The sequence below is a fragment of the Profundibacter sp. genome, from assembly GCF_965277155.1.
Classification (GTDB): Bacteria; Pseudomonadota; Alphaproteobacteria; order Rhodobacterales; family Rhodobacteraceae; genus Profundibacter.
The window spans coordinates 224,902-279,594 of sequence record NZ_CBDIBV010000011.1; the positions used below are offsets into that span (position 1 = coordinate 224,902).

57 protein-coding genes, 1 tRNA gene, 1 other RNA gene and 3 pseudogenes (2 of these 62 cut by a window edge) are annotated in these 54,693 nt (G+C 58.2%); 29 read left to right on the plus strand and 33 right to left on the minus strand.

The features are described 5' to 3' along the window. Together pcaF and paaI are read right to left on the minus strand one after the other, a co-directional pair. Positions 1-298, minus strand: partial view of a 3-oxoadipyl-CoA thiolase gene (gene pcaF, locus ACQY4M_RS13645; protein WP_428545074.1) — the 5' end (the start) only. The gene continues 893 nt to the left of window position 1, outside the view; only the first 298 of its 1,191 coding nucleotides appear in the window; it begins with the start codon at positions 296-298; its stop codon lies off the left edge, out of view. Further along, positions 295-726, minus strand: a complete 432-nt coding sequence (paaI, locus tag ACQY4M_RS13650; RefSeq protein WP_428545077.1) for a hydroxyphenylacetyl-CoA thioesterase PaaI — start codon at positions 724-726, stop codon at positions 295-297. Before paaI ends, pcaF begins: the two co-directional genes overlap by 4 nt. Positions 727-837: 111 nt before the next feature. Here paaI and paaZ point away from each other — a divergent pair, with 111 nt between their 5' ends. From paaZ to ACQY4M_RS13665, 3 genes are all read left to right on the plus strand, one after another. Next, a complete protein-coding gene (paaZ, locus tag ACQY4M_RS13655; RefSeq protein ID WP_428545080.1) occupies positions 838-2,865 on the plus strand; it encodes a phenylacetic acid degradation bifunctional protein PaaZ in 2,028 nt (675 codons plus the stop codon). A gap of 9 nt (positions 2,866-2,874) precedes the next feature. Further along, on the plus strand, positions 2,875-3,666 hold the full coding sequence (locus ACQY4M_RS13660; protein ID WP_428545083.1) for a PaaX family transcriptional regulator C-terminal domain-containing protein: 792 nt from the start codon (positions 2,875-2,877) through the stop codon (positions 3,664-3,666). Positions 3,667-3,873: 207 nt separating this feature from the next. Then, positions 3,874-4,206, plus strand: a complete 333-nt coding sequence (locus ACQY4M_RS13665) for a DUF2794 domain-containing protein (protein ID WP_428545086.1) — start codon at positions 3,874-3,876, stop codon at positions 4,204-4,206. On the opposite strand, the gene ACQY4M_RS13670 is transcribed toward ACQY4M_RS13665, so the two are convergent. The 3 genes from ACQY4M_RS13670 to ACQY4M_RS13680 all read right to left on the minus strand — a co-directional run bounded on the left by ACQY4M_RS13670 (position 4,199) and on the right by ACQY4M_RS13680 (position 6,800). Then, a complete protein-coding gene (locus tag ACQY4M_RS13670; RefSeq protein WP_428545089.1) occupies positions 4,199-4,984 on the minus strand; it encodes a C40 family peptidase in 786 nt (261 codons plus the stop codon). The two genes, ACQY4M_RS13665 and ACQY4M_RS13670, sit on opposite strands and share 8 nt — an antisense overlap. Then, positions 4,981-6,366: a leucyl aminopeptidase family protein gene (locus ACQY4M_RS13675; protein WP_428545092.1), complete on the minus strand. Its 1,386-nt coding sequence runs from the start codon at positions 6,364-6,366 to the stop codon at positions 4,981-4,983. The genes ACQY4M_RS13670 and ACQY4M_RS13675 overlap by 4 nt, the downstream gene beginning before the upstream one ends. Positions 6,367-6,434: 68 nt before the next feature. After that, a complete protein-coding gene (locus ACQY4M_RS13680; protein WP_428545095.1) occupies positions 6,435-6,800 on the minus strand; it encodes a hypothetical protein in 366 nt (121 codons plus the stop codon). A gap of 168 nt (positions 6,801-6,968) precedes the next feature. Here ACQY4M_RS13680 and ACQY4M_RS13685 point away from each other — a divergent pair, with 168 nt between their 5' ends. Both ACQY4M_RS13685 and ACQY4M_RS13690 read left to right on the plus strand, forming a co-directional pair. Further along, positions 6,969-7,625, plus strand: coding sequence for a carbonic anhydrase (locus ACQY4M_RS13685; RefSeq protein WP_428545098.1), 657 nt, complete (start codon positions 6,969-6,971; stop codon positions 7,623-7,625). Next, entirely contained in the window at positions 7,612-8,886 is a 1,275-nt protein-coding gene (locus ACQY4M_RS13690; RefSeq protein WP_428545101.1) for an NAD(P)/FAD-dependent oxidoreductase, read from the plus strand. The genes ACQY4M_RS13685 and ACQY4M_RS13690 overlap by 14 nt, the downstream gene beginning before the upstream one ends. A 117-nt stretch (positions 8,887-9,003) precedes the next feature. Here ACQY4M_RS13690 and ACQY4M_RS13695 read toward each other — a convergent pair whose 3' ends face one another. Beyond that, positions 9,004-9,909: a LysR substrate-binding domain-containing protein gene (locus tag ACQY4M_RS13695; protein WP_428545104.1), complete on the minus strand. Its 906-nt coding sequence runs from the start codon at positions 9,907-9,909 to the stop codon at positions 9,004-9,006. Between the two features lie 105 nt (positions 9,910-10,014). On the opposite strand from ACQY4M_RS13695, the gene ACQY4M_RS13700 reads away from it, so the two are divergent. The 4 genes and pseudogenes from ACQY4M_RS13700 to ACQY4M_RS13715 all read left to right on the plus strand — a co-directional run bounded on the left by ACQY4M_RS13700 (position 10,015) and on the right by ACQY4M_RS13715 (position 13,209). Continuing rightward, a complete protein-coding gene (locus ACQY4M_RS13700; RefSeq protein ID WP_428545107.1) occupies positions 10,015-10,467 on the plus strand; it encodes a membrane dipeptidase in 453 nt (150 codons plus the stop codon). Positions 10,468-10,511: 44 nt separating this feature from the next. Continuing rightward, positions 10,512-11,486, plus strand: a pseudogene (locus ACQY4M_RS13705) (IS5 family transposase); the annotation flags it as partial. Positions 11,487-11,572: 86 nt separating this feature from the next. Continuing rightward, a pseudogene (locus tag ACQY4M_RS13710) lies at positions 11,573-12,616 on the plus strand (IS5 family transposase). Positions 12,617-12,804: 188 nt separating this feature from the next. Continuing rightward, the gene (locus ACQY4M_RS13715) at positions 12,805-13,209 is read left to right on the plus strand and encodes a hypothetical protein (protein ID WP_428545110.1); all 405 of its coding nucleotides are present in this window, start codon (positions 12,805-12,807) and stop codon (positions 13,207-13,209) included. 51 nt (positions 13,210-13,260) lie between these two features. Here ACQY4M_RS13715 and ACQY4M_RS13720 read toward each other — a convergent pair whose 3' ends face one another. From ACQY4M_RS13720 to ACQY4M_RS13740, 5 genes are all read right to left on the minus strand, one after another. After that, positions 13,261-14,055 (minus strand): ferredoxin--NADP reductase, encoded by a 795-nt coding sequence (locus ACQY4M_RS13720; RefSeq protein ID WP_428545112.1) that lies wholly within the window; start codon positions 14,053-14,055, stop codon positions 13,261-13,263. A gap of 130 nt (positions 14,056-14,185) precedes the next feature. Continuing rightward, entirely contained in the window at positions 14,186-14,572 is a 387-nt protein-coding gene (locus tag ACQY4M_RS13725; RefSeq protein WP_428545115.1) for a DUF934 domain-containing protein, read from the minus strand. Then, a complete protein-coding gene (locus ACQY4M_RS13730; RefSeq protein WP_428545118.1) occupies positions 14,569-15,312 on the minus strand; it encodes a phosphoadenylyl-sulfate reductase in 744 nt (247 codons plus the stop codon). Before ACQY4M_RS13730 ends, ACQY4M_RS13725 begins: the two co-directional genes overlap by 4 nt. Further along, the gene (locus ACQY4M_RS13735; protein WP_428545121.1) at positions 15,302-16,972 is read right to left on the minus strand and encodes a nitrite/sulfite reductase; all 1,671 of its coding nucleotides are present in this window, start codon (positions 16,970-16,972) and stop codon (positions 15,302-15,304) included. The genes ACQY4M_RS13730 and ACQY4M_RS13735 overlap by 11 nt, the downstream gene beginning before the upstream one ends. A gap of 270 nt (positions 16,973-17,242) precedes the next feature. After that, complete coding sequence (locus ACQY4M_RS13740) at positions 17,243-18,424, minus strand: cytochrome P450 (RefSeq protein ID WP_428545625.1); 1,182 nt, start codon at positions 18,422-18,424, stop codon at positions 17,243-17,245. A gap of 91 nt (positions 18,425-18,515) precedes the next feature. On the opposite strand from ACQY4M_RS13740, the gene ACQY4M_RS13745 reads away from it, so the two are divergent. From ACQY4M_RS13745 to ACQY4M_RS13775, 7 genes are all read left to right on the plus strand, one after another. Beyond that, positions 18,516-19,478 (plus strand): cache domain-containing protein, encoded by a 963-nt coding sequence (locus ACQY4M_RS13745; protein ID WP_428545124.1) that lies wholly within the window; start codon positions 18,516-18,518, stop codon positions 19,476-19,478. Positions 19,479-19,505: 27 nt separating this feature from the next. Next, entirely contained in the window at positions 19,506-20,174 is a 669-nt protein-coding gene (locus tag ACQY4M_RS13750) for a sensor histidine kinase (protein WP_428545127.1), read from the plus strand. Further along, positions 20,171-21,364, plus strand: coding sequence for a sigma-54-dependent transcriptional regulator (locus tag ACQY4M_RS13755; protein ID WP_428545130.1), 1,194 nt, complete (start codon positions 20,171-20,173; stop codon positions 21,362-21,364). Before ACQY4M_RS13750 ends, ACQY4M_RS13755 begins: the two co-directional genes overlap by 4 nt. A 63-nt stretch (positions 21,365-21,427) precedes the next feature. Then, positions 21,428-22,678 (plus strand): IS256 family transposase, encoded by a 1,251-nt coding sequence (locus ACQY4M_RS13760; protein WP_428539230.1) that lies wholly within the window; start codon positions 21,428-21,430, stop codon positions 22,676-22,678. A gap of 439 nt (positions 22,679-23,117) precedes the next feature. Then, the gene (locus ACQY4M_RS13765; protein ID WP_428545133.1) at positions 23,118-24,002 is read left to right on the plus strand and encodes a lytic transglycosylase domain-containing protein; all 885 of its coding nucleotides are present in this window, start codon (positions 23,118-23,120) and stop codon (positions 24,000-24,002) included. Then, positions 23,995-25,431, plus strand: a complete 1,437-nt coding sequence (locus ACQY4M_RS13770) for a UbiA family prenyltransferase (RefSeq protein ID WP_428545136.1) — start codon at positions 23,995-23,997, stop codon at positions 25,429-25,431. Before ACQY4M_RS13765 ends, ACQY4M_RS13770 begins: the two co-directional genes overlap by 8 nt. Then, the gene (locus ACQY4M_RS13775; RefSeq protein WP_428545139.1) at positions 25,428-26,639 is read left to right on the plus strand and encodes a CaiB/BaiF CoA transferase family protein; all 1,212 of its coding nucleotides are present in this window, start codon (positions 25,428-25,430) and stop codon (positions 26,637-26,639) included. Before ACQY4M_RS13770 ends, ACQY4M_RS13775 begins: the two co-directional genes overlap by 4 nt. Before the next feature lie 156 nt (positions 26,640-26,795). Here ACQY4M_RS13775 and ACQY4M_RS13780 read toward each other — a convergent pair whose 3' ends face one another. Both ACQY4M_RS13780 and ACQY4M_RS13785 read right to left on the minus strand, forming a co-directional pair. After that, entirely contained in the window at positions 26,796-27,839 is a 1,044-nt protein-coding gene (locus ACQY4M_RS13780) for an IS5 family transposase (protein WP_428539227.1), read from the minus strand. Between the two features lie 321 nt (positions 27,840-28,160). After that, on the minus strand, positions 28,161-29,015 hold the full coding sequence (locus ACQY4M_RS13785) for a LysR family transcriptional regulator (protein WP_428545142.1): 855 nt from the start codon (positions 29,013-29,015) through the stop codon (positions 28,161-28,163). Positions 29,016-29,139: 124 nt separating this feature from the next. Here ACQY4M_RS13785 and ACQY4M_RS13790 point away from each other — a divergent pair, with 124 nt between their 5' ends. Next, on the plus strand, positions 29,140-29,358 hold the full coding sequence (locus ACQY4M_RS13790; RefSeq protein WP_428545145.1) for a DUF1127 domain-containing protein: 219 nt from the start codon (positions 29,140-29,142) through the stop codon (positions 29,356-29,358). A gap of 126 nt (positions 29,359-29,484) precedes the next feature. Continuing rightward, positions 29,485-30,204, plus strand: a complete 720-nt coding sequence (locus tag ACQY4M_RS13795; RefSeq protein ID WP_428545148.1) for a Bax inhibitor-1/YccA family protein — start codon at positions 29,485-29,487, stop codon at positions 30,202-30,204. A 138-nt stretch (positions 30,205-30,342) separates the two neighbouring features. Here the strand turns inward: ACQY4M_RS13795 and rpmG are convergent, their stop codons facing one another. Next, positions 30,343-30,510, minus strand: coding sequence for a 50S ribosomal protein L33 (gene rpmG, locus ACQY4M_RS13800; protein ID WP_009159342.1), 168 nt, complete (start codon positions 30,508-30,510; stop codon positions 30,343-30,345). A gap of 245 nt (positions 30,511-30,755) precedes the next feature. On the opposite strand from rpmG, the gene ACQY4M_RS13805 reads away from it, so the two are divergent. Beyond that, positions 30,756-31,982: an IS256 family transposase gene (locus ACQY4M_RS13805; RefSeq protein WP_428539582.1), complete on the plus strand. Its 1,227-nt coding sequence runs from the start codon at positions 30,756-30,758 to the stop codon at positions 31,980-31,982. A gap of 12 nt (positions 31,983-31,994) precedes the next feature. Here ACQY4M_RS13805 and ACQY4M_RS13810 read toward each other — a convergent pair whose 3' ends face one another. Next, positions 31,995-33,218: an MFS transporter gene (locus tag ACQY4M_RS13810; protein WP_428545152.1), complete on the minus strand. Its 1,224-nt coding sequence runs from the start codon at positions 33,216-33,218 to the stop codon at positions 31,995-31,997. After that, entirely contained in the window at positions 33,215-33,889 is a 675-nt protein-coding gene (locus tag ACQY4M_RS13815; protein WP_428545155.1) for a cytochrome c biogenesis CcdA family protein, read from the minus strand. Before ACQY4M_RS13815 ends, ACQY4M_RS13810 begins: the two co-directional genes overlap by 4 nt. 171 nt (positions 33,890-34,060) lie before the next feature. Here ACQY4M_RS13815 and ACQY4M_RS13820 point away from each other — a divergent pair, with 171 nt between their 5' ends. Further along, on the plus strand, positions 34,061-34,417 hold the full coding sequence (locus ACQY4M_RS13820) for a hypothetical protein (protein ID WP_428545158.1): 357 nt from the start codon (positions 34,061-34,063) through the stop codon (positions 34,415-34,417). Positions 34,418-34,425: 8 nt separating this feature from the next. Here ACQY4M_RS13820 and ACQY4M_RS13825 read toward each other — a convergent pair whose 3' ends face one another. The 7 genes from ACQY4M_RS13825 to ACQY4M_RS13855 all read right to left on the minus strand — a co-directional run bounded on the left by ACQY4M_RS13825 (position 34,426) and on the right by ACQY4M_RS13855 (position 40,239). Next, positions 34,426-35,676, minus strand: a complete 1,251-nt coding sequence (locus ACQY4M_RS13825) for an IS256 family transposase (protein ID WP_428539230.1) — start codon at positions 35,674-35,676, stop codon at positions 34,426-34,428. 381 nt (positions 35,677-36,057) lie between these two features. Beyond that, positions 36,058-36,437, minus strand: an RNA gene (rnpB, locus tag ACQY4M_RS13830) — RNase P RNA component class A. Between the two features lie 11 nt (positions 36,438-36,448). After that, positions 36,449-37,072, minus strand: coding sequence for an N-acetylmuramoyl-L-alanine amidase (locus ACQY4M_RS13835; RefSeq protein ID WP_428545628.1), 624 nt, complete (start codon positions 37,070-37,072; stop codon positions 36,449-36,451). Positions 37,073-37,143: 71 nt separating this feature from the next. After that, on the minus strand, positions 37,144-37,827 hold the full coding sequence (locus tag ACQY4M_RS13840; RefSeq protein ID WP_428545161.1) for a hypothetical protein: 684 nt from the start codon (positions 37,825-37,827) through the stop codon (positions 37,144-37,146). A gap of 35 nt (positions 37,828-37,862) precedes the next feature. Next, complete coding sequence (gatA, locus tag ACQY4M_RS13845) at positions 37,863-39,350, minus strand: Asp-tRNA(Asn)/Glu-tRNA(Gln) amidotransferase subunit GatA (protein WP_428545164.1); 1,488 nt, start codon at positions 39,348-39,350, stop codon at positions 37,863-37,865. A 5-nt stretch (positions 39,351-39,355) separates the two neighbouring features. Beyond that, positions 39,356-39,643 carry an Asp-tRNA(Asn)/Glu-tRNA(Gln) amidotransferase subunit GatC gene (gene gatC / locus ACQY4M_RS13850; protein ID WP_428545167.1) on the minus strand — a complete coding sequence of 96 codons (288 nt, stop codon included), beginning with the start codon at positions 39,641-39,643 and terminating at the stop codon, positions 39,356-39,358. A 140-nt stretch (positions 39,644-39,783) separates the two neighbouring features. Continuing rightward, entirely contained in the window at positions 39,784-40,239 is a 456-nt protein-coding gene (locus ACQY4M_RS13855) for a nucleoside deaminase (RefSeq protein ID WP_428545170.1), read from the minus strand. Between the two features lie 75 nt (positions 40,240-40,314). Between ACQY4M_RS13855 and ACQY4M_RS13860 the strand changes: the two genes are divergently transcribed. The 5 genes from ACQY4M_RS13860 to ACQY4M_RS13880 all read left to right on the plus strand — a co-directional run bounded on the left by ACQY4M_RS13860 (position 40,315) and on the right by ACQY4M_RS13880 (position 44,906). After that, positions 40,315-41,094, plus strand: coding sequence for a pseudouridine synthase (locus ACQY4M_RS13860; protein WP_428545173.1), 780 nt, complete (start codon positions 40,315-40,317; stop codon positions 41,092-41,094). 78 nt (positions 41,095-41,172) lie between these two features. Then, positions 41,173-41,991 carry a TerC family protein gene (locus ACQY4M_RS13865; protein WP_428545176.1) on the plus strand — a complete coding sequence of 273 codons (819 nt, stop codon included), beginning with the start codon at positions 41,173-41,175 and terminating at the stop codon, positions 41,989-41,991. Positions 41,992-42,148: 157 nt separating this feature from the next. Beyond that, on the plus strand, positions 42,149-43,042 hold the full coding sequence (locus tag ACQY4M_RS13870) for a 5-bromo-4-chloroindolyl phosphate hydrolysis family protein (RefSeq protein ID WP_428545179.1): 894 nt from the start codon (positions 42,149-42,151) through the stop codon (positions 43,040-43,042). Positions 43,043-43,055: 13 nt separating this feature from the next. Continuing rightward, entirely contained in the window at positions 43,056-44,249 is a 1,194-nt protein-coding gene (locus tag ACQY4M_RS13875) for a toxic anion resistance protein (protein WP_428545182.1), read from the plus strand. Between the two features lie 18 nt (positions 44,250-44,267). Continuing rightward, positions 44,268-44,906: a DUF2927 domain-containing protein gene (locus ACQY4M_RS13880; RefSeq protein ID WP_428545185.1), complete on the plus strand. Its 639-nt coding sequence runs from the start codon at positions 44,268-44,270 to the stop codon at positions 44,904-44,906. On the opposite strand, the pseudogene ACQY4M_RS13885 reads toward ACQY4M_RS13880, so the two are convergent. Beyond that, positions 44,813-45,273, minus strand: a pseudogene (locus tag ACQY4M_RS13885) (DUF2927 domain-containing protein); the annotation flags it as partial. The gene ACQY4M_RS13880 and the pseudogene ACQY4M_RS13885 sit on opposite strands and share 94 nt — an antisense overlap. A gap of 12 nt (positions 45,274-45,285) precedes the next feature. Then, on the minus strand, positions 45,286-45,942 hold the full coding sequence (locus tag ACQY4M_RS13890; protein WP_428539609.1) for an IS1595 family transposase: 657 nt from the start codon (positions 45,940-45,942) through the stop codon (positions 45,286-45,288). A gap of 86 nt (positions 45,943-46,028) precedes the next feature. Here ACQY4M_RS13890 and ACQY4M_RS13895 point away from each other — a divergent pair, with 86 nt between their 5' ends. Continuing rightward, on the plus strand, positions 46,029-47,111 hold the full coding sequence (locus ACQY4M_RS13895) for an SPFH domain-containing protein (RefSeq protein WP_428545188.1): 1,083 nt from the start codon (positions 46,029-46,031) through the stop codon (positions 47,109-47,111). 5 nt (positions 47,112-47,116) lie between these two features. Continuing rightward, positions 47,117-48,238, plus strand: coding sequence for a primosomal protein N' (replication factor Y) - superfamily II helicase (locus ACQY4M_RS13900; protein WP_428545191.1), 1,122 nt, complete (start codon positions 47,117-47,119; stop codon positions 48,236-48,238). A gap of 30 nt (positions 48,239-48,268) precedes the next feature. On the opposite strand, the gene ACQY4M_RS13905 is transcribed toward ACQY4M_RS13900, so the two are convergent. The 8 genes from ACQY4M_RS13905 to ACQY4M_RS13940 form a co-directional block, all read right to left on the minus strand. Next, positions 48,269-48,688: an Hsp20/alpha crystallin family protein gene (locus tag ACQY4M_RS13905; RefSeq protein ID WP_428545194.1), complete on the minus strand. Its 420-nt coding sequence runs from the start codon at positions 48,686-48,688 to the stop codon at positions 48,269-48,271. Positions 48,689-48,792: 104 nt separating this feature from the next. After that, complete coding sequence (locus ACQY4M_RS13910) at positions 48,793-49,836, minus strand: IS5 family transposase (RefSeq protein ID WP_428539221.1); 1,044 nt, start codon at positions 49,834-49,836, stop codon at positions 48,793-48,795. Positions 49,837-50,016: 180 nt separating this feature from the next. After that, the gene (locus tag ACQY4M_RS13915) at positions 50,017-50,487 is read right to left on the minus strand and encodes a low molecular weight phosphatase family protein (RefSeq protein ID WP_428545197.1); all 471 of its coding nucleotides are present in this window, start codon (positions 50,485-50,487) and stop codon (positions 50,017-50,019) included. Next, a complete protein-coding gene (locus ACQY4M_RS13920) occupies positions 50,487-50,972 on the minus strand; it encodes a UPF0262 family protein (RefSeq protein ID WP_428545200.1) in 486 nt (161 codons plus the stop codon). The genes ACQY4M_RS13915 and ACQY4M_RS13920 overlap by 1 nt, the downstream gene beginning before the upstream one ends. Next, complete coding sequence (gene hisD, locus ACQY4M_RS13925) at positions 50,969-52,273, minus strand: histidinol dehydrogenase (RefSeq protein WP_428545203.1); 1,305 nt, start codon at positions 52,271-52,273, stop codon at positions 50,969-50,971. Before hisD ends, ACQY4M_RS13920 begins: the two co-directional genes overlap by 4 nt. Positions 52,274-52,277: 4 nt before the next feature. Next, the gene (locus ACQY4M_RS13930) at positions 52,278-52,757 is read right to left on the minus strand and encodes a DUF2948 family protein (RefSeq protein WP_428545206.1); all 480 of its coding nucleotides are present in this window, start codon (positions 52,755-52,757) and stop codon (positions 52,278-52,280) included. Next, positions 52,750-54,021 carry a UDP-N-acetylglucosamine 1-carboxyvinyltransferase gene (murA, locus tag ACQY4M_RS13935; RefSeq protein ID WP_428545209.1) on the minus strand — a complete coding sequence of 424 codons (1,272 nt, stop codon included), beginning with the start codon at positions 54,019-54,021 and terminating at the stop codon, positions 52,750-52,752. The genes ACQY4M_RS13930 and murA overlap by 8 nt, the downstream gene beginning before the upstream one ends. 10 nt (positions 54,022-54,031) lie before the next feature. Then, entirely contained in the window at positions 54,032-54,184 is a 153-nt protein-coding gene (locus tag ACQY4M_RS13940) for a hypothetical protein (protein WP_428545212.1), read from the minus strand. Positions 54,185-54,272: 88 nt separating this feature from the next. Between ACQY4M_RS13940 and ACQY4M_RS13945 the strand changes: the two genes are divergently transcribed. Beyond that, positions 54,273-54,347: transfer RNA gene (locus ACQY4M_RS13945), tRNA-Thr, on the plus strand. 251 nt (positions 54,348-54,598) lie between these two features. Beyond that, positions 54,599-54,693, plus strand: the 5' end (the start) of a protein-coding gene (locus tag ACQY4M_RS13950; protein WP_428539227.1) for an IS5 family transposase. 949 nt of this gene lie beyond the right edge of the window; the window shows 95 of its 1,044 coding nt (coding positions 1-95); its start codon is at positions 54,599-54,601; its stop codon lies off the right edge, out of view.

The window sequence follows — 54,693 nt, forward strand, 5'->3', positions numbered from 1 at the left end:
CCGCCCGCGCGGCCATGCCGACCGAATCAAGGCCCGAGCCGCACAGCCGATTCACTGTCACTGCAGGCACGTCCACAGGCAATCCCGCCAGCAACACGGCCATGCGCCCGACATTGCGGTTATCCTCGCCCGCCTGATTGGCGCAACCGGCAATTACTTCGTCAATTGCCATGTCTTTGCCCGCCGTGATGTGGCGCAGCACATGCGCCAGCATATCGTCGGGCCGCACCGATGACAGCGCCCCGCCGTAGCGGCCAATCGGGGTGCGGATGCCTTCGCAAATATAGGCTTCGGTCATGTTGTCTCCTCGAAATGCTGGCCTTTGATCTGGCGTGATCCGCCGCGAAATTCTGCCACTACGCGCCCGTCCGGGGCGGTGACCGATACGTCATAGATACCCGATCGCCCGCTTAACGCCACTTCGCGCGCTGTGGCGGTCAGCCGTTCGCCCAACTGGCCGGGGGACAGGTAAGTAATGGAATTCTGTTGCGCCACCACCTGCCGGTTATAGCTGTTGCAGGCAAAAGCAAAGGCGCTATCGGCCAGAGAATATATAATGCCGCCGTGACACATTCCGTGGCCGTTCAGGTGTTGCGGCCCGATTTCCAGTGACATAATCGCCGCCCCCGGTGCTACATGATCCAGCGACAGGCCCAGCCATTGCGATGCCCCGTCATCAGCCCACATTGCTGCGGCGCTTTTTTCGGCGCGTTCCTGTGGTGTCATGTTGCGTGTCCTCCCTGCATGTCAGCTTGCATAAAACCGACCGTGCGGTCAATAGTGTTGTAATGCGCGCCCGAATCTGTAAGCTGGTCCGCGAAAGACAAGGAGAATTCGATGCTGGAACCACACAGCTATGCCGCCGGTCAATGGATCGCCCCCGCGAAAGATGCCGCGATTCTGAACAGCCCTGTCACGGGTGCGGCCATCGCGCGGGCAGGTGGCGCGGTGCTGGATTTTCAGGGGATGATCGACTGGGCCACCTCAAAGGGCGGCCCGGCGTTGCGGGCGATGACATTCCATGAACGCGCCAAGATGCTGAAGGCGCTGGCGATGTATATCGATAGCCGCAAAGAGGAACTCTATGCCCTGAACCCGCTGACCGGCGCCACCCGCAAGGACGGCTGGATCGACATTGACGGCGGTATCGGCACGATGTTCGTTTTTGCATCAAAAGGGCGCCGTGAAATGCCCGATGGCCACGTCTATCTGGATGGCGGGATCGAGCAGTTATCGCGAAACGGCACCTTTTTGGGTCAGCATATCGCCCTGCCGCTGCATGGCGTCGCGGTACATATCAACGCCTTCAACTTTCCCGTCTGGGGGATGCTGGAAAAGCTGGCGCCTGCCCTGCTGGCCGGTGTGCCCTGCATCGTCAAACCCGCCACCCAGACCAGTTTCCTGACCGAGGCCTGCGTGCGCATCATGATGGACAGCGGGCTGTTGCCAGAGGGCGCTGTGCAACTGATCGTCGGGCGCACCGGCGATCTGCTGTCGCGGCTGGGGCCGCAGGATGTGGTCAGCTTTACCGGCTCGGCCCGCACCGCGCTGGCGCTGCGCTCCATGCCCAATATCATTGAAAACGGCACAAGGTTCATTGCCGAACAGGACAGTCTGAACGCCTCGATCATGGGTCTGGATGTGACGCCGGACAGCCCGGAATTCGATCTGTTCATCCGCGAGGCGACGACCGAACTGACCACCAAAGCTGGACAGAAATGCACCGCCATCCGCCGGATGATCGTGCCTGATGCAATGATGGATCCGGTGATCGAGGCGCTATCGGCGCGGTTGGATAAAACCATCATTGGCGACCCCGAAGCAGAGGGCGTGCGCATGGGAGCGCTGGTGTCGGCCACACAAAAGTCCGATGTGCTGGAGATGGCCGCGCTGATCGGCACCGAAGCCACGCGCGTTTATGGCGACCCCGACAATTTCGATACCCAAGGCGCAGACCCCACTCACGGATTTCTGCCGCCGATGCTGTTTCGCTGCGATGACCCCGACGCAGCGAAACAGGTTCATGCGACCGAGGCTTTTGGCCCCGTGTCCACCATCCTGCCCTACCGCGATACCACCCATGCGGCCGCGTTGGCCAATCGTGGGCAGGGCAGCCTTGTGGCGTCGGTCATCACCAATGATCCGCAAATCGCCCGCGACATCACGCTGGCCAGCGCGCATTGGCACGGGCGGCTGTATTTCAACAACCGCACTTCGGCCAAAGAGGCCACCGGCCACGGTTCGCCTTTGCCGCACATGACCCACGGCGGACCGGGTCGTGCGGGCGGGGGCGAGGAAATGGGCGGTATCCGTGGCGTGCTACACTATATGCAACGCACCGCCATTCAGGGCAGCCCCGATATTCTGACGGCAATCGGCGGGGTCTGGGTGCCCGGCTCCGAGGAAAAGAAGGGGCCGTGCCATCCGTTCCAGCGTACTTTCCATGAAATCGAGATCGGGGAAACCATCACAACCGACCCCCGCAAGGTGACGCTGGAGGACATCGAGCATTTCGCCCATTTCACCGGTGATACATTCTATGCCCACATGGACGAGGACGCCGCCAAGGCCAACCCGTTCTTCCCCGGTCGTGTCGCGCATGGCTATCTGCTGTTATCCTTTGCCGCCGGTCTGTTCGTGCAGCCCGATCCGGGGCCGGTGCTGGCCAATACTGGCCTGAATGCGCTGACCTTCCAGCAACCGGTCAGCCCCGATGATGAAATCCACGTCCGCCTGACGGCCAAACGCAAGACGCAGCGCACTGATGAGTACGGCGAAGTCCGCTGGAATGCGACATTGTATAATCAACACGGTGAACAGGTTGCCGAATATGAGCTTTTGACGATGGTGGCCTATTCCCGCTAAACAGCGGGGATGGATCCGATTGAACCCCTGATATACGCCTTCCATGCCGAGGGCCGCCCCCGCGTCTGGTCACTGGTTGTGACCATATTCGGCGACGCGGTGCATCACCGTGGCGGGCGCATTGCTACATTGCAATTGCAAGAACTGCTGGAACGTGTGGGGATCGAGGCAGGTGCCCTGCGCACGGCCCTATCGCGGTTGACCAGCGATGGCTGGGTGCAGCGGGATCGTGAGGGGCGCAACAGTTTCTATCGGCTAAGCAAAAGTGGGCAGGCAGAAATTACCCAAGCCGCCGTTGATATCTACGCAGCCCCTCGGGATGGCAAGGTGGAACAATGGGTGATGGCAAGAGGTCAGGGTGCCCCGGCCAAGGGCATTTCTATTGCGCCTCATCTTTGGTTGATTCCGGCAGATCACGCACCTGACATGCCCGACCATATATGCATCACCGGCGCGTTGACTTCGTTCCCCGAAGCAGTCGCCGAGCGGGTTTTATCATCGGATCACCGTGCGGCATTGGTGGCTTTGGTGGCGGATGTGAATGCGTTGAAAGGGGTGGCGCTGACTCCGTTGGACGCGATGGCCGCACGGATGTTGCTGATCCACCGTTGGCGCCGGATCGTGTTGCGCTATCCTGATGTTCCAGCGGAACTGATGCCTGCGGATGCTAAAATTCCGAACCCTCGCAAACTGGTTGCGGATGCATACAGCGCATTGGTTCCGGCCTCGGAAAAATGGCTGGGTGATGGGGATGAAAAAGCACCCCCCGATAACCACGGATTTGCAAACCGTTTCCAGTAAAGCAAAAACCCCGCCCATTTTCAGGACAGGGTTTACTGCGAAAACCGCGCCAGCATTACGAGCTGATGGGGGCAATGAATCTGCAACACTGGCGCGGCGTTTCGCTATAAGGTTGTTATCAAGACCAATTCAGGCAACCCAAAGGAATTGATTGGGCAATAGTGGGGCAGACTTGATTTTCACACGCTCACGGGCCAAAGTTTCCTTATGAACGCCCCGACACCCTTTACCCGCGCCCCACAACAGGTGGCCTTTGACCGCAAGGAACTGGGCGTAATTCTGTCACTATACGGGCGGATGGTGGCGGCGGGGGAATGGCGCGATTACGGCATTTCGTGTCTGCGTGAACTGGCCGTGTTTTCGGTGTTCCGGCGAACTGCGGAACATCCGCTGTACCGGATCGAAAAGCGGCCAAAGTTGCGGCATAAGCAGGGAATGTATTCCGTTGTCGGGATGGACGGACGTATTCTGAAACGTGGTGCTGATCTGAAAACTGTTTTGGCGGTGCTGGAAAAGAAGCTGATCCGCGCGGTTACCTGAAACGCCGTCGGCCTGTCACCGGCCCGTCACCCTGCGCCATGATCCGTTCAATTGCCTGATCCAGAGGTTCATCCACCACAGCCATATGATATGCGTTGGCATGCAACAGGGTGTTTTCATCGCGGACCAGACCCACATGCCCCTTCCAGAAAAATAGATCCCCCCGTTGCGGTTTTATGTTATCGCCAATCGCCACACCAACGCTGGCCTGCTGCATGTCGGCATCCCCCGGGCAATCCACGCCGCAGGTCAGTAGCGCAACTTGCACAAGGCCGGAACAATCCAGTCCCCAGATGCTGTTCCCGCCCCATAGGTAAGGCACGCCCATAAACCGTTCAGCCACTTCGATAGGGTCATCAAACAGGTGATCAATTGGTGTGATATGCGAGCCTGGAACAAAGCCGCCGCCAGCCAGTTCGGCAAAACGTTCGCCTTTGCTTACAATGTCCAGCCGCGCGCCGAAACTGAGTGCGGCAAGTGCCTCGGATTTGAAATCGGATTCGGGGTAGATATGCGAGCTGCGGGCGGACACAAAATGCGTTTGTTCGCGCCGCACTTCCAGATCGGTAAGGCGCAGATACCCTGCATATCCGTCCTTTTCGCTACAGCCATAGGCCCAGTCATCGCGCACCTCGACCACGCGGAAATCCTCGCCATAGATCATCTGGCGGTCGCGTTTTCCATTTGGTTCGGCCCGCAGGTCAGCCACGGAAACGGCAATGCTCATCACTTCGCCGCTGTCGCGCAATTCTGCTGGCAAGATGCGCCGGTCACTCATAGGTTCAGCATCTTCGGCAGAGCTTCAAGGATCGCCCGCGCGCCCTGTCCGACGCCACCTTTGGGGCGGGCTGGGGCGGTATTGGGTTGCCAGCCGTAAATGTCGAAATGCACATAACGCGGGGTCTGGTCGACAAAACGGCGCAGGAACAGCGCGGCGGTGATGGAGCCGGCAAATCCCCCGCCGGGGGCATTGTCCAGATCGGCAATGCCGGGTTCGATCATGGATTCATAAGGGGTCCAGAACGGCATCCGCCACAACGGATCGGCCACCGCCGCCCCGCTATCGGCCAGTGTCGCCGCCATGCTGTCGTCATCGGTATAATAAGGGGCAAGGTCCGGCCCGACGGCCACCCGCGCAGCACCTGTCAGCGTCGCCATCGAGATCAGGCAATCCGGCACCTCCCCGTCCGCCAGTGCCAGCGCGTCGGCCAGCACCAGTCGCCCTTCGGCATCGGTGTTGTTTACTTCAACTGTCAGTCCTTTGCGCGAGGTCAGGATGTCTTGGGGTCGGAAAGCCGAACCATTAATGGCGTTCTCCACTGCGGGCACCAGCACCCGCAGGCGCAGTTTCAGGTCCAGCGTCATGATCATATGCGCCAGCCCCATCACTGTGGCCGCCCCGCCCATATCCTTTTTCATCAGGCCCATTGAACTGCCTGGCTTGATGTTCAGGCCACCAGTGTCAAAACACACGCCTTTGCCGACAAGCGTCAGTGTTGGCCCCGCATCGCCCCAGCGCATATCCAGCAGGCGCGGCGCACGATCAGAGGCACGGCCGACAGCATGGATCATCGGCAGGTTTTGCGTTAGCAGATCATCCCCCGTGATCACCTGCGCCTTGGCCCCGTGTTCGGCCGCCAGCGCCAGAAAGGCATCTTCCAGTTCCTGCGGTCCCATGTCGGAGGCCGGTGTGTTGATCAGATCGCGGGTCAGAACCTCGCCTGCCGCGATGGCCTCGACCCGTGCGGCGTCTATCCCTTGCGGGGTCTTCAGGCGCACTGCATTCGGCTTTTGCTGACGATAGCGGGTGAATTGGTAACTGGCCAACAGCCAGCCCAGCGCCGCCTCTTCCAATGCGCCGCCATCCAGACCGGATTCGATGTGATAGATCCCCGCAGGCAGGGCGGCTGCAGCCTTGGCCAGATGGAATCGCCCGCGCGCCCGCGCGCCCGGCTTTCCATAGCCCACCACGGCCATTTCAGGCGTGCCGGTTTCACCCGGAACCAGACAGGCTTCGCCCAGTGCTGCGGAAAATCCGTTGGCCTTTAGCCATGCGGTGACAGATGCTGGTTGAGTGGCAGACCAATCGTCGAGCCCGCCGGCTTCGACGATATATACTGGAATAGATGGGGTTTCTTCCTTGGCGAATTTTACAGACATATGTTGCGGCCTTATTCGGAATTTCGGTTCCTGATCCTAAGCCGCAGCACCGTCCAATCGCAACCAGTTTAGACCGATAAATCCTGTAAATCCCAAACCGCCGTCAATGACCGGTCCCCGACCCTTTGCAGACGTGCCATTGTTGCCCCCAGTGCCACGGGATCGGGACCCTCGGCACATGCGCGCACATCCCGCGCCACATCGGCCAATCGTTGCATCCCGACCTGTTCGGCAATCCCGATCAGCCCTTTTGCGCTTTTGCGCAGGGTCGTCAGTTTGAAGGTGCGATATGCCTCGTCAATGTGGGCCAGCCGCACGGCCAGTTCTTCCATCGCGCGACAGACCACATCCTGCGCGCCGGTTTCCCCCAGTTGCGCATATAATTCCACCAGCCGATCCGAATCCAGCCGCACCTTTTCTTCAAATACAAGCATTGCAATATGCTGCATGCCCTCACCCTCCGGTTCTATGTCCCCACTTCGCGCAAGAGCATCGCCAAAGGGTCCTTAGAAAAGGTTTCCGCCAAGACCAGAAATAACTCGAATTTCTGACAAATCCACCTTACTTAGATAGGAACCAAGACGCCAATAAGGAGCGCCACTATGGAACATGCCAAGCCGCTGCCAAGCTATCTGGCCAAACGCTATTACGGTTGGAAGGCAACCTCGTTTGCCGAAAACAAGGTGTGGTATCGCCATTTGGCAGAAGAAGGCCAACGCCCGCGCGCGATGGTGATTTCCTGCTGTGACAGCCGGGTGCACGTGACGTCGATTTTTGGTGCGGATCAGGGCGAATTTTTTATCCACCGCAACATTGCCAATCTGGTGCCCCCCTATGCGCCGGATGGCGATCATCACGGCACCTCGGCGGCGCTGGAATTTGCTGTGACTTCGCTGAAGGTCGCGCATCTGATCGTGATGGGCCATTCAAATTGCGGCGGAGTGAACGGCTGCTATGACATGTGTTCCGGCCAGGCCCCCGAGCTTGAGAAAAAATCCAGCTTTGTCGGGCGGTGGATGGATATATTACGGCCGGGATTTAACCGTGTTCAGGATATGAACCTGGAGGATGAAGACGAAGCCCGCCACCAGCTTGAGAAAGCATCCGTGGTAATTTCGCTGGAAAACCTGCTGACATTTCCTTTTGTCAGAAGTGCGATTGAAAATGAAACCCTGAGCCTGCACGGGCTGTGGCATGACATTGGCGAGGGCGACTTGCAGCATTACGATGCGGAAAGCGATATGTTTGTCGAGGTTTGAAGGGATATATAACCGCCCCTACTGGTGGGACGATTCCGGCCTGCCCGATGCGGGTCTTTCGCTTGATCCGCAAACATTGCCGGATACGGTTGAAACCCTGGTTATCGGGGCCGGCTATAGCGGGTTGTCCGCCGCGTTGACATTGGCGCGGGCAGGTCGGGAAGTAACCGTTATTGACAGTGATATGATCGGCTATGGTTGTTCATCGCGCAATGGCGGGCAAATCGGGCCTTCGTTTCACAAGCTGGGGGTTGCGGGGCTGACGGCTGCCTTTGGGCAAGCCAAAGCGACAGCGATCTTGCGCGAGTCTATGGATTCGTTGACCTATCTGAAAACCTTTATTGCGGATGAAGGCATCAAATGTGACATGCAGCCGGAATCGGGCCGTTTCAAAGGGATAAGCCGCGCCGGCCATTACGAGGAAACCGCCCGCAGTAACGAGGATTTGGCCAAAGCTGTCGGCTTTACGTTTGAAATGGTCCCCAAGGCGCAGCAATCGGCGCATATCGGCAGTGATTTTTATCACGGCGGGGCGGTTTACCCTAAGGATGGGCAATTGCAACCTGCGAAATTCGTGGCGGGGCTGGCACAAACGGTTATCGACGCGGGTGCGCAACGGGACGGGGACAGGTTTGCGGTACGGATTGGTGATAGAACCGTTTCCGCCGGGCAGGTTCTGGTGGCGACCAACGGGTATTCCGGCCCCGAACTGCCGTTCTTTCATCGCCGGATCATGCCGTTGCGGTCCGCGATAATTGCCACCGAACAACTGTCGCCCGATCTGATTCACAGCGCCTTTCCCGATGGCAAATGCGTCGTCGATTCCTCGCGGCTGGTTCTGTATTACCGCCCGTCCCCCGATGGCACCCGTGTGGTGTTCGGAGGGCGGGCGTTTGATAATGCAGACCGGCCCGACCATTACGCGCCAGACCTGCGTCGTCTGATGCTGCGGATATTCCCGCAACTGGCCGATGCCAAAATTACCCACGCGTGGTCCGGCACGGTTGCCTATACCTTTGATTACGCCCCGCATCTGGGGTGCTATGAGGGCCTGCATTATGTCTTGGGCTATTGCGGATCAGGCGTAGGGCGGGCCACCTATTTCGGGCATAAGGCAGCGCTGAAGATGCTGGGGGACAAAGGCGGGGAAACCGCGCTGGACGGGTTGGAATTTCCGACACGGGCGTTCTACAACGGAAAGCCGTGGTTCCTGCCTGCTGTGCTGCGCTGGCAGTCGATTATGGACCATTTTGGGGCATAAATCCCTGTTTATATCTTTGATATAATAGGAAATAATGCGTGTCCAAATAGAACCATTAAACCGGTTTAGTGGAAATGTTTCCAAGCACTTTATTACAGGCCTTCCCAGTTAGTGAAATTACACCGCTTCTGAAAACGCGTCCTTTGGTGTGTGCAGCCGCACATGCCGCAGGAAGTGCCGCGCGGTTTGCGACAGGGGCCGGTGATCAGGCGCCACGAAATACGTCTGATAGGTAATCGCCGAGGCAAAGGGACGGAACACCACCCCGTCCGCCGTAGTCTGCACTGACGGGAACGGATTGACCACCGCCAATCCAACACCCAGCCGCACCAGATCAATTGCAGCGGTCGAGCTGGAAACCTCGGCAACCACCTTTGGATAGGCCCTGACCTCGAGCAGCAGTTTATCCAGTTGCGCCCGCCGCGCATGGCGGTAGTTGAATCCGATCAGGTTTTCCTCGTCCAGATCCATCGGTCGGATGGTATCTTGCGCTGCAAGTGGATGGTCTGCAGACATCACAACTGCTGCAGTCGCCTTGCGAAACGGGATCAGTTTGGCCCCCGCGCGGGTCGGTTCAACCCCGACAATTCCCAGATCGTAATTGTCAGCCTGAACACCGGCAACAACCTCGGGGGAAATGGCAATTTCCAGACTGATGAATGCCTCGGGATGGGTTTTGATAAAGCTGGCCATGTGCCCGACGATAAACTGGTTGGCAAAGGTCGGGGGTGCGATCAGCCGCAGGTTTTCGCGCGGGGTTTCGGTAGGGCCATCGATGCTGTCCAACGCCTGAAACAGCGCATCCAGTCGCGAATTCAGCCGCACAGCCGCACTTGTCGGCACCAGCCGCCCGGATTCGCGCTCGAACAAGGTTGTGCCGATCCGCGCCTCGAGGTTGGTTAGTGACCGCGACACAGCCGATTGCGACAGGCCCAGCCGCCGCGCAGCCGAGGCGGTGGTGTTGCCTTCCATCATCGCGCGCAGGGCCTGATATTCAGACAGGGAGTGCCAGGATTTTCGCATAGGTAACTACAGTTTTATTCATTGCTCTATGAGTTTATCTTATTGTCATCCCTATGGCTATCGGAAAAACTATTGCTAAGGTATTGTATCTATTGGGGGGATTCTTTGCTGAAACAAAATGAACCGATGATTTTTGACGGGCATAATGATGTTCTGCTCAAACTGATGGTTAATGGCGGGGTGGACAAGGCCAGCAGCTTTGTCACCGGACGCGATGGCCACATTGATATTCCGCGCGCGAATATCGGCGGATTTGGCGGCGGTTTCTTTGCGCTTTATGTGCGCTCGCCTTTGAATGGCAAATCCCTGGATGACAAATACGACGAGATGAGCAAGCCGCAATACGATGTGCCGCTGCCCGCGCCGGTATCCCAAACCGATGCGTTATCTGATGTTATGGAAGAGATTGCCATCCTCCTGCGCCTTCAGGAAATGGGTGCGCTGAAAATCTGTCATACAACGGATGATCTACGCGGCTGTTTTGCCAGCGGTCAGATGGCCGCGATCATGCATATGGGAACCTCTAAAAATCCCCCAAAATCCGGCCTGACGGGGTAGAATCGTCATCAGGATGAAAATGATTCGACCGACGGGGTTTTGTCATGGGTCAGATGGGATTTTTTGATCTTTCCAGCCGATACGCGGGACTGGACAAATCTGGTGATCCGCTGGTGTTGCTCAACGACATGGTGCCGTTCGAGGATTACCGGGACGAGCTGAAGGCCATATGGCGCACGCCGCCCGAACAGCGCAAATCCAACGCTGGCCGCCCGCCTTGGGATGAGGTGCTGATATTCAAGACGATGGTTTTGCAGCAGCTCTACAACCTCTCTGACGATCAGATCGAGTATCAGATCCGCGACCGCCTGTCGTTCATGCGGTTTCTCGGCCTTGGCATTGAAGACAGCGTACCTGACGCCAAGACCATCTGGGCCTACCGTGAAAGGCTGGCCGGGGCCGGGAAGATGAAGGAGCTGTTTGACAAGTTCGATGCCTTTCTGCGCGAAAAGGGCTATCTGGCGATGGGCGGGCAGATTGTTGATGCGAGCATCGTTCCGGCGCCGCGCCAGCACAACAAAAGGGACGAGAACGAGAAAATCAAGGCGGGCGAAACGCCTGAAGAGTGGGAGGAAAAACCCCACAAGAAGCGCCAGAAGGACGTGGATGCGCGCTGGACGAAGAAGCACGGCAAGAGCTATTACGGCTACAAGAACCACATCAATGTCGACCGGCGGCACAAATTCATCCGCGCTTATGATGTCACCGATGCCGCCGTGCATGACAGCCAGGCGCTTGCCGGTCTGATTGATGCGAGCAACACCTCATCGGACCTGTGGGCCGACAGCGCCTATCGCTCGCAAAAGATCGAAAGCGAGCTGGAAGAGCGGGGGCTTCACAGCCATATCCATCACAAGGGCAGGCGCGGCAAGCCGCTTGGCGAGCGCCAGCAAAAGGCCAACCGGAGGCGCTCGAAAGTGCGGGTCCGGGTCGAGCATGTATTCGCTTTTCAGGAGCGCTCCATGGGCGGCAAGCTGATCCGCTCCATCGGCCTGAAGCGGGCGCGATTTCGCATCGGGGGAACCTCTAAAAATCCCCCAAAATCCGGCCTGACGGGGTAGAATCGTCATCAGGATGAAAATGATTCGACCGACGGGGTTTTGTCATGGGTCAGATGGGATTTTTTGATCTTTCCAGCCGATACGCGGGACTGGACAAATCTGGTGATCCGCTGGTGTTGCTCAACGACATGGTGCCGTTCGAGGATTACCGGGACGAGCTGAAGGCCATATGGCGCACGCCGCCCGAACAGCGCAAATCCAACGCTGGCCGCCCGCCTTGGGATGAGGTGCTGATATTCAAGACGATGGTTTTGCAGCAGCTCTACAACCTCTCTGACGATCAGATCGAGTATCAGATCCGCGACCGCCTGTCGTTCATGCGGTTTCTCGGCCTTGGCATTGAAGACAGCGTACCTGACGCCAAGACCATCTGGGCCTACCGTGAAAGGCTGGCCGGGGCCGGGAAGATGAAGGAGCTGTTTGACAAGTTCGATGCCTTTCTGCGCGAAAAGGGCTATCTGGCGATGGGCGGGCAGATTGTTGATGCGAGCATCGTTCCGGCGCCGCGCCAGCACAACAAAAGGGACGAGAACGAGAAAATCAAGGCGGGCGAAACGCCTGAAGAGTGGGAGGAAAAACCCCACAAGAAGCGCCAGAAGGACGTGGATGCGCGCTGGACGAAGAAGCACGGCAAGAGCTATTACGGCTACAAGAACCACATCAATGTCGACCGGCGGCACAAATTCATCCGCGCTTATGATGTCACCGATGCCGCCGTGCATGACAGCCAGGCGCTTGCCGGTCTGATTGATGCGAGCAACACCTCATCGGACCTGTGGGCCGACAGCGCCTATCGCTCGCAAAAGATCGAAAGCGAGCTGGAAGAGCGGGGGCTTCACAGCCATATCCATCACAAGGGCAGGCGCGGCAAGCCGCTTGGCGAGCGCTAGCAAAAGGCCAACCGGAGGCGCTCGAAAGTGCGGGTCCGGGTCGAGCATGTATTCGCTTTTCAGGAGCGCTCCATGGGCGGCAAGCTGATCCGCTCCATCGGCCTGAAGCGGGCGCGATTTCGCATCGGGATGATGAACCTGGTCTACAACATGAAGCGCTTCGTCCAGTTCGAATGCGGCCTGGCGGCGCCGGGATAAGGGTTCATGGGGTGAGGTGTGCCTGAAATACCCAAAACCGGCTTGAAACCGGTGAAAATGGGTTTATGATCCGAAGCAATCAGGCGGGACAGGCGAAAAACCGTCCACCCCGCCGCGAAGAAGGCGAAAACGGGAATTTACAGAGGTTCCCATTTGTTTTAAATACTTGATAAACAGGAGGCTGAATTATGAATAGAACATTGATACTTGCCATTCTGGTCGCGATTATTGGCGCTGGATTATATTTTTACAGCAATGGTAGCAGTGTGACGGATGCTGCCGGTGACATGAAGGATTCTGTATCGCAGGCGGTCGGGGATGCAACTGATACAGCAACTGGTGCTGTAGAGCAGGCAGCGGGTGCGGCCTCGGATGCGGTTTCTGGCGCGGCGGATACGGCCACTGCGGCTATGGATGGCGCATTCCTTTCACCAGAAGGATACGATGCGGTGAAAGTGGCTGAAATGATCGATGCCTCGCCTTTGGACGAAGCGCGTAAAAGCAGTCTAAAAACAGCTTTGATGGCGGCCGGGGATGATCCGGCGTTGCTGTCGGATATTCTGGGGCAGGTGAAAGAAGCCTTGGGGATGTAAACAGATACGCGCCGCCTATTCAGCAATAACGCGGCGCGTGTTCAACAGGCCCTAGTCGACAAACGCCTTTTCCACCACATATTCGGCAGGCTGCGAATTGGCACCTTCGGTCAGGCCGAACCCTTCCAGTATTTCTTTCAGATCAGTATTCAGCCCGATTGATCCGCACACCATTGCGCGATCGTTTTCCTTGCAGATCGGTGGCACATCCAGATCGGTAAAAATTTTGCCATTCAACAGGTTGGTGGTGATCCGGCCCATATTCGGGCTTTCTTCGCGGGTTGTGGTCGGGTAATAGCGCAGCTTGTCGCCGATGAATTCGCCAATCAATGGATCATCCGGCAGGCTTTCGATCAACTGGCGGCCATATTCCAGATCCGCAACTTCGCGGCAGGTGTGGCACATGATCACCTCGTCGTAATTTTCATAGGTTTCCGGTTCGCGCATCAGTGACGCAAACGGGGCAATGCCGGTGCCGGTGGCGAAGAACCACAGCCGTTTGCCCGGCAACAGCGCATCATGCACCAGTGTGCCAACGGGTTTAGGGCGCAGGATGATTTCGTCACCCACCTTGATATGCTGCAATTTGCTGGTCAGGGGGCCGTCCTGTACCTTGATCGAGTAGAACTCCAGCTCTTCGTCCCAGGCAGGCGAGGCGATGGAATAGGCGCGCAACAGGGGTTTGCCATTGTCACCCAGCAGGCCAATCATCACAAATTCACCGGACCGAAACCGCAAGGTGCGCGGGCGGGTAACGCGAAACGAGAACAGGCGGTCGGTCCAGTGTTTCACCTGGGTAACGGTCTGCGCATCGGGCAGCGTGGGTTTTTTTGCGGTGTCGGCCATTTGGTAATCTTCCCTAACTACATCAAAGCCGCGCACGGGGCGACGGCTTGTTGCTCTCCCTATAATGGGTTGTCGCAGAAGGGTCCAGATGCCCAGACGCGACGCAATGTCATAGGATGTGGTGTTGTAATCAACCCTGCAATCTGCGCTGGTAATCGTGCTGTTGCCAGCGGTTGCGAAATTGCCATTGGTCCTGCGGATAGGTTTTGGCTTGCACGTCGGTGATTTCGACCCCGTCAAACCCCACACGGCGCAGCATTGTGTATTGGTCGGGCAGGATGTCACCGGTGGCCCGCAGGTGGCCATCATATCCCGCATCCCGCAATCCACGCGCCAGCCCCAGTCCGCGCCCGTCGGTGAAATCGGCAAATGTTATGCGGATCGCTTTGATCCGGTGCAATTTGCCTGTTATATCGGCCAGTTCGACGTCGCCGGGTATATCAAGAATTTCCTGACTGCTTAATCTGGACAGCCAGTTGTCGGTGGCAAAGCCTGCATCGGTAACAATGATTGTCATGATGTCGCCTCTTGCTGGGTGGGGCGCTGCACTTTGCCATTCATGAAATGGATGCCGCATTCCTGTTTGTCATTTCCCCGCCAGCGGCCCGCACGCGCGGGTTCGCCTGCGGTGGTTCGGGATGTGCAGGGTGCGCACCCGATCGAGGTATACCCCCGCCGCAATAACGGATGCCGCGGCAGGTTCATCCGGTCCATATAGGCGTTCAGTTCATTTGCACCCCAATGGATCAGCGGATTCACCGTGACCCGTCCTTCGCCATCGATACCGAAATACTCCAGGCCGGTGCGAAAGCCACTGTGGTGGCGTTTGCGACCCGTGATCCATGTATCGAAATCTGCCAGTGCGGTTTGCAACGGGCGGGTTTTGCGCAAATCGCAGCAATTGTCCGGTGCTACCTTGTGAAGACGGTTGTCTGGGTCGGAGTCCTGTAGGTCTTTCGCGGTTGCACGAATGGTCCGCACATCCGTCAATCCAAGGAGCTTTGTCACCTCAAGCTGATATTCCAGCGTTTCGGTAAACAGCATCTGCGTATCAATAAACAGCACCGGCGTATGCGGATTGATCCGCGATAGCATGTGTAATAACATAACGGATTCAGCCCCGAAAGACGAGACAAGAGCAACCCGCCCGGCTTTGCCCGATCCAAGTGTGTGTTCCAGCACCTCAAGCGCATTGAAATGTTGATATATACGGTTCCAGCGCGCCGCCAATTGATCGTTTTGTTGGTTATGCAGCATTTTTGGCGGCCTCCTGCCCGTAAAGAATTTCCTTAAATGGCGTAATTCCAATGCGCCGGTAGCATTGGATAAAGCTTTCGGTTTGATCGTTGCGCAGGTCCAGATAGCCTAGGATCAATCGTTCAATCGCCGGAACAATCTTGTCCGCTGAAAACCCGGGGCCAGTGCGCGTGCCAATTCTTGTATCTGCGGTGGCATCCCCGCCCAGCGTGATCTGGTAGTTTTCCACACCGGCCCGTTCCAGCCCCAGAATACCGATGTGGCCCAGATGGTGATGGCCGCAGGCATTGATGCAGCCTGAAATCTTGATCTTCAGCGGACCAACGTCATGTTCGATTTTCAAATCCTGAATCCGGTTGGAAATTTGCTGTGCAACCGGAATGGAATGGGCGGTGGCCAAGGCGCAGAAATCCATTCCCGGACAGGCGATGATGTCCGAAGTCAGACCGACATTCGCGGTGCCCAACCCTTCGGATACAAGGGCGGCGTGAAGCTGTGGCAGGTGGTTTTTCTGCACATGCGGCAGGATGATGTTCTGTTCGTGCGAGATACGGATTTCGTCATAGGAATACCGTTCTGCCAGATCGGCAATCAGGCGCATCTGGTCGGCGGTGGCATCGCCGGGAGTGCCGCCATGCGGCTTTAGCGATATGGTGACAATCGCATGGTCCGCCTGTTTGTGCGGATGCAGGTTTGTATCACACCACGCGCGGAAAACCGGATCAGCGCTGCGGTTCAGGATAAAGCGTTCTGTGTCGGAGCGCTTGAAATCCGGCGGGGTGAAATGGGCCTGTATGTCGGTCAGGATTTGCGGTGCCAGAAGGGGGTAATCAGGCCGGATTTGCGCAAACTTCTGTTCGACAAGGGCGCGGATTTTGTCAATACCGTGCTCGTGAACCGTGATTTTGATACGGGCCTTGTATTTGTTGTCACGCCGCCCCAGCAGGTTGTAGGTGCTGACAACGGCTTCAAGGTAAGGCAGCAAATCGGCTTTGGGCAGAAAGGATTTCAACCGCTTGCCAATCATCGGTGTGCGCCCCAATCCGCCGCCAATGATCACTTCGAACCCGCGCTCGCCTTGGGAGTTTTGCACAATGCGCAAACCGATGTCATGCGCGCGGATCACAGCGCGGTCGGCTGCGCTGCCGGTGACAGCGATCTTGAACTTGCGCGGCAGGAACTGGAACTCGGCATGATCCGTGGACCATTGGCGCAGTAATTCGGCAATCGGGCGGGGATCCTCAATCTCGTCCGCGGCGGCGCCGGCGAAATGGTCCGCCGTGACATTGCGAATGGTGTTGCCCGAGGTTTGGACCGAATGCATGCCCACCGTTTCCAGCGCATCCAGCATATCGGGGACGTCGCGCAATTCAGGCCAGTTGAACTGGATATTCTGCCGGGTGGTGAAATGGCCAAAGCCGCGATCCCATTTTTCGGAAACCTGTGCCAGCATACGCATTTGCCGGCTGTTCAGCGTGCCATAGGGGATCGCCACGCGCAGCATATAGGCATGCAACTGGTAATACAGCCCGTTCAGCAGGCGCAGGGGCTTGAAGGCCTCTTCGCTTAACTCTCCGTTCAGGCGGCGGGCAATTTGCGCCCGAAACTGCGCGTTTCGGGCTTTCAGAAAGGCTTTGTCAAAGGGGCTGTAATCATACATTTTCGCGTTCCCGTTTTGTTGGCGGATACCGGAAAGGGTATGGGAACCGGCGGGGCAGAGACCAGATGGGAGGGAAGATAAGGATCGTATAACGCGGGCCGTGTTTGTGGTTGGGAAGATGTTCCGCTTGGGGCCGACGTGTGGAATTATCCGGTCTGGGTTGGCCGCATCCTTGGGAAATACGCGGCGTTGATTTTGGGGTGAATGTTGCCTGCCTGCAAGGCGCACGCCCGTGAATCGCGGGGATTGATTCGAATTTGCAGCATTCGGTTAGTAAGTGACATGCAGGTTGGTCAGGCCGTGGAAGTGATAGACATTGGCGTATTGCGGCACCTTTGCAAGATGCAGGTTAGGCAGACGGGAAAACAGCACTGGCAGGGCAATTTGCAGCTCCAGACGGGCCAGCGGGGCGCCGACGCAGAAATGCAACCCGCCGCCGAATGATGTGTTGGCTTTGATCGGGCGATCGGGGCGGAAATCATCCGGGGTGTCATAGGTCGCCGGATCGCGGTTGGCGGCGGCAAGCAGGCAGGCGATGGATTGGCCACGTTTTATGGGATGACCGAACAGCTCCAGATCCTCGCGGGCGATGCGCATGAAGATGTGCAGGGGCGGATCAAAGCGAAAGATTTCCTCGACGGTGGTTTCCACATGATCGGGGGCAAGGGCGCTGCGGGGGGTATTTTTCTCAAGCAGGGTTTTGATGCCGTTGCCTAAGCTGTGCACGGTTGCTTCATGCCCTGCGTTCAGCAGCAGGATGCAGGTGGTGATCAATTCATCAGTTGTCAGCTTTTCACCATCCTGTTCGGCGGCGATCAGGTGGGTGATCAGATCATCGGCAGGGCTGGCGCGGCGCGCCTCAACATAGCCGCGCATGAAGGTGGCGAATTCGCTGCTGGCATTGGCCGCGGCATCCTCGATCTCGCGGGTGCGGCGGGCCTGATACATCGCGACCATGGCGTTTGACCATGTTAGCAGTTGATCGGACATATCTTCGGGCACGCCCAGCAGGCGGGCGATGATGGTCACGGGGATTTTCTGTGCATAAGCGGCCAGCAGGTCCACTTCGCCCGTGGGGAATTCATCGATCAACCGATGGCTCAGCGCCTCGATTTCCGGTGCCAGTTCCCTGATCCGGCGCGAGGTGAAGGCACGCAGCACCAATGACCGCAGGCGGGTGTGGCGTGGCGGGTCAAGCTCCAGCATCGAGTGGGCCTCGATATCATAGAACGGTGTCAGGTGGTTCGGCACAGGTGTGCGCAGGTCGGTGGGCATTTCACGCCCCAGCCGCCGGTCGCGCAGGACGGCATTTACCGTGTCATAGCCGGTGGCGCAGGCCATGTCGTAGTCCTCCCACCAGACCAGATCGCCCAGCGGGCGGATCGCATCGTAAAACGGATAGGGGTTTTGCACGAAATCGGCGGCGGTGGGGGATTGGTGGACATGTTGCATAAGGGGGATAATCACCGAAAGGCTCTGGCCTTTGCAAGCGGGGGTTTTTACAGTTGTCCCCATGTCGGGGAAAACCACACATCGGGCAGGCATGTTTGCCTTGTTTTTGCTACTGGTCGCGGGGATCGCGGCCGGGGCGGGTTGGTTTGCATGGCGCAGCGCGCTGAACCAGCTGGCCGAACGGGGGCAGGCGGATTTATCGCTGGCCTCGGACCGGCTGGTGGGGCAGTTGCAGCGGTTCCGGCAGGTGGCGGTGATTATGGCGGACCACCCCGATCTGGTATCTTTGGCAAAGGGGCAGGGGGACAGGGACAAAGCGTCGGGGCTGTTGCTGGCCACAGCGGATAAGATCGGGGCGGTTGATCTGTTGCTGGCAGACAGGAACGGGGTTGTGCTGGCTTCATCGCAGGGGTTGACGGGGGCCAGCGTATTTACCCAGCCGCATTTCAGGCGCGCCATGCACGGCGCTTTGGGGACATCCCACAGACGTCTGATCGGTAGCAACCGGCGGGTGTTCCAGTTCGCGGCTCCGATCCTGGAAGGGGGCGCGGTTCTGGGGGCGGTGGTGGTTTCGGTCGATATGGAGGCGGTCGAGGAATCCGACTGGCGGGGGGATCCGAATGCGGTGTTCTTTACCGATCAGGACGGTGTGATTTTTGTCGCCAACCGTTCGGAACTGGTATTGCGCACACGCGGGGCGGGCGGGTTTGCACCTGACAAAGTGCGGAAGTTTGGCGATTATCAGGTCTGGGCAGTCAACTCGGGCCGCTACATCCCGCGCCGCGCTTTGCATTTGACACAGCCCTTGCCGATCATCGGCATGACGGGCGAAGTGTTGGTCAGCACCGGCCCGGCCGAACGTCTGGCATGGTTGCAGGCAGCGGCGGTGGCGGCGGTTTTGCTGGCCTTTGGCGCGATCCTGTTCTGGGTGATGGAACGCAGGCGGGCCTTAGCCGAACGTCTGGAAATCGAAGCGCGGGCAAAGGCCGAATTGGAAACGCGGGTCGAGGAACGCACGGCCGAATTGAAACAGGCACAGGTCGAACTGGTGTAGGCGGGCAAGCTGTCAGCATTAGGGCAGATGTCGGCGGGGATCAGTCACGAATTGAACCAGCCCTTGATGGCGATCCGATCATTTGCTGAGAATGCGGAACAGTTTTTACAGCGCGGCAAGGTGGATGTGGCAGGCAGGAACCTGTCGCGGATTTCCGAACTGGCGCGACGCATGGGGCGGATCATCAGCAATTTCCGCGCCTTTGCCAAACAGGAAAGCGAGCCAATAACGGATGTGGATATCGTCGCCGTGGTAGATGCCGTGCTGGAGATGTCCGAGGCGCGTTTTGCGCAGGATAAGGTAGAGGTTGTCTGGGCGCCGCCCCCTGCGCCGGTCTATGTGCGCGGTGGCGAGGTGCGGTTGCAGCAGGTGCTGGTCAACCTGATCTCGAATGCGATTGACGCGATGGAGGGAAGCCGGCAGCGGCGGATCGAGATTGCAGTTGAAACCGGCGATCAAAAGGCCCGCCTGCGGGTGCGCGATACGGGGCCGGGGATTGCCGCGCCGGAAAAGATATTCGAGCCCTATTACACCACCAAGGCGGTGGGCAAGGCCGACGGTCTGGGATTGGGCCTGTCGATTTCCTATGGCCTGGTGCAAAGTTTCGGTGGCGATATCCGCGGGCACAACCACCCTGACGGCGGGGCGGTGTTTACGGTGGAATTGGCGCGGGCCAGGGTGGAGAAAGCGGCATGAACATGCGGGTATTGCTGGTGGATGATGACGCGGCGGTGCGCGAGGCACTGGGCCAGACGCTGGAACTGGCGGATATGCCGGCGATCCTTGCGGGCAGTTATATCGAGGCCAAGGACCACATCAGCCCCGATTTTGACGGGGTGGTGGTGTCGGATATCCGCATGCCCGGCAAGGACGGCTTTGCGCTGCTGGATTATGTGCAGTCTGTGGATGTTGACCTGCCGGTGATCCTGCTGACCGGTGAAGGTGATATCCCGATGGCGGTGCGCGGGATCAGTGCGGGGGCATTTGATTTTCTGGAAAAACCCTGTGCGCCGCAGGACCTGATTGCGGTGGTGGAGCGGGCGCGCAAAACCCGTTCGCTGGTGCTGGAAAACCGGCGGCTGAAACGGCAGTTGGAAACCGGCGATGCGGCGGCCCGGATGCTGTTTGGCACATCAAAGCTGGCGGACGAGTTGCGCGCGCGGGTGCGGGCGGTGGCGCGCACAGGGGCCGAAGTGCTGATCAGCGGGGCGCCGGGCACGGGCACCTCGAAGGTGGCCGAGGTGATCCATCTGCTGTCCACTGTCTCGGACGGGCCGTTTATCAAACGGGCGGCTGCATCGCTGACACCGCAAACCCTGACCGATGCCTTGACGCGGGCCATCGGTGGCAGCCTGTTTCTGGACGAAGTGGCCGCATTGTCGCCCGAGGTGCAATTCACACTGCTGGAGTGTCTGGAAAAGGATTGTGGCGCGCGGGTGCTGGCGGGCAGTTACCGAGATCTGGAGCAAGAGGTGGCAGCGGGGCGGTTCAACCACGATCTGTTTTACAAGCTGGGCGTTACGGCTGTGCGTATCCCCGGCCTGAGGGAGAGGCCCGAGGATATTCCGGTGCTGTTTCGTCACTACGTTGCCATTGCTTGCGAGCAGGCCGCATTGACCCCGCCGGAAATAACGCCCGCGTTGATTTCCCGCCTGATGGCGCAGGACTGGCCCGGCAATGCGCGGGCGCTGATGAATACTGCTATGCGCTTTGCCATGGGGCTGGGCGAGGGCGAGGAAGAAGCGGAACTGGGCCTGAACGAGCAACTGGCGCAGGTGGAACATTCGCTGTTAAGCGAAGCCCTGCGACGTCATGGTGGCAATGCGTCCGAGGCGGCGCGTAGCCTGAAATTGCCGAGTAATGCCCGAAAGTTGGTGATGGGGTGATTGGGTGGCATATCATGGCGGTGTTGACGCGCCGCGATTCTCAGAGAGAAAAGGATATGCCACATGGAAGACGATACTATTTTGGAGTTTACCGATCCAGCCGGAATTTCACCTGATCCGCTGACGGATATCTTGCGCAAAGGCGCGCGGGATCTGTTGGCACAGGCGGTCGAGGCCGAGGTTTGTGATCTGATGGCGCAACACGCGCATTTGAGGGATTCGGCCGGTCGCCAGCGCCTTGTTCGCCACGGATACCTGCCGGAGCGCGAGGTGATGACGGGGATCGGCCCTGTCCCGGTGAATGTGCCTCGGGTGCGTGATCGTGGCACGGGGGCGGAGAAGATCAGGTTCACCTCGACGCTTCTGCCGCCGTATCTGCGCCGGGCAAAGTCGGTCGAGGAGTTGTTGCCCTGGCTCTATCTCAAAGGTATTTCCACGGGTGATTTCGGCGAAGCACTGGCGGCCCTTCTGGGGCCTGATGCGGGTGGTTTGACATCGAGCACGATTTCGCGCCTGAAGGCGGAGTGGTGGGCAGAATACGAGCGTTGGAACCGGCGTGACCTGTCGGCCAAACGCTATGTGTATTTCTGGGCCGACGGGGTTTATTTCAAGCCGCGCACGGATGCTGACAAGCAATGCATGCTGGTGATCATCGGCGCGGACGAGTGGGGTAACAAGGATGTTCTGGGCCTCGTGGACGGGTATCGAGAAAGCAGCCAGAGCTGGCGTGAACTGCTGCTGGACTTGCAACGTCGTGGCCTCAGAAAAGCCCCTGATCTGGCCGTTGGTGATGGCGCGCTCGGCTTCTGGAACGCCTTGCGGGAGGTGTTCGGTGAGACCCGGGAGCAGCGCTGCTGGGTGCATAAAACCGGCAACGTCCTGAATGCCATGCCGAAGTCGCTGCAAGCCAAAGCCAAGGGCCATCTACAGGACATCTGGATGGCCGAGAACAAACGGGACGCCGAGGCCGCGTTCAATTTCTTCATCGAAGCCTATGGCGTGAAATACGAGCGTGCCGTGGGGAAGCTGACCAAGGACCGGGACGTGCTGCTGACCTTCTACGACTTCCCTGCCGAGCACTGGAAACACATCCGCACATCCAACCCCATCGAAAGCATATTTGCCACCGTGCGGCACCGAACGAAGAAGACCAAAGGCTGCCTCGGGCGCAAGACCGCCTTGGCAATGACCTTCCGCCTGATGATGTCGGCAAAGAAGAAATGGCGTAAACTCGACGGCGCATTCCGATTGCCGGAAATCATCGAAGGGGTTGAATTTAAGGACGGGATCAAGCAGGAAAAACATGCCGCCTGATTACTGCGTCACCAACTTTTGGGCATAGCTCCGGTTACGGCGCCAGATTCGTTAGCAGCAAAGTTTTTGATCATGTTCATTTTATTCATCCTTGGTTAGCGATCTAAATTGTTACTCATTCCTATGCGGGTTGTTCGGCGATCTGTTTGTTTGCCTTTGTCCGCGTCGGGATGGGTATATATAGCCGTTCGAATGGGGCGAGAATTTGGCAGGTATCGTACAAATTTAAGCTATCGTTAATAATTTATCTATATTTCGCGTAAGCTTTTGAAAAATAATAGAATAATATAGTTAATAAATTTCAATTTGGTGAAAATTATTGTAATTATGCACGAATTTGGGCGGATTTCCTCTGGAATCGGTCGGAATAACTGGCATTGCAGCCATTAATTTGCGAAAGTAATCCAATAAATATTGCCGAGGCAGAGCAGGAATCCGCATGAAGCGGCGCTTCGTATCAGGAATAGTGATTGCCGCTGTGTTTCTCGCGGCTCAGGTGCAGGCGGATACGCCGGCACCCTATCCCTCTTTTACATTCAAGCGTGTCGGGCTGCCCGGCAAACCGGCAGGGAGTGGACTGCCTGGCAAAACGACCGGTGGCCGGATAACTGTCCAGATTGACCCGGTCGCCCAGCGCGAGGCCCTGAGCGCTCTCAAACATACGGCCCCCGAGGAAGCAACAGCCCCTGATGCAGATCCAGACACTCCTTCGGTTTTGTCAGGGCTGGATTGGTATTGGCTTGGTATTTCCCCAAAACTGGAGGATTCCAGTCCCGGTCGTTTGGCCGAGGCGGTTTCATATCTGGACAAAGGTCCCGAGGGTAAAGCCGTTCCCGCACCGAGATTGCAAAAAATGCAGGACATTGCCGAAAAATACGGTGTTGATATCCTGAAGGCCACAATCGGCACAGACGTATCACCCGCACTGGTTCTGGCTGTGATCGGTATTGAATCAGCCGGTAATCGAAATGCCGTTAGCTCTGCGGGTGCGTCCGGCCTGATGCAATTGATGCCCGATACGGCCAAACGCTTTGGTGTCGAGGACGCGACGATTGCAGAACAGAATATTAAGGGCGGTGTTGCCTATCTGGATTGGCTGATGAAAAAATTCAATCGCGACCCGGTTCTGGTTCTGGCCGGATATAATGCGGGCGAGGGGGCTGTGATCAAAAACGGGGGCGTTCCGCCTTTTGCTGAAACACGCGCCTATGTCCCCAAAGTGCTGGCCGCATGGAAAGTGGCGCGCGGCCTGTGTATTACGCCGCCGGAACTGGTGACCGACGGCTGTGTCTTTGCCGTTAGGGGGCTTGCATCCAATGACTGACAATAAACCGCTGGTGCTGGATGTTGATGGCACCTTCCTGAACACCGACATGTTGTTCGAGAATTTCTGGGCCGGTCTGGGGCAGGCGCCAATCGCGACCCTGAAAATCTGTGCCACACATTTCCGTTCTCCGGCCCGTTTGAAACAGGAACTGGCCGCGCTGGTGACGATGCGCACCGATTTGCTGCCGGTAAACCCGCAGATCAAGGCCGTTGCCGAAGAAACACTATCGTCTGGGCGCGATGTTGTGCTGGCCTCGGCATCGGATCAGGTGCTGGTCGAACAGTTGGCCAAGGACCACGGGTTAAGCCCGCGCAGCTTTGCTTCGGACGGGCGCACGAACCTGAAAGGGGATGCCAAGGCCGATGCGCTGGTGCAGGCCTATGGCGAAGGCGGCTTCCATTACGCAGGCGATAACAAAGTAGACCGCGCCATCTGGCAGCATGCCGATGGTGTTCTGATTGTCGGAAATCACCCCAAATTGGCATCTGAAATGACCGCTGCGGGTAAACAGGTGGCCGAATTTTCCGGTGAATGGAAGGCACGCGATCTGATCCGCGCCTTGCGGCCGCACCAATGGGTGAAAAACATCCTGTTGTTCCTGCCGGTTCTGGCGGCCCATAATTTCACCCTGCCGGTGATGCTGATGGTGCTGCTTGGGATGGTCGCATTTTCGGCGGCGGCGTCCTCTATATATATAGTGAATGATCTTCTGGATCTCGAAGCCGACCGTCTACATGTCAAAAAACGCCACCGCCCTTTTGCGGCAGGCAAGGTTCCGATCCGTGTTGGCATGATCACCGGAGCCGGGCTGGCGTTGCTGGCACAGGGGATCGGTGCCTACCTTGGCTGGGCGTTCCTTCTGGTTGTCATACTGTATATGGTGTTGTCGCTAGCCTATTCACTGCGCCTGAAACGGATGCGCTGGGTCGATATCGCGACACTTGCCAGCCTTTATACCCTGCGCGTTGTGGCCGGTGCCGCGGCCAGCGGCGTTGTTGCTTCGGGCTTTATGCTGGTGTTCATCTTTCCGGTGTTCATCACACTGGTCTGTGTGAAACGGCTGACCGAACTGACCCTTGCCACCTCGGATGAACGTCTGCCGGGGCGCGGGTACGGGCGCAAGGACCGCGAGGATTTGCTGAATGTCGGCGGTCTGGGCGTGGCTGGCGCCTTGGTGATTTTCTTTCTTTACAGTTTCAGCGAACAGGCCACGATGCTTTACCCCACCCGCTGGCTGCTCTGGGTCGGGTTGATCCCGCTGGCGTGGTGGTTGATCCGGATGCTGCGGCTGGGGTATCTGGGCAAACAGGATTATGACCCGATCGTTTTTGCCATGACCGACAAGCGTGGCATTGGTATCCTGTTGATCCTGCTATCGTTGATGTTCTACTCCGCTGGCCTGTGGCAGCAATGGCTCGGGTTTTGAGCGACAAGGCGATATCCCCCCTTGACGGTATCCGCGTGCTTGATGCCTCGACCTTCATCGCCGGTCCTTCCTGCGCCGCACTGCTGGGCGAATTCGGGGCCGAGGTGATCAAGGTAGAACACCCCGTTGGTGGCGATCCCCTGCGTCGGCTTGGCACTGACAGCGGCTCCGAGGGCCGTTCTTTGCTGTGGCTGAACGAAGGGCGCAATAAACGGTCCGTCACCCTGAACCTGAAATCCGAACGCGGTGCTGCGATGTTCCGCGATCTGGCGGCAAAATCGGATGTGGTGATCGAAAACTTTCGCCCCGGCACCTTTGATAAGTGGGGGCTGTCGTTTGAAACCCTGCGCGCGGTGAACAAGGGTTTGATCATGCTCAAAGTGTCTGGGTACGGTCAGGACGGCCCTTATCGCGACCTGCCCGGTTTCGCTCGCATTGCGCATGCAATGTCCGGCCTTAGCCACCTGACCGGTGCGGTGGACGGCCCGCCACTGACCCCCGGCTCGACATCTCTGGCGGATTATATGTCGGGGCTATACGGGGTGGTCGGCATTCTGATGGCGCTGCGGTCGCGCGATGAAACGGGGCAGGGGCAGTTGATTGATGTCGCCCTGTATGAATCGGTGTTCCGCGCGCTGGACGAAATCGCACCGGCGCACGCGCTGACCGGCAAGGTGCGCGGACGGCAGGGCATCCATACGGTCAACGCCTGCCCGCACGGACATTTCCAATGCAGTGACGGGAAATGGGTGGCGATTGCTTGCACCAATGACAAAATGTTCGCCCGTTTCTGCGAAGTGATGGGGCGGAATGATCTGGCCGCACCGGAGAAATACGGCACCGTGCAATCGCGTATCAAGGATGAAGATACAGTGAACCGCATCGTGCAGGACTGGACCGGCGCACATACCCAAGCCGAGGTGCAACAGGCCTGTAACGCGGGCGAAGTGCCCTGCGGCGCGGTTCTGTCGATCGAGGACATCGCGAATGATCCGCAATATGCCGCCCGCAAAACCCTGACCGATATGATGGTCGAGGGGGTGGGCCCCCTGCCTTTCCCATCCCCTTTGCCGCGCCTGTCGGAAACACCGGGCAAGCTGGAAACCCTTGGCCCGAAACTGGGCGAGGGAAATGCCGAAATCTACGGTGACCTGTTGGGCTTGTCCGAGACCGATCTGAAAGAACTGCAAAAAGCAGGCGTTATCTAACCCTAGGGAACCTCTGTAAATTCCCGTTTTCGCCTTCTTCGCGGCGGGGTGGACGGTTTTTCGCCTGTCCCGCCTGATTGCTTCGGATCATAAACCCATTTTCACCGGTTTCAAGCCGGTTTTGGGTATTTCAGGCACACCTCACCCCATGAACCCTTATCCCGGCGCCGCCAGGCCGCATTCGAACTGGACGAAGCGCTTCATGTTGTAGACCAGGTTCATCATCCCGATGCGAAATCGCGCCCGCTTCAGGCCGATGGAGCGGATCAGCTTGCCGCCCATGGAGCGCTCCTGAAAAGCGAATACATGCTCGACCCGGACCCGCACTTTCGAGCGCCTCCGGTTGGCCTTTTGCTGGCGCTCGCCAAGCGGCTTGCCGCGCCTGCCCTTGTGATGGATATGGCTGTGAAGCCCCCGCTCTTCCAGCTCGCTTTCGATCTTTTGCGAGCGATAGGCGCTGTCGGCCCACAGGTCCGATGAGGTGTTGCTCGCATCAATCAGACCGGCAAGCGCCTGGCTGTCATGCACGGCGGCATCGGTGACATCATAAGCGCGGATGAATTTGTGCCGCCGGTCGACATTGATGTGGTTCTTGTAGCCGTAATAGCTCTTGCCGTGCTTCTTCGTCCAGCGCGCATCCACGTCCTTCTGGCGCTTCTTGTGGGGTTTTTCCTCCCACTCTTCAGGCGTTTCGCCCGCCTTGATTTTCTCGTTCTCGTCCCTTTTGTTGTGCTGGCGCGGCGCCGGAACGATGCTCGCATCAACAATCTGCCCGCCCATCGCCAGATAGCCCTTTTCGCGCAGAAAGGCATCGAACTTGTCAAACAGCTCCTTCATCTTCCCGGCCCCGGCCAGCCTTTCACGGTAGGCCCAGATGGTCTTGGCGTCAGGTACGCTGTCTTCAATGCCAAGGCCGAGAAACCGCATGAACGACAGGCGGTCGCGGATCTGATACTCGATCTGATCGTCAGAGAGGTTGTAGAGCTGCTGCAAAACCATCGTCTTGAATATCAGCACCTCATCCCAAGGCGGGCGGCCAGCGTTGGATTTGCGCTGTTCGGGCGGCGTGCGCCATATGGCCTTCAGCTCGTCCCGGTAATCCTCGAACGGCACCATGTCGTTGAGCAACACCAGCGGATCACCAGATTTGTCCAGTCCCGCGTATCGGCTGGAAAGATCAAAAAATCCCATCTGACCCATGACAAAACCCCGTCGGTCGAATCATTTTCATCCTGATGACGATTCTACCCCGTCAGGCCGGATTTTGGGGGATTTTTAGAGGTTCCCATAAGTCGTTTCGCCGCAGCTGTACGACTTTAGCGACGGTTGGTCCCGTAAACGCTGCATAATCGAACGAATGTCCGCAATCGAAAAACATACCGCAGCACTCGATGTGGTTATGGAGGTCGGCTTTGGGCTGTCGGTCAAACTTTGCAAAGGTCACTAACTGCGCTTAGCCGCCGTTTGACCCACCGCAGCATCCGTCACTCTGGACTCAAAGCGCCCTTCACCGCCCCCTCCTCATAACCCCCGATACGCCTGCCGCACAAATTCGGCCATGTCGTCAATCGCCAGCCCTTTGGACAATTCCGACACATACAGGTTGATCTGTTTGGTTCTCAGATCCGGTAGCGCGCCGCCATGCTGGATTTTCTCGATATAGGGCGGCTCCATCCCATCCAGCACCGCGTGCACCGCCAGATCGGCGCTGACGGATGCCTCGATCGTGCGGGTCGAATCGGATTCAACCGCCATTTCCCAAGGGATACCTGCCTCATCCAGATTTTTCTGCACACCTGCGCGAAAGGTGCAGGCGTGTTCAAACGCCAGCCGCAGCGGGCGCGATTTCCACGCCGTGCCGTTGGGTGCCCCGATCCAGACCAGCGGCAGAGACAGCAGGGTTTCACCGCCCGCTTCCAGCGTGTCTTCGGTGGTCAGGATCAAGTCGCATTCGCCGCGCTCGAACATCTTGCGCAGCCCCTTGGTATAGGACGATACCAGCCGCACGTTCATGCGCGGGTATTCCGCCGCGAACCGTTGCAGCACCTGCGGGATGGCAGGATAAACGATGTCATGTGGCACGCCCAGCGTCACCTCGCCCTCATAGGCCTGATTGGTCAGGCGCCCGAATACCTCGTCATTCAGGGCCAGCATCCGGCGGGCGTATCCTAGCAGTTGCTCGCCCGCCCCGGTCAGCACCACGCCCCGCCCGCTGCGTTCCAGCAGTTTCAGGTCCAGCGATTCCTCCAGCCGTTTTAGCTGCATCGACACCGCTGATTGCGTCAGGTTCAAAAACCCCGACGCCTTGGTCACCCCGCCCGCCTCGGCCACCGCCGCAAAGGATCGCAGGGCCGTCATGTCCAGATTTCTTGGCATATCACTATCCTTGATATTTCATCGCATAAACATTCATTTTCCAAATGGATCACAAGATGCGATATAGATCAAGAGAATTCATACATTTCAATAAATACATCACGAAACCCGAAAGGACCGCGCTATGACAATGACCACCTGCAACACCCCCGCCCGCACAACCCGCAAGCCGCAGCCAACGGCGTTTCGCATGATCAAACTGGCCCTGAAGGCCCGCAACCAGCGCCGCGCCCTGCGCCGGTTGGACAGCGCGACACTGGCCGATCTGGGTCTGACCCGGAAACAGGCCGAACAAGAGGCAAACCGCCCGATTTGGGATGTTCCGGCCAACTGGCTACGTTAATTCGCGAAAAACACGCGCATAACACGCAGAAAACCTTGATAATCAGGCCATCATTCCCAATATAGGAAGGGAATGGTGGCCGTTTTGCATGGGCACTGGCCACATGACATGATTCTGGAGGTTTCAATGGCAGACTTTAACACGATCCGCACCGGTGCCGGCACCCGCACCGCCGAGATCGACGCAGGGCTAAAAGCTCACATGAACAAGGTTTACGGCACGATGTCCGTCGGCCTGCTGATTACAGCGCTTGCCGCTTGGGCCGTTGGTACCAACGCATCGCTAATGGCGTCGCTGTTCACCGGCTTTACCCGCTATATCATCATGTTCCTGCCGCTGATCATGGTTTTCGCCTTTGGCGCAATGATCAACCGCATATCTGCGGCTGGCGCACAGCTGTTCTTCTACGTTTTCTCGGCGGCCATGGGCCTGTCGATTTCTTGGATTTTCGCTGTCTACACAGATTTCTCGATCACCCAGACGTTTCTGGTAACCGCGATCGCCTTTGCCGGTCTCAGCCTTTATGGCTATACCACCAAAAAGGACATCTCGGCCTGGGGCTCTTTCCTGATTATGGGTGTGATCGGTCTGATCGTAGCTTCGGTTGTGAATATCTTTCTGGGGTCCAGCGTTTTGCAGCTGGCGATTTCGGCCATTGGTGTGCTCATCTTTGCCGGTCTGACCGCTTATGACACGCAGAAAATCAAAACCACCTATCTGGCCCATGCAATGCATGGTGATAGTGAATGGCTGGGCAAGGCCGCAATCATGGGTGCACTGAACCTGTATCTGGATTTCGTCAACCTGTTCATGTTCCTGCTGCAGTTTCTTGGCAGCCGCGACTAACAGCGTGACGACAGACACAATAGAAAAAGGCCGGTTCATGTGACCGGCCTTTTTTGCATCTGCAGACCCGTTCACAAAAGAAAAGGGCCACGCATATCTTGCGTAGCCCCCATTTAATGCGTTCCGTCAGGCAGTGATCTACTTGATCTTGCCTTCTTTGTATTCAACGTGCTTGCGCACGACCGGGTCGTATTTGTTCACGACCATTTTCTCGGTCATGGTGCGGGCGTTCTTTTTGGTCACATAAAAGTGGCCGGTGCCCGCAGTCGAGTTCAGGCGGATTTTGATTGTGGTTGGCTTCGCCATGATAGTGCTCCTAAAGCGGGTGGGCAAACTTCGCCCGAATGAATCCTAGAAGCCTGCCTTTTAACGCCCGTGGCCCCCGAGTCAACCGGATTATGTGCGAATTTTCCGCAGCAGGACAAACTGCGCCCCCGCTGCCAGCAATGAAAGGTAGTGTCGCGAGTTTGGTGGAAATTCGAGGACGGCGTAATCTCCGGGTGCATCGAAGCCACCCAACCGGCGGCTGGAACCGCCAAGGAGATCACGCCATGACAAAGAATACAGCAACATCGACATCCGCGCTACTGGCCAATGAAGCAGGCTATGACCCGATTGAAGACCGGCTGCGCCAGAACATCCGCGCGACGATCGAGGCGGTTTTCGAAGAGGAGCTGGAGCAGTTTCTGGGCCGTTGCCGGTATGGCCGCAGCGGCGGGGCAAAGGCCGGATACCGCCACGGGCATCGCGAGCGGCAACTGGTCGGAACATTTGGAACCGAAACGGTGCGCGTGCCGCGTGCGCGGATCACAGGCGAGGCCGGCAAGGCCAGAGAATGGCGCTCGAAGGCATTGCCCCGCTACCAGCGGCTGACGAAGAAGGCCGAGGCGCTGATCGCTGCTGTCTACCTTTCGGGCACCAACACACGGCGGGTAAAACGCGCCCTGTTCGGCCTGTTTCAGGGGGCGGTCAGCAAGGATGTGGTGAGCCGCGCCTGGCGCAAGGTGAAGGTGGACTGGCAGGCGTGGTGCGCCCGCAGCCTTGCGGATGAAGACATCGTGCGGCTGATCCTGGACGGCACCGTGATCAAAACGCGGATTGACAGGAAGGCCACCAATATCTCGGTTCTGGCCGCGATTGGCGTGCGCCGGGATGGGCAGAAGGTCTTGTTATCACTGATGAACATGGGCGGCGAAAGCACCTCCGCCTGGCGTCAGTTCATCAACGATCTGGATGCGCGCGGGTTGAAACGGCCCGAATTTGTCATCGTGGACGGGGCACCGGGACTTGAGGTCGCTCTCATTGCCCTCTGGGGTGAAGATCTGCCGATCCAGAGGTGCACGGTGCACAAGCACCGCAACCTTCTGGCCAAGGCACCCAAGCGTATGCATGATGAGTTGACAGAAGATTACCGCGACATGATCTACGCCAAAACACCCGAGGAAATCGCCACCCGCCGCAAGGCATTTCTGCGAAAATGGCGGCTGAAATGCAAGGCCGTCGCTGACAGCTTGGAAGAAGCAGGAGATAAGCTTTTCACCTTCACGCGTCTGCCACAAGGCCAGTGGAAATCGGCCAGAACGACAAATGCGATCGAACGCCTGAACGAGGAATTCCGCCGCCGCATCAAGACCCAGACCGTGCTGCCATGCGCCGAGACCGTGCCGATGCTGCTTTGGGCTCTGATGGCCTCGGGGCAGATCGTCATGCGAAAGGTCGATGGCTGGGAAACGCTCGCTCAGCCCGTCGCCGACGCAACCCTTGACCAAGCCGCCTGACCGGCGCATAACTCAACCCGCTCGGAGGTGCCTGAAATCAATTTCCACCACTTTCGAGACACAACCCAATGAAATCGCGAACACCACTGGCAACCCGACCACGCTGGCGATAATCCCCGCCAGCAGGGGCAACAAAAATGCCGGCGCCGTGATGGCGTTGAAATAGCCGCTATAGGCCGGGCGTTTGTCATCGGGGGATATTTCCATCAAAAACCCGATCACCGCGATGGTCAGCCCGTTCGCCAAAGCGCCCATCAGGAAAAAGACCACCATAAAGAACCAGAACAGCGCCCCTTCGGGCAGGGACAGCGCCAGCAACGGCGGCACCACGCGGCCCAGCGCGATGGCCCGCAGCAGGCTGACCTTGCCCAGATGGTCACCCCACCAGCCCCACAGCGGGTTGGACAGCAGCGCACCGGTGGTCTGCGCGCCCAGCAACAGCGCCACATATTCCAGCGAAACGCCCGATTTGCTGGCCTGCACCACATAGAACGGCATCGCCATCAATACCGCCCCGCCGCACCATTGCGCATAAACGAAGGTGGCAAAACGATTGTCGGTCCTGAACACCTGCACCCCATCCTTCAGATATTGGAAAAAGCCGGGCTTGTCGGCGGCACTGCCTTTGGTTTCAGGTTCGCCCATCGCGGTGAACACGGTTGACGACAGAAACATCAACACCGAGGCAATGGCAATAATCGCCGCATAAGACAGCGGAAAGGCCAAATTGCTGACCAGCCGATCAGCAATCCCCACCACCACCAGCGCCAGCACCCCGCCGCCAAAGAACCGCGTCGCCAAAAGCCGGCTGCGCAGCTTTGACGGAACCGAGCGCGCCACAATGTCGTTATAAGGCACCGCCACAATGCCCGAGATAAACGCGTAGGCGACCCAGATCACCATCACCGCCACGGCCAGCCAGCCGCGCGGCCAGTCGGCCCCGACCCACAGGGTTGCCGCCATCAGCGCCATGCAGGCAGCCCGCCCGAAAGCCCCGATCACATAGTATTGCATCGAGCTGCCCGACCGCTGCGCCAGAAAGCCAATGATCAGTTGCGGGAACAGCCAGCCAAAGCGCAGGATCGCGGTGATCGCGCCAACAACGATGGAACTGCCGGTCAACTGGTAAACCAGCGCCGCCATGATGGTCGAGGAATCCACCGCCGCCGAGCCGGCCTGAAAGGTGATGCCCGCAAGGGCAACATTCTTGAACCGTGATTTGTCGCTATCGCTCATCCCTGCCCCGCCCAGTTTGCCGGATCGACATACAGGCCGAACCAGATTGACCATAGTCCCAGCAGGATAAACACCGCCCCGATCACCCAGCGCATGTTTTTCAACCGTTGCCCGAAACCATCCAGCCATACGGCCCATTTGGGGATAACCGCAAACAGCGCCAAGGGCAGTGACAGAAACAGGCCAAACAGGAACATCATGATGAATCCGGTTAATGCCGTGCCCGTGGTCGCCGCCAGCCCTAACAGGCCAAACAGGATCGGTGCGGCACAGGCCGGAACATTCAGCCCGAACGCCATGCCCAGCACCACAGGGTTGGCCGCCCGTTTCCATGCATCGGGCGCCAGATCAATCCGCCGTTTCACCGCCCCTGCCCGCCCGATGACAAAGGCGATGCCGACCAGCAGGTAAATGATGCCGAACACCAGCCAGATACCGGTCTGCGCCGCAATCAGCTTTTGCCCCAGAAAGGCAATCAGCGCCCCGAACAAACCGGCCACCATCGCCCGCACAATGATAAACACCGCCACCGCCCCGACCTTCTGCCCCCTGTCACGGGATTTCTGTGTGTCCAGAAACAGCAAATGACCGCCAATGGTGCAAGGCTCGACAAAGCCCAGCAGGCCAAGGCCGATTGGTAACAGAACGAGGGTGAAAAGGTTGATGTCCATGGGTTAACCGGTAAACCTTCCCCCAAGGGGCAGGTCAAGGCGGGAAATGGGTGGTGACGGGAATGTTATGGGGGGAAGGATATAATTTGGTAGAGTTATAACTATCGCCAATAAGCCAACTCATTTATAATATCATGAGGGTGTATTACGCCCTTGTAATGGATCAAAAAAATGCGCCTTCTAGTTTCCTTAATTTTTGCCGTGTCATTAATGTTCGGGCAGATCGTTGCTGCCTCGCCACGAGACGATGCCGAATACATTGCGGAAAGCATGCTATCAGAGAGTGGCCGTGAATGGGCTATTAAGGCAATTGCGGGCATATATGTTTCCCATTTCACAAAAGAATTAGACAAGCATTCCGTTAGAGTTTTAGATTCGGACCGTTTCGCTGAAATGATTCCCATGAACGTGGTCGAGCCTTGGATCTTACGGTGGAAAGAACTCTTAGCGGGTGGCCTATTGAAAGTTTACACACCCGCCCAACTGGCCCAAATTGCAAACAACAGAGCTATGCCCAAAAGTTGGTGACGCAGTAATCAGGCGGCATGTTTTTCCTGCTTGATCCCGTCCTTAAATTCAACCCCTTCGATGATTTCCGGCAATCGGAATGCGCCGTCGAGTTTACGCCATTTCTTCTTTGCCGACATCATCAGGCGGAAGGTCATTGCCAAGGCGGTCTTGCGCCCGAGGCAGCCTTTGGTCTTCTTCGTTCGGTGCCGCACGGTGGCAAATATGCTTTCGATGGGGTTGGATGTGCGGATGTGTTTCCAGTGCTCGGCAGGGAAGTCGTAGAAGGTCAGCAGCACGTCCCGGTCCTTGGTCAGCTTCCCCACGGCACGCTCGTATTTCACGCCATAGGCTTCGATGAAGAAATTGAACGCGGCCTCGGCGTCCCGTTTGTTCTCGGCCATCCAGATGTCCTGTAGATGGCCCTTGGCTTTGGCTTGCAGCGACTTCGGCATGGCATTCAGGACGTTGCCGGTTTTATGCACCCAGCAGCGCTGCTCCCGGGTCTCACCGAACACCTCCCGCAAGGCGTTCCAGAAGCCGAGCGCGCCATCACCAACGGCCAGATCAGGGGCTTTTCTGAGGCCACGACGTTGCAAGTCCAGCAGCAGTTCACGCCAGCTCTGGCTGCTTTCTCGATACCCGTCCACGAGGCCCAGAACATCCTTGTTACCCCACTCGTCCGCGCCGATGATCACCAGCATGCATTGCTTGTCAGCATCCGTGCGCGGCTTGAAATAAACCCCGTCGGCCCAGAAATACACATAGCGTTTGGCCGACAGGTCACGCCGGTTCCAACGCTCGTATTCTGCCCACCACTCCGCCTTCAGGCGCGAAATCGTGCTCGATGTCAAACCACCCGCATCAGGCCCCAGAAGGGCCGCCAGTGCTTCGCCGAAATCACCCGTGGAAATACCTTTGAGATAGAGCCAGGGCAACAACTCCTCGACCGACTTTGCCCGGCGCAGATACGGCGGCAGAAGCGTCGAGGTGAACCTGATCTTCTCCGCCCCCGTGCCACGATCACGCACCCGAGGCACATTCACCGGGACAGGGCCGATCCCCGTCATCACCTCGCGCTCCGGCAGGTATCCGTGGCGAACAAGGCGCTGGCGACCGGCCGAATCCCTCAAATGCGCGTGTTGCGCCATCAGATCACAAACCTCGGCCTCGACCGCCTGTGCCAACAGATCCCGCGCGCCTTTGCGCAAGATATCCGTCAGCGGATCAGGTGAAATTCCGGCTGGATCGGTAAACTCCAAAATAGTATCGTCTTCCATGTGGCATATCCTTTTCTCTCTGAGAATCGCGGCGCGTCAACACCGCCATGATATGCCACCCAATCACCCCATCACCAACTTTCGGGCATTACTCCAAACAACATAAGCACATCAATGGGAGATTCTGGCACTTCACAAGCTATTGATGACAAAGGAAATGACCTATCGATGGGTTTTTTTACCATTTTCATAAGGGCCTTGCTCAGAATACAAGAAGAAATCGAACAGTCTCCGCCAAAGCTGAATGAGGCTCCGTATTTGGCGGACATTCTCCAAACCGGTGGAATTGTTCAATTCCCCAACCGCATTTGGCGCAAAGACCTTATTGCGAAAATACGAGGTGGTGGTTAGAGTGTCACCCCCCAACCTCCCCCAAAAAACATGCGCGGACGGCCTGTAAGCCGGATTTTGTCCAAGGCGGGTTTCCCTGCCTCTGGATGACCATTCCTCTGCGCCTGCTGTTACCAACAGGCTCTAGCTGCCAACCCGGACCGCCGATCCAAAACAGATCCGGGCATGCGCCCCTGCGGTCCCTATTTGGCATTGCTCCCGGTGGGGCTTGCCGTGCCACTGTTGTTGCCAACAGCGCGGTGGTCTCTTACACCGCCGTTTCACCCTTACCCCGGATCAGGTCCGGGGCGGTCTGTTTTCTGTGGCGCTTTCCCTCGGGTTTCCCCGGCCGGGCGTTACCCGGCACCGTCGTTTTGTGGAGTCCGGACTTTCCTCGCGGCACAAGGCCACGCGGCCATCCAGCCATCCGCGCAACTGTGATTTAGGAGGTCAGGGGCAATTGGTCAACGGGGTAGCGTGTGGCAAGGTCATTCGCCATCGCCAGATCCAGATCATCCAGCGGCCCCGATGCCCAAGGCCGGAACCGAAGGCGAAAGGCCTTTAGAAGAATTTCCGCATCGTTTTCTGCGGTCATCCCGAATGCGTGCAACATATCCACCAAACCGGTTTTATCGAAGGGTTTTGAAACCGGATTTGGCCAGACCGAAAGCCCGCCCAGCGCCAGCCGCCGCCAGTCAAACCGCCGGCCCGGATCAATCTTGCGCCCCGGGGCCATGTCGGAGTGGCCGATAATACGTTCCGGCTGAATTGCCCAGCGGCGCATGATGTCCTGCAACAGCCCCTCAAGCGCCACCATCTGCGGTTCGGGGAAAGGGGCAAAGCCCGTATTGGCAATTTCAATACCAATCGAGCGCGAGTTCACATCCGTGACCGCCCCCCATTGCCCCGCCCCGGCGTGCCATGCGCGCTTTTCCTCGGGCACAAGCGAGAACACCTCGCCCGTCTCGGAAATCAGGTAATGGGCCGAGACCTCGGCCTCGGGCGCACTTAGCCGCTCCAGCGCCGCCGTGGCACTGTCCATTGCCGTGTAGTGTAAAACCACCATGTCGGGGATCGCGCCACCGCGGCGTTCCCCGAAATTGGGTGACGGGTGCGGGGTGGGTTTCACCCCTGCCCTCAACCGCCGCTACGGGCGGTGCGGAAAGGGGCCGGATCCCAGGAACAGGCAAAGCCGTCACCATCCGGGTCCAGACCCTTGGGATCGCGTTTCGGCCCGCCTGATTTCAAAAATGCCTCTTGTGCCTTATCGGGCGACGGGAATTTCTGACAATTGCGGTTGTAACGCGACTGGGCAAAGATTTTCGAGCGGCTATAAAGCGCCTGCCCGACATTGTTGGTGGTCGAAAGCGCGTATTTAACGATGTTCGGGCCGGAATAATGCCCGCCGGTTGGCACGGCCGTCGGTTCGATCACCACATATTCGGCCCGCTGGCGTTCCAGCCGCTCGCGGTCACTTTCAATGGTTTCGCGCGAGGCAACCGCATCGAAATCCTGCTCGTCGGAAATACCGGTATTGCTATTGCTGGTCGGGGTTGACGTTCGGCTGGAAGCGGGTTGGGGTCGGGGCGCCGCGGGTGGCGTTTGCATGGCAGGGGGTGTTTGTGTTGCGGCAGATGTTTGCACCGTTTCGTCGGAAATAGCACCCTGCGCCGGAACGGCCTGCTGGCGCAATTGGGCCTCGCGACGGGCGCGTTGCTGTTCATAGCTGTCGTAGTTGTTGAATCCGACACCCGAATTGGTGTCCTCGGGCACACAGGCCGCTACGACCAGTGCCGCAGCCACCGGAATAAAAAACCGCATCGAAAACCCCTTTTCCATAGTCGTGTTCCTCTGTATTACCACCATTTCGCCGGTTTGGAAACAAACCCTGCCGCCTGTTCCAGCGTATAGGCAACATTCAGCAAATCTCCCTCTTCCCACGGGCGGCCAATCAGTTGCAGCCCCAAGGGCAGCCCTTGCTTGTCCAGCCCCGCCGGAACCGTGATGCCGGGAAGGCCGGCAAGGTTCACCGTGACAGTGAATACATCGTTCAGATACATCTGCACCGGATCGGCATTGGCCATTTCGCCCAAACCGAAAGCGGCGGACGGGGTGGCCGGTGTCAGGATCGCATCGACCCCATCGGCGAACACCTGTTCAAAGTCGCGCTTGATCAGGGTGCGCACGCGGCGGGCGCGGTTGTAATAGGCGTCATAGAAACCGGCGGACAGCACATAGGTGCCCACCATCACGCGGCGCTGCACCTCGGCACCGAACCCTTCGGCGCGGGTTTTTTCGTACATGTCGTCGATGCCTTCACCAGCAGCCAGCGTGGCGCGGTGACCGTAGCGAACGCCATCATAACGGGCCAGATTGGAGGAGGCCTCGGCCGGCGCGATCACATAATAGGCGGGCAATGCGTATTTGGTGTGCGGCAGCGAGATGTCAACGATTTCAGCGCCTGCGTCTTTCAGCATTGCAGTGCCGTCTTCCCACAGCTTGCCGATTTCCTCGGGCATGCCCTCCATGCGGTATTCCTTTGGAATACCTATCTTTTTACCCTTGATATCGCCCGTCAGCGCGGCTTCGAAATTGGGCACGGGCAGGTCGGCGCTGGTGGAATCCAGCGGGTCGTGTCCTGCCATCGCTTCCAGCATGATCGCCGCATCGCGCACAGATTTGGTCATCGGGCCTGCCTGATCCAGAGACGAGGCAAAGGCCACAACCCCCCAGCGCGAGCAGCGCCCGTAGGTGGGTTTGATGCCGGTGATGCCGGTAAAGGCGGCGGGCTGACGGATGGATCCGCCGGTATCGGTGCCGGTTGCGCCAAGGCACAGGTCGGCAGCCACAGCAGCGGCAGAACCACCCGAAGAGCCGCCCGGCGTTAGTGGTGCATCATCATTGCCGCGCCGCCACGGGTTGACCACATCGCCGTAAGTCGAAGTTTCGTTTGACGACCCCATTGCGAATTCGTCCATGTTCAGCTTGCCCAGCATCACCGCGCCATTGTCCCACAGCTGTTGGGTGATGGTGCTTTCGTATTCCGGCTTGAACCCTTCCAGAATGGCGGAACCGGCTTGCGACGGAACACCCTTGGTGCAGAACAGATCTTTGATGCCCAGCGGGATGCCGCACATTGCGGGTGCATCGCCGGATTTCAGCCGCGCATCCGCCGCTTTGGCCTGTTCACGGGATATTTCAGGGGTGTTGTGAACGAAAGCATTCAGCGCGTTTGAGCCTTCAATCGCCGACAGGCAGCTTTCGGTCAGCTCGACAGCGGTGACGTCGCCCTTGTGCAGTAGATCGCGGGCCTCGGCGATGGTCAGTTTGTTCAGATCGGTCATATCGATTACTCCACCACTTTGGGCACGGCAAAGAACCCTTCGCGGGCGTCCGGTGCGTTGGACAGGATTTTTTCCTGCTGGTTGCCGTCTGTCACCACATCCTTGCGCCGTTTCAGGCGCTGCGGGGTGACCGATGTCATCGGCTCCACCCCTTCGACATCCACTTCGTTCAACTGTTCGATAAAGCCAAGGATGGCGTTGAATTCTTCGGCCAGTGCTGGCAGGTCCTCGTCCTTGACCCTGATACGGGCCAGATGCGCCACGCGGGCGGCGGTTTCCTTGTCGATCGACATCAAAGAGTCTCCGGATAAATGCTGTTTGGATAGGCTTTAGCGCCCGTGGGCGGGGGCTGCAAGGCTGTGCGCTATTTCAGCGGTAGTTTTTGTGGCAAAGCCGGAGCCTCCGGCGGAGGTATTTCGAAGCAAGAAGAAGATCAGCCGCGGCGGGATTGGAAGAAATCCTTGAGCAGGGCTTCGGATTCACCGGCTGCAATGCCGTCGTATATTTCGGGCACATGGTGGGCCTGAGGGTGGGTGAATATGCGCGGGCCTTGGTTGACGCCGCCGGATTTCGGATCGAACGCGCCGAAATACAGGCGGCGGATGCGGGCGGCAGATATGGCCATGGCGCACATCGGGCAAGGTTCCAGCGTGACATAGAGGTCATGGCCAGTTAGCCGCTCGGACCCAAGCGCCGCACAGGCGGCGCGGATGGCGAGGATTTCGGCATGTGCGGTCGGGTCGTTCAATTCGCGGGTGCGATTGCCGGTTTGGGCGATGATTTTGCCATCCGGCGTAATGATCACAGCACCGACGGGGACTTCGCCACGCACGGCGGCGGCTTTGGCCTGTTGCAAGGCGGCGTCCATATGGCTGGTAAATTCGCTCATGCCCTATGGTTTGCCCTGTGGCAGGGGTTTTGCCAAGCCGCTTTTCATTTCAAGGCATGCGGGGTAAGGCAAGGCATGGAAAACGAAACACCCAAAGGCGATCGGATCGCCAAAGTCATGGCCCGTGCGGGCCTTGCATCACGCCGCGAGGCCGAGCGGATGATCGCCGCCGGTCGCGTCACTGTAAATGGCAAGCTGATCGACAGCCCGGCCCTGAACGTCACCCCTGCGGATAATATCGTGGTGGATGGCAAGGACGTGGGCGAACCCGAAGCGCCGCGCCTGTGGCTGTATCACAAGCCAATCGGGCTGGTCACCACCGAGCGTGACGAAAAGGGCCGCGATACGGTGTTTGCATCCCTGCCCAAAGAGTTGCCACGGGTGGTCAGTGTGGGCCGTCTGGACATCAATTCCGAAGGCCTGCTGCTGTTGACCAATGACGGCGGGATCAAGCGGCGGCTGGAACTGCCCAGCACCGGCTGGCTGCGCCGCTATCGGGTGCGGGTGAACGGCAGGCCAAGTGACAAAATGCTGGAGCCATTGCGCAAAGGTGTCACAAGCGAAGGCGAGCGGTTTCAGCCGATGGATATTTCTCTGGATCGGCAACAGGGCGCGAATGCCTGGCTGACGGTGGCCCTGCGCGAGGGCAAGAACCGCGAGATCCGGCGGGCGCTGGACGAGGTCGGGCTGAAGGTGAACCGCCTGATCCGCATCAGTTACGGCCCCTTTCAACTGGGCGAGTTAAAGGCGGGCGAGGTCGAGGAAATCAAACCCCGCGTGCTGCGTGACCAGTTGGGGTTGGGCAAAGGCATCAGCCAGAAACCCAAGCCGAAACCCAAACGTCGCCGCAATTAGCGCCTAAACGGTTTTCAGAATAGCACCCGCAGGGTATGACGTTGAATTAGTGGATTTATGTGACAGGAGCCAAACGCAATGGCCGATCTTTTTACGCTTGAAAACCTTGGCCATTTGATGGTGCTGATTTTCCTGCAAGCGGTGCTGGGGTTTGACAACCTGCTGTATATCAGCATCGAAAGCAAACGCGCACCGGCGGACCAACAGAAAGCGGTGCGTTTCTGGGGCATCATCATCGCCGTTGCACTGCGGGTTGTGTTGCTGTTTGTGATGCTGCAACTGATCACTGCCCTGTCCGAACCGTTTTACATATTTAACATCCCCGGTATCATCGAGGGCGGCGTCAACTTTGCCACAATGGTGTTCGTGGTGGGGGGCGTTTTCATCATGTATACGGCGTTCAAGGAAATCACCCATATGCTGACGATCGAGGAACTGGGCGTGGGTGTGGATGACAAGAACGCCAAATCGGCCACGCAGGTTGTGATGCTGATCGTGTTTATGAACCTGATCTTCAGCTTTGATTCCGTTTTGTCTGCCCTCGCGATTACCAAAGTATTTGCAGTGCTGGCCACGGCCATCATCATTTCCGGCATTGCCATGCTAGCACTGGCCGATACCGTTGCCGTGTTTTTGGAAAAGAACCGTATGTACGAGGTTCTGGGCCTGTTTATCCTGTTGATCGTCGGGGTTGTCCTGCTGGGCGAATCCGGTCCGGCCGCCGCCCACGCGATGCATGATGACGGCTTGCAAATCAAACTGTTCGGTCACGCCTTGATCCCGATGTCCAAATCTACATTCTATTTCTCGATCGCAGTGCTGGTTGTGGTCGAGGTGATTCAGTCCGGCTATGCCCGCAAGCTGGAAGTGGAACGCAAAACAGGGACAGACCACTGATCTATTGGCGCAATCTTTCCCCCTTGGACATTTGCCGGTGCTGTGATCTAGTATCCCCAACCGGGAGAGTTAAATGACTGCTACAGGTTTGCAAAAACTGGCATTTGTGCTGCTGATCGTGCTGATCTTTTATGTATCAGCCTTTGGAGGGGCATAGATGGCCAAACGTTTCAGAGGCGAATTCAGCCCGAATGGCAGTATTGAGCGCGGAAAATCGGTGGTGCAGGTCTCGGCCAGCCGCCGTGCGATGTGGCGGGCGAATGTGCTGTTTTTCGTGCCGCTGCCTTTGGCATTTCGCGCCTTTTTCAAAGACCCCGAGGGGCTGGCACTGAACCTGCTGGCCTTTGGTGTGCTGATACTGGCCGCATGGCTGACCCGTGACGGGGTCAAAGCGCAGGTAGCCTATGAGGAACGCCGCGTGGCACGACGCCCCGCCATCCCGCGCAAGATTTTTGGCAGTGTGCTGACAGGGATTGGCCTGTTCATCGCGGGATATGCCAGCGGTGGCGTATTCAGCGCGCTGATCTTTGGCCTGTTGGGCGTTGTGTTGCATGGATTGACCTTTGGCCCTGATCCGATGAAAGACAAGGGAATGGAAGGCATTGACGGCTTTCAGACCGAACGTGTGGCCCGTGTGGTGGACAAGGCCGAGAAACATCTGGCGGAAATGTCGGATGCCATCCTGCGCGCCGGCGACCGGAAACTGGAGGATCGCGTGGCGCAATTTCAGGCCACCGCCCGCGACATGTTCCACACAGTCGAGGACGACCCGCGCGACCTGACTGCTGCGCGCAAATATCTAAGCGTCTATTTGCAGGGCGCGCGCGATGCGACAGTGAAATTTGCCGATCTTTACGCCCGTAACCACGACGAAAAAGCGCGTGAGGATTATGAAGCATTGCTAACAGATCTGGAAGAAAATTTCGCTGCCAAAACCGAAAAACTGATGCTGGATGACCGCAGCGATCTGGACGTTGAAATCGAAGTATTGCGCGAGCGGCTGCAGCGCGAGGGCATCCGCCCAACCGGACCAGTAGGCCCGAAGGTATAAGGAGTATTGTAAAATGACCGAAACAACCCGCCAAAAGGCCGAACAAACGCTGGCCCAGCTAGAAGAAGTCACTGCCGTTATCCTGCCTGAACCCGTGGGCGAAATCGTACCGCTGGAAAAGGCAGATAAACCCGTCGCCGCCGAAATCCGCAAGCGGATGGACGAGATCGATATGGGCAACACCAATTCGATCATCGCCTTTGGCTCTGGCGCACAGGATGAATTGCGTGAAATCTCGCAGGCAATGCTTGTGGATGTGCGCAACAAGGATGTTGGCCCCGCAGGCGACAGTCTGCGCAACATGGTCACCACCATCCGCGGCTTTTCGGTTTCGGAACTGGACGTGCGGCGCAAACGGTCGTGGTGGGAAAAACTGTTGGGGCGCACCGCCCCCTTTGCCAATTTTCTGGCCCGTTTTGAAAAGGTTCAAAGCCAGCTGGACAAGGTAACCGATGATTTACTGGGTCACGTTCACAAGCTGCTGAAAGACATCAAATCGCTGGATCACCTTTATGAAAAGACGCTGAATTTTTACGATGAACTGGCGCTTTATATCGCGGCGGGCGAAGAAAAGCTGAAAGAGCTGGATGAAAAGACCATCCCCGCCAAAGCTGCCGAAGTGGACAAGGCACCTGAAAACAAACAGGTGATGAAAGCGCAGGAACTGCGTGATCTGCGCGCCGCGCGGGACGATCTGGAACGCCGTGTGCATGATCTGAAACTGACACGTCAGGTGACGATGCAGTCGCTGCCCTCGATCCGGCTGGTTCAGGAAAATGACAAATCACTGGTCGCCAAAATCAACTCGACCCTGGTCAACACCGTGCCACTATGGGAAACCCAGTTGGCACAGGCTGTCACCATCCAGCGGTCCGCCGAAGCCGCAGGCGCGGTGCGCGACGCCAATGATCTGACCAACGAATTGCTAACCGCCAACGCCAAAAACCTGCGTCAAGCCAACAAGACCGTACGCGAGGAGATGGAGCGCGGCGTATTCGACATCGAAGCGGTAAAACAAGCCAACGCCGAACTGATCGCCACGATCGAGGAAAGCCTGCAAATCGCGGACGAAGGCAAAGCCAAACGCGCCGCTGCCGAAGAAGATCTGAAGCAGATGGAAGCCGAACTGAAAACGGTTCTTGCATCCGCCAAGGCCCGCGGCGACAAGGTGGGCGACACAGCCGGCGGCGCTGTGCCGGACGCTTAAGGTCAGGATTGGCGGGGAATGGCAGGGATAGGCAAAACAGCGGTGGCGCTATTGACGCTCGGCCTTACAGGGCTGACCGGATGCGTAACGCCACCGCCGGAAAACACACTGCCCGCCCCTAAAACCCGCCCTGCCCCGCCCCGGCCAGAGGTCAAGCCACGATCACAAGCCAGTCTGGAAATGGCTGCCTTCTACAAGCAGAGGCAAGCCTATTTTCTGGTGAATGATCTGCTGCGAGTAGATGGCGGCGGGCCTGATACACCGTTCACACAACGCAATCTGGTGGATAATTTCATCCGGATTGCGATGTTTGGTGAATATGCCACGAAGGGCGGCAAACTTATTGCCAGACCCACAGAAACCCGTCTTAACAAATGGCAGGGACCGATCCGCATACATGTGCAATTCGGTGAAACCGTCCCGCTGGAACAACGTAGCAAGGATCGCGCCAGCATCCGCAAATACACCAAACGTCTGTCCCGCCTGACCGGCCTGACAATCACCCTGACCAACCAGTCCCCCAATCAAAAATACCCATATCAGGTTCCTTCATTTATGGCAGGTCAAGAAGACCCGCCCATTAATTCCGCCGCAATCTGTTCGGCGATTGGCCGCACCTCGTCCACTGTCATACCGGGGCGAAGGCGGTCATCATAGAGCATTTGCAGCATTAATTCATTAATTCGTCTTGATGTGTCAACAGTGCGAATTCCTCGTCATCGTTGAAGATCGAGGGCCGCGCAGCAGGGCTGTCATTGGCAAGGCCAAGCCCCTGCGCGAGTTCTTCGTGGAAGCAGGACAGGCGCAACAAATCAGGGTGTTCCGCACGGATCACAGCCACCGCCTGTGAATAGACAGGGCTGTCATCGGTGTTGGAAAAGGCGGCAACCATGCAGAATTGTTCGCGATCCATTTGTGTGGCCAGATTCAGCATCACCGTGGTGATTTGCGGGGCGACCTGTTTCAATTGCGGACCAAGGGCGCGTCGCTGGTCCTCGTCCACGATGAACACATAAAAAGGGGCTGACCCAGATAACTACTTCAAGTAACGCTTAACCCATTGTCTTAGCTGCAATAACTGAGCTGAAGGGTCACTGTTGTTGAAACGCCACTCGCATTCCTTCAAATATAGCCCAAATTGGGCCTTGGGGACACCGTTAAATCGGCGCATGTGGCGCTTGGCTTGGTTCCAGAAATTCTCGATGCCATTGATGTGGTTGTGACGGTCTGCAAAGAGCTTGGAATGGTTGATGCGAAAGTGGTGGAAGTCTGACACATCCAGCACATTATAACCGCGCCAACAATCGGAATAGACGATGGAATCCGGCACGACTTTGCGCTCTATGATCGGGATCAGAGTGGCGGATTTGGCGTCCGGGATGATCTTGGTGTAAACCTTCCCACCCCTTTTTAATATACCAAAAACGGGAATTTTACCTGCCGCACCACGCCCGCGTTTACCTTTGCGTTTGCCGCCAAAGTAGCTTTCGTCCACTTCTATTTCTCCGCCGAACATAGCTTGGCTTTCCGCCTCCAGCTCATAGGCGATTATCTCGCGCAGGCGTAGAAAATAAAACGCTGCGGTCTTGCGGTTTACACCACACAAACTGGCTGCTGTTCGTGCTGTCGATCCCGAAACAAAATGCTCCGTAAGACGGTCTTGCTTGTAGTGGCTCAGGCGACTCTTTCTCATGCTTCCCATCATAACCTCTTTTTAGGTTATCTGGGTCAGCCCCTTTTGATTTTCTGACCGGCGAATTTATTGACGTCATCCACTGGGTGGACGACACCCGTGATACGATGGTTTGGCGGTTTGAACGCGAAGATCACGAGATCAAATACGGCGCCAAACTGACCGTGCGCGAAGGGCAAGCGGCAGTGTTTGTGCATGAAGGGCAGTTGGCCGATGTGTTCACGCCGGGCCTTTATATGCTTGAAACCAACAACATGCCGATCCTGACAACGCTTCAGCATTGGGATCACGGTTTCCAGTCGCCGTTCAAATCTGAGATCTATTTCGTCAACACCACCCGTTTTTCCAATCTGAAGTGGGGCACCAAGAACCCGATCATCTGTCGTGATCCCGAATTCGGCCCCGTGCGCATCCGCGCCTATGGCACCTACACGATCAAGGTATCCGATCCGGCCCGTTTCCTGACCGAAATCGTCGGCACAGATGGCGAATTCACCATGGATGAAATCAGCTACCAGATCCGCAACATCATCGTGCAGGAATTTTCCCGCGTGATCGCAAGCAGCGGCATTCCGGTGCTGGACATGGCCGCCAATACCGCCGATCTAGGCAAGCTGGTAGCTGCACAAATCAGCGGCACGCTGGAACAATACGGACTGACGATGCCGGAACTTTACATCGAGAACATCTCGCTGCCGCCAGCGGTGGAAGAGGCCCTGGACAAGCGCACCTCGATGGGGATGGCAGGTGATCTGGGAAAATTCACCCAGTATTCCGCCGCCGAAGCCATGACTGCCGCTGCCCGCAATCCAAATGGTGGCGGTGGTATGGGCGCGGGCCTTGGCATGGGAATGGGCATGGCGATGGCCCAGACAATGCAAAACCAGATGGCCGCGCAATCCGGCCCGTGGGGGGCTGCCCCGCAACCGGCTGCTGCCGCCCCTCCGCCGCCCCCGCCGCCCGTCGAAAAAGTCTGGCATCTGGCCGACGGTACCGAAACCAAAGGCCCCTATTCCCGCGCCGATCTGGGCCGGATGCTGCTGGATGGATCGCTGTCGCGTGAAACCTATGTCTGGGCCGCCGGGCAAGACGGCTGGAAAAAGGCCGAGGACATTGACGAGTTGGCGCAACTGTTCACCATCCTGCCCCCCCCGCCACCGGGGGCATAAAACAAATGCCGACTGCGCCCGATCCCTATCAGGTGCCCAATGTCACGGGGGAACACCGGTTTCCCTGTGACGAATGCGGCGCCGATCTGCGGTTTGCCCCTGAAAAGGGCCTGCTGATCTGTGATTTCTGCGGCAATGAACAGCCGATCAAGGGTGATGGCAATCACCACCACCCGATCCGCGAACTGGATTTCCGCGCGGCCCTGGATGCCCGCCTGCCCGAAGCCGAGATCGAGGAAACCCGTGTGGTGCAATGCCCCAATTGCGGGGCGCGTTTTGAGTTCGACCCAGCGATTCACGCCGCCGAATGTCCGTTTTGCGCCACCCCCGTGGTGGCCGACACCGGCAGCCAGCGACAGATCAAACCCAAGGCCGTTTTACCCTTTGCGCTGGATGAACGCACCTCGCACAAGGCACTTGGCGATTGGCTGGGCCGCCTGTGGTTTGCCCCGAACGGTGTGAAACAATACGCCCGCAAGGGACGCAAACTGCAAGGCGTTTATGTGCCTTACTGGACCTATGACGCCCAGACCAAAAGCCGTTATTCAGGTCAGCGCGGCACGATCTATTATGAAACCCGAACCGTAATGCGCGATGGCAAACGGGTGCAGCAACGGGTGCAGAAAATCCGCTGGCGCGCGGTTTCGGGACGCGTTGCGCGTTTCTTTGACGATGTGCTGGTGCTGGCCTCGCGCAGCCTGCCCAAACGCTATACCGATGCGCTGGGGCCGTGGGATTTGTCCGAGCTTGAGCCTTATCGCCCCGAATATCTGGCCGGTTTCAGGGCCGAAGGCTATACCGTGCAACTGGACGAGGGCTATGCCGAGGCCCGCGCCTATATGGATCGGGTGATCGTGCGGGATGTGAAATTCGACATTGGCGGCGATCGCCAGCGGATCAGCAGCCTTGATACAGACATCAGCAATGTGACCTTCAAACACATCCTGCTGCCGGTCTGGATGGCCGCCTATAAATACCGCGGCAAGACATTTCGTTTTGTGATCAACGGGCGCACCGGACGGGTGCAGGGCGAACGGCCCTATTCAGCATGGAAGATTACTTTTGCGGTGATCGGCGTTGCGATTGTCGCGGGGGTCATCGGCTATCTGATCGCCACAAACCAGTAAGGGCGGCGTTTGCCGCCGCCCTTGTTGCCTTTAGCCTTTGGAAATAGGCACTTTGCGGGCACCGTCCGCAGATGTGTCCTTGCGTTTGGCAACCGTGATTTCCAGCACGCCATCCTTCAGATCAGCCGACACCTTGCCCGCATCCGCATCCGGTGGCAGGCGGAAGCTGCGAGAAAAGCTGCCGTATTGGCGTTCGCTGAAATACCAGGTATCGCCTTCTTCCTCACGGCCCGTGCGCTTTTCACCTTTGACGGTGATCACCCCGTCATGGATGCTCAGGTCAATGTCCTTTTCCTCGACCCCGGGCAGTTCCATGGCGATGCGGTAGGCCCCGTCATCGGATGATGCCTCGGAAGCAGGGGCAAACCATTCCGCCAGTTTGGTGCCGATATTGCGTAAGGGTTCATAAAGTGAAGGCCAGAACCCGCCGTTGTGTGATTTCTCAATCATAAAGACCTCTGCATGAGGCCATGGCTTTCGGTTGAAGCAAGATTTCGGCCGCCCACCTTGCGCCCCTGCGGGTCCGGCGGACAGACGGGTGGCGGGGTTTGGGGCTATGCGATTGCGGGGGTTTGCGGGTTGAGGGTGATCCTGTTTGCGGCCTTGAGCAGGTTTTGCGCGATGGCGGCCATGACCATCTGGGCATGCACCCTGGCGCGCCCGAAATATCTCGCCCGCTGCAGGCCGAAGAGGCGTTTCATCGTGCCGAAAGTCTGCTCGATGCGGAAGCGGCGTTTCGAAATCAGCCGGTTGAAGCGTTTCTCCGATTGCCGCAGGGGGCGGCCGCGCGCTGCCTTGCGCAGGATGCCGTCGCGGTATTTGCCGCGCAGCATCTGGCGGTTGGCCTTGCTCGCATAGGCCTTGTCGGCCAGCACCCGCTGCGCCTTTGCGCCCGCGATCATGGTGGCGAATTCGGGGCTTTCGGCGGCATTGGCGGGCGTGGTGTGCACCTTGTCGATAAAGCCCTCTTCGTCGCAGCGGGCAAAGCCCTTGTAGCCGAGCGTGCTCTTGCGGCCCTTCTTGACCCAGCGGGCATCAGGGTCGGCGCTGAAATGCAGCTGTGCCCCGTCGGGTGAGACCTCGGGCGGATCATCCGGCGTCCCTTCCCTTGCCCCGTCCTCTGCCCGGTCCTGCGGGGCGTCGATATGGGTGCGCGGGCGCGCCGCCGCCGCGATCAGGGTCGCATCAATGATCGCCGCCTCAGCCTCTTTCAGCTTCAGCCCATGCGCCTCGATCTGGCGGCAGACCTCGGCCAGCAGCTCATCGTAAACGCCACCCCGGACCAGCGCATTGCGGAACCGGCAGTGGGTCGTCTCATCCGGCACCGACGCGTGCAGATCGAGCCCGCAGAACAGCATGAAATCCAGCCGCACCTTCAAGGCCCGCTCCAGCTTCGGGTCGCTCAGCCCGTGCCACTGGCCAACCAGAAGACACTTGAACAGAACCAGCGGATCATAGCCCTGAGGCCCGATCCCCGAGCGCCCCAGACCGCGCCGCAGGATCGGCAAAAACGAGTTCCAATCCATCAGCGCGTCGATCTTCGACAGAACGTCATCCGCGCCGATCCGTGCCGCCGCTTCGTGCAGGAAAAGGTCCATCTATTCACCCCAGAGATTTCCCGGCTAGCTTACCAAAACGGCCAACCCGGGGGAATCCCGATGTTATGCAGAGGTCTTTCATAGCAGTTCTCCTTTCTTGTCTTGAACCAGATATGGGCAGGTTTTTTCGCTTTTCCAAGATGGATGCGGCAAATTTTCCGCCCCCTTAAATCCGGTTGCTCAACCCTTGTTGTCACCCTCGATGGGCTGGCCAAAACGGTCCAGCAGTTTCGCCCTGATCTGGTCACGGGTCTGGCGATAGGACATCAGTTTTGCCTCGCGCCCCTCGCCCAATCCTGTCGGGTCCAGTACCGGCCAGTATTCGACCTCCAGATGGTAATACCGCGTCAGGTCCAGCGCCCGGCGCTGGCTGGCAGGTGACAGGCAGACCACCAGATCATAGCCCGACAGATCATCGCCCCATTCCTGCATCTCGTCAAAGGAACGCGCGCGGTGGCGTGACAGCTCGACCCCGATTTCCTGACAGACCGCAATGGCGAACCCGTCGATTTCCAGATCGCTTTTCACACCGGCGGATTGCACATAGATTTCCTGCCCGTACATCTGTTTCATCATCCCCTCGGCCATTGGCGAGCGCACTGCGTTATGATCACAGCAAAACAGCACAGAAGAAGGAAGATCGCGGCCCATCACTGTCCGCCGAAATGCAGAACACAGATCAGGGTGAACAGGCGGCGCGCGGTGTCGATATCGACAATCGCCTTGCCATCCAGCCGTTCCTGCAACACCCGCCCGCCTTCATCGTGGATACCGCGACGGGCCATGTCGATGGTTTCGATCTGGCTGGGGGGCAGCTTTTTCACCGCATCGAAATAGCTTTCGCAGATCATGAAATAATCCTTCACCACCTGCCTGAACGGCCCCAGTGACAGATGGAATTCCCCGGCCTTCTGATCGTCCTCGGTGGTGACATCCATCACCAGCCGCCGCTCGCGGATTGCCAAAGTCAGCCGGTAAGGCCCCGCAGGCGGCACCTTGCCTGCGCGCGCGGGCAAGGCAAAGCTGTTTTCCTCGAGCAGATCAAACACCGCCACCTTGCGTTCCTGCTCGATCTCGGGCGTGGGCGCAGGCAGACCGGAATCGTCGATCTCGATATGGCTGATGCGGTTGGTCATGACTCGTTCAATCTGTCGAGGCGCGCCCGCACCGACAATCCGTGCGCCTGCAGGCTTTCGGAAATTGCCAGCCGTTCGGCTGCCGGGCCGATGGCGGCCAGGGCTTGCGGGGTCATTTTGCTTAGCGTGGTGCGTTTGACGAAATCCATCACCGACAGACCGCTTGAAAACCGCGCCGAACGGGCGGTAGGCAGAACGTGGTTCGGGCCACCAACGTAATCGCCAATCGCCTCAGGGGTCCAGGCGCCGATGAAAATCGCACCGGCGTGTTTAACCTGTGTGGCCATCGCATCGGCATCCGCCACACAGAGTTCCAGATGCTCGGGCGCGATCCGGTCCGATAGAACCACCGCCTCGGCCATGTCCTGCACCACGATCACCGCGCCAAAATCACGCCAGCTTTTGCCCGCGATCTCGCGGCGTTCCAGCGTTTCAAGCCGCTTTTCAACCGCTGCCGTCACGGCCTGCCCGAAATCGGCGTCATCGGTGATCAGAATGGATTGCGCGCTTTCGTCGTGTTCGGCCTGTGACAGCAAATCCACCGCAACCCAGTCCGGTTCGTTGTTGCGATCCGCGATCACCAGAATTTCACTGGGACCGGCGATCATATCAATCCCGACCTTGCCGAATACCCGCCGTTTGGCGGCGGCCACAAAGGCATTGCCCGGTCCGGTGATCTTGTCCACCGGCGCAATCGTTTCGGTGCCATAGGCCAGCGCGGCAATCGCCTGCGCCCCGCCGATGCGGTAGATTTCATCCACCCCGGCAATCCGTGCCGCCAGCAGCACCAGCGGGTTGCAGATGCCATCCGGCGTGGGCACGACGATTGCCAGTCGCTCAACCCCTGCCACCTTGGCCGGTATCGCGTTCATCAGCACGCTGGACGGATAGGACGCCAGCCCGCCGGGCACATACAGCCCCGCCGCCGAAACCGGCGTCCAGCGCCAGCCCAGTGTTGCGCCGGTGTCGTCCTGCCAACTGGCGTCTTCAGGCATCTGGCGGGCGTGATAGGCGCGGATGCGATCCGCCGCCAATTCCAGCGCCGCGCGGTCCTGATCCGAAACCTTGGCACATTCTGCCTCGATTTCCGCAGGCGTAAAGGCGAGCGTTTCCGGTGCCAGCTCCAGCCGGTCAAATTTCGCGGTCAGCTCGATCACCGCCGCATCGCCACGGGCGCGTACATCCGCGATGATGTCGGCCACAATGGCATCCACATCCGGCGAATCCTCGCGTTTGGTGGTCAGGAAGGTGGCGAATGCAGCCTCGAAATCGGCGTCATTGGTATTCAGGAAAATCGGCATCTGCCTACTCCAGGTGTTTTGGAACGGATTTGGACGGGGCGATGTAGGGGCGGGTCACATCCTTGAGCGCGACATCCAGACATTCGACATCCAGCGCGATGGCGCCGTCACCGGCAAAAGTCAGGATCACACGGCCCGCGCCATCCGCGCCGGCCTCGAAATCAATCGACAGCAGTGACAGGATCAGATCCTTGTCGCCACGCTCAACCCCTTGGGATTGCACCTTCAGAACATCGCTGACCACCAGCACCGATTGCACCCGTTCATAGGGTCGCTTGCGGGCTTTCGCCCTTGGCAAATCCTCCCAGCGGAACCGGTTCAACAAAATGGCAAAGCGGCGCTGGCCCCTGTCCCAGGTCATTTCACTGGCCGGAAACACGGCATCCTGCGTCAATGCGGCAATCACGGCCAGATCGTCGGTATCTTCGGCCAGCAGGCGCAGGGGCTGTTCTGCCCCGTCTTCGAATTTCGCATCTTCAGCCATTGGTTTTAATCCGTTCAATATTGGCGCCAATGCCACGCAGTTTGGCAACCACATGTTCATAGCCGCGGTCCAGATGGTAAACCCGGCTGACCACAGTTTCCCCTTCGGCGGCCAGACCGGCCAGGATCAGCGACACCGAGGCCCGCAGATCCGTCGCCATCACTGGCGCGCCTTTCAGTTTGTCAACACCGGTCACCGTGGCCGTTCCGCCATGCACCTCGATCTGCGCGCCCATGCGCATCAGTTCTGGCGTGTGCATGAACCGGTTTTCGAAAATGGTTTCTTCCAGAACGCTGACACCGTCGGCCGTGCACAGCAGTGCCATCATCTGGGCCTGCAAATCGGTGGGAAATCCGGGGAACACCTCGGTTTTGACATTCACCGCCTTCACCTGCCCGTTCCTGCGGGCCACTTTCAGCCCCTTTTCGGTTTCGGTGACAGCAATCCCCGCTTCGTCCAGTTTTTCGCAAAAGGCGCTCAGCAGATCAATCCGACCGCCCAGCAGTTCGACTTCGCCACCGGCAATCGCGGGGGCCAGCATATAGGTGCCCAGTTCAATCCGGTCCGGCAGCACCGGATGGGTCGCGCCATGCAAGCGGTCTACACCCTGAATGGTGATGGTTCCGGTGCCATCCCCGTCAATCTGCGCCCCCATCGAGCGCAGACAGGTGGCCAGATCAATGATTTCGGGTTCGCGGGCCGCATTTTTCAGAACGGTTGTCCCCTTGGCCAAAGTCGCGGCCATCATGATGTTTTCGGTGGCCCCGACCGAGGCAAAGCGCAATTCGATCTGCGCCCCCTTCAAACCGCGCGGGGCATTGGCGTGCAGGTAACCCTCTTTCAACTCGATCTCGGCCCCCAGAGCCTCGAGTCCGTGAATATGCAAATCCATCGGCCGCGTGCCGATCGCACATCCGCCGGGCATCGACACCACCGCATGGCCATGCCGCGCCAGCAAAGGGCCAAGCACAAGGTTCGAGGCGCGCATCTTGCGCACGATTTCATAATCGGCGACCGGATTGTCGGCATTGTGGCTGGACATGGCGATCACGCTGCCATCGGCCAGCGCCGAAACCTCGGCCCCCAGCGATTCCAGCAGGGCGGTCATTGTCTTGATGTCCGACAGGCGCGGTGCGTTGGTCAGGGTTAGCGGTTCTTTCGACAACAGGGTCGCCGGCATCAGCGTCAGACAGGCGTTTTTCGCCCCCGCAATCGGGATCTGCCCGCTTAACGCCCCGCCACCGGTTACAACAATTGAATCCATGATTACTGCCCTACTCTGCCTTACTATCGGACGCCGCCGGAGCCTTGCGCCCCCGCACCTGCGCCTTGCGCCTCGCCATATTGGCCTTTAATGCCGCCTTCAGTCGCGCCTCCTTTTGGGCGCGTGCTGTGGCCTTGCTATTTTCACTCTTTTGCGTCGTCATAACCCCTTCTCTATAGCAGGGTGCAAAAAGGGTCCAGATTGCGCTTGCACCAAACTGCAAATACCCCTATTCACCCGCCAGAACAGATGCTGCCGTAGCTCAGGGGTAGAGCACTCCCTTGGTAAGGGAGAGGTCGGGAGTTCGAATCTCCCCGGCAGCACCAGTTTTCCCACTTAAAAAGATCAGACAGGTTTGCCATTTCGGGCGGTCGGATCAATGCAGGATTCCGGTCGGGCGCAACAAGCTCTAAAACAGCGCCTTGAAAAAGGCCAATATGCGCGGTGAAACCGTTTCGCGGGTTGCGCCATTTTGGTGGGATTTTGTCAAGGGAACCTCTAAAAATCCCCCAAAATCCGGCCTGACGGGGTAGAATCGTCATCAGGATGAAAATGATTCGACCGACGGGGTTTTGTCATGGGTCAGATGGGATTTTTTGATCTTTCCAGCCGATACGCGGGACTGGACAAATCTGGTGATCCGCTGGTGTTGCTCAACGACATGGTGCCGTT

Excerpts from the sequence above, each read along its gene's own strand:
- paaZ (WP_428545080.1), top strand. The coding sequence starts at position 838 with ATGCTGGAACCACACAGCTATGCCGCCGGTCAATGGATCGCCCCCGCG.
- ACQY4M_RS13795 (WP_428545148.1), top strand. The coding sequence starts at position 29,485 with ATGGCAGACTTTAACACGATCCGCACCGGTGCCGGCACCCGCACCGCC.
- ACQY4M_RS13725 (WP_428545115.1), bottom strand. The coding sequence starts at position 14,572 with ATGACAATCATTGTTACCGATGCAGGCTTTGCCACCGACAACTGGCTG.
- ACQY4M_RS13940 (WP_428545212.1), bottom strand. The coding sequence starts at position 54,184 with ATGACGACGCAAAAGAGTGAAAATAGCAAGGCCACAGCACGCGCCCAA.
- ACQY4M_RS13900 (WP_428545191.1), top strand. The coding sequence starts at position 47,117 with ATGCCGACTGCGCCCGATCCCTATCAGGTGCCCAATGTCACGGGGGAA.
- ACQY4M_RS13670 (WP_428545089.1), bottom strand. The coding sequence starts at position 4,984 with ATGAGTGACCGGCGCATCTTGCCAGCAGAATTGCGCGACAGCGGCGAA.
- ACQY4M_RS13840 (WP_428545161.1), bottom strand. The coding sequence starts at position 37,827 with ATGCGGTTTTTTATTCCGGTGGCTGCGGCACTGGTCGTAGCGGCCTGT.
- gatA (WP_428545164.1), bottom strand. The coding sequence starts at position 39,350 with ATGACCGATCTGAACAAACTGACCATCGCCGAGGCCCGCGATCTACTG.
- ACQY4M_RS13870 (WP_428545179.1), top strand. The coding sequence starts at position 42,149 with ATGGCCAAACGTTTCAGAGGCGAATTCAGCCCGAATGGCAGTATTGAG.
- ACQY4M_RS13825 (WP_428539230.1), bottom strand. The coding sequence starts at position 35,676 with ATGGAAGACGATACTATTTTGGAGTTTACCGATCCAGCCGGAATTTCA.
- ACQY4M_RS13660 (WP_428545083.1), top strand. The coding sequence starts at position 2,875 with ATGGATCCGATTGAACCCCTGATATACGCCTTCCATGCCGAGGGCCGC.
- rpmG (WP_009159342.1), bottom strand. The coding sequence starts at position 30,510 with ATGGCGAAGCCAACCACAATCAAAATCCGCCTGAACTCGACTGCGGGC.
- ACQY4M_RS13740 (WP_428545625.1), bottom strand. The coding sequence starts at position 18,424 with ATGCAACATGTCCACCAATCCCCCACCGCCGCCGATTTCGTGCAAAAC.
- ACQY4M_RS13905 (WP_428545194.1), bottom strand. The coding sequence starts at position 48,688 with ATGATTGAGAAATCACACAACGGCGGGTTCTGGCCTTCACTTTATGAA.
- ACQY4M_RS13770 (WP_428545136.1), top strand. The coding sequence starts at position 23,995 with ATGACTGACAATAAACCGCTGGTGCTGGATGTTGATGGCACCTTCCTG.
- hisD (WP_428545203.1), bottom strand. The coding sequence starts at position 52,273 with ATGCCGATTTTCCTGAATACCAATGACGCCGATTTCGAGGCTGCATTC.
- ACQY4M_RS13785 (WP_428545142.1), bottom strand. The coding sequence starts at position 29,015 with ATGCCAAGAAATCTGGACATGACGGCCCTGCGATCCTTTGCGGCGGTG.
- ACQY4M_RS13910 (WP_428539221.1), bottom strand. The coding sequence starts at position 49,836 with ATGGACCTTTTCCTGCACGAAGCGGCGGCACGGATCGGCGCGGATGAC.
- ACQY4M_RS13720 (WP_428545112.1), bottom strand. The coding sequence starts at position 14,055 with ATGGCCGACACCGCAAAAAAACCCACGCTGCCCGATGCGCAGACCGTT.
- ACQY4M_RS13715 (WP_428545110.1), top strand. The coding sequence starts at position 12,805 with ATGAATAGAACATTGATACTTGCCATTCTGGTCGCGATTATTGGCGCT.
- ACQY4M_RS13875 (WP_428545182.1), top strand. The coding sequence starts at position 43,056 with ATGACCGAAACAACCCGCCAAAAGGCCGAACAAACGCTGGCCCAGCTA.
- ACQY4M_RS13675 (WP_428545092.1), bottom strand. The coding sequence starts at position 6,366 with ATGTCTGTAAAATTCGCCAAGGAAGAAACCCCATCTATTCCAGTATAT.
- ACQY4M_RS13755 (WP_428545130.1), top strand. The coding sequence starts at position 20,171 with ATGAACATGCGGGTATTGCTGGTGGATGATGACGCGGCGGTGCGCGAG.
- paaI (WP_428545077.1), bottom strand. The coding sequence starts at position 726 with ATGACACCACAGGAACGCGCCGAAAAAAGCGCCGCAGCAATGTGGGCT.
- ACQY4M_RS13780 (WP_428539227.1), bottom strand. The coding sequence starts at position 27,839 with ATGGGTCAGATGGGATTTTTTGATCTTTCCAGCCGATACGCGGGACTG.
- ACQY4M_RS13890 (WP_428539609.1), bottom strand. The coding sequence starts at position 45,942 with ATGAGAAAGAGTCGCCTGAGCCACTACAAGCAAGACCGTCTTACGGAG.
- ACQY4M_RS13805 (WP_428539582.1), top strand. The coding sequence starts at position 30,756 with ATGACAAAGAATACAGCAACATCGACATCCGCGCTACTGGCCAATGAA.
- ACQY4M_RS13815 (WP_428545155.1), bottom strand. The coding sequence starts at position 33,889 with ATGGACATCAACCTTTTCACCCTCGTTCTGTTACCAATCGGCCTTGGC.
- gatC (WP_428545167.1), bottom strand. The coding sequence starts at position 39,643 with ATGTCGATCGACAAGGAAACCGCCGCCCGCGTGGCGCATCTGGCCCGT.
- ACQY4M_RS13735 (WP_428545121.1), bottom strand. The coding sequence starts at position 16,972 with ATGTATGATTACAGCCCCTTTGACAAAGCCTTTCTGAAAGCCCGAAAC.
- ACQY4M_RS13760 (WP_428539230.1), top strand. The coding sequence starts at position 21,428 with ATGGAAGACGATACTATTTTGGAGTTTACCGATCCAGCCGGAATTTCA.
- murA (WP_428545209.1), bottom strand. The coding sequence starts at position 54,021 with ATGGATTCAATTGTTGTAACCGGTGGCGGGGCGTTAAGCGGGCAGATC.
- ACQY4M_RS13695 (WP_428545104.1), bottom strand. The coding sequence starts at position 9,909 with ATGCGAAAATCCTGGCACTCCCTGTCTGAATATCAGGCCCTGCGCGCG.
- ACQY4M_RS13855 (WP_428545170.1), bottom strand. The coding sequence starts at position 40,239 with ATGAGCGAATTTACCAGCCATATGGACGCCGCCTTGCAACAGGCCAAA.
- ACQY4M_RS13865 (WP_428545176.1), top strand. The coding sequence starts at position 41,173 with ATGGCCGATCTTTTTACGCTTGAAAACCTTGGCCATTTGATGGTGCTG.
- ACQY4M_RS13685 (WP_428545098.1), top strand. The coding sequence starts at position 6,969 with ATGGAACATGCCAAGCCGCTGCCAAGCTATCTGGCCAAACGCTATTAC.
- ACQY4M_RS13930 (WP_428545206.1), bottom strand. The coding sequence starts at position 52,757 with ATGGCTGAAGATGCGAAATTCGAAGACGGGGCAGAACAGCCCCTGCGC.
- ACQY4M_RS13835 (WP_428545628.1), bottom strand. The coding sequence starts at position 37,072 with ATGGTGGTTTTACACTACACGGCAATGGACAGTGCCACGGCGGCGCTG.
- ACQY4M_RS13745 (WP_428545124.1), top strand. The coding sequence starts at position 18,516 with ATGTTTGCCTTGTTTTTGCTACTGGTCGCGGGGATCGCGGCCGGGGCG.
- ACQY4M_RS13915 (WP_428545197.1), bottom strand. The coding sequence starts at position 50,487 with ATGGGCCGCGATCTTCCTTCTTCTGTGCTGTTTTGCTGTGATCATAAC.
- ACQY4M_RS13820 (WP_428545158.1), top strand. The coding sequence starts at position 34,061 with ATGCGCCTTCTAGTTTCCTTAATTTTTGCCGTGTCATTAATGTTCGGG.
- ACQY4M_RS13665 (WP_428545086.1), top strand. The coding sequence starts at position 3,874 with ATGAACGCCCCGACACCCTTTACCCGCGCCCCACAACAGGTGGCCTTT.
- ACQY4M_RS13765 (WP_428545133.1), top strand. The coding sequence starts at position 23,118 with ATGAAGCGGCGCTTCGTATCAGGAATAGTGATTGCCGCTGTGTTTCTC.
- ACQY4M_RS13730 (WP_428545118.1), bottom strand. The coding sequence starts at position 15,312 with ATGCTGCATAACCAACAAAACGATCAATTGGCGGCGCGCTGGAACCGT.
- ACQY4M_RS13880 (WP_428545185.1), top strand. The coding sequence starts at position 44,268 with ATGGCAGGGATAGGCAAAACAGCGGTGGCGCTATTGACGCTCGGCCTT.
- ACQY4M_RS13810 (WP_428545152.1), bottom strand. The coding sequence starts at position 33,218 with ATGAGCGATAGCGACAAATCACGGTTCAAGAATGTTGCCCTTGCGGGC.
- ACQY4M_RS13860 (WP_428545173.1), top strand. The coding sequence starts at position 40,315 with ATGGAAAACGAAACACCCAAAGGCGATCGGATCGCCAAAGTCATGGCC.
- ACQY4M_RS13750 (WP_428545127.1), top strand. The coding sequence starts at position 19,506 with ATGTCGGCGGGGATCAGTCACGAATTGAACCAGCCCTTGATGGCGATC.
- ACQY4M_RS13680 (WP_428545095.1), bottom strand. The coding sequence starts at position 6,800 with ATGCTTGTATTTGAAGAAAAGGTGCGGCTGGATTCGGATCGGCTGGTG.
- ACQY4M_RS13920 (WP_428545200.1), bottom strand. The coding sequence starts at position 50,972 with ATGACCAACCGCATCAGCCATATCGAGATCGACGATTCCGGTCTGCCT.
- ACQY4M_RS13790 (WP_428545145.1), top strand. The coding sequence starts at position 29,140 with ATGACAATGACCACCTGCAACACCCCCGCCCGCACAACCCGCAAGCCG.